General features: G+C 71.0%; 50 protein-coding genes and 1 pseudogene (2 of these 51 only partly in view). 28 read left to right on the top strand and 23 right to left on the bottom strand.

The features are described 5' to 3' along the window. Together OG702_RS05070 and OG702_RS05065 are read right to left on the bottom strand one after the other, a co-directional pair. Positions 1-640, bottom strand: the 5' portion of a protein-coding gene (locus tag OG702_RS05070) for an FUSC family protein (protein ID WP_327287672.1). 1,535 nt of this gene lie to the left of the window's left edge; only the first 640 of its 2,175 coding nucleotides appear in the window; it begins with the start codon at positions 638-640; the stop codon falls past the left edge of the window. A gap of 228 nt (positions 641-868) precedes the next feature. Then, positions 869-2,737, bottom strand: coding sequence for a PucR family transcriptional regulator (locus OG702_RS05065; protein ID WP_327287671.1), 1,869 nt, complete (start codon positions 2,735-2,737; stop codon positions 869-871). A 241-nt stretch (positions 2,738-2,978) separates the two neighbouring features. On the opposite strand from OG702_RS05065, the gene dnaK reads away from it, so the two are divergent. From dnaK to OG702_RS05020, 9 genes are read left to right on the top strand one after another with little or no spacing between them, the layout of a single operon-like run. Continuing rightward, complete coding sequence (gene dnaK / locus OG702_RS05060) at positions 2,979-4,889, top strand: molecular chaperone DnaK (RefSeq protein WP_327287670.1); 1,911 nt, start codon at positions 2,979-2,981, stop codon at positions 4,887-4,889. 9 nt (positions 4,890-4,898) lie between these two features. Beyond that, positions 4,899-5,477 carry a nucleotide exchange factor GrpE gene (locus tag OG702_RS05055; protein ID WP_327287669.1) on the top strand — a complete coding sequence of 193 codons (579 nt, stop codon included), beginning with the start codon at positions 4,899-4,901 and terminating at the stop codon, positions 5,475-5,477. A 7-nt stretch (positions 5,478-5,484) separates the two neighbouring features. Continuing rightward, positions 5,485-6,462, top strand: coding sequence for a J domain-containing protein (locus tag OG702_RS05050; RefSeq protein ID WP_327287668.1), 978 nt, complete (start codon positions 5,485-5,487; stop codon positions 6,460-6,462). Beyond that, positions 6,459-6,848 (top strand): chaperone modulator CbpM, encoded by a 390-nt coding sequence (locus OG702_RS05045; protein ID WP_442814304.1) that lies wholly within the window; start codon positions 6,459-6,461, stop codon positions 6,846-6,848. Before OG702_RS05050 ends, OG702_RS05045 begins: the two co-directional genes overlap by 4 nt. After that, positions 6,839-9,463, top strand: a complete 2,625-nt coding sequence (gene clpB / locus OG702_RS05040) for an ATP-dependent chaperone ClpB (protein WP_327287667.1) — start codon at positions 6,839-6,841, stop codon at positions 9,461-9,463. Before OG702_RS05045 ends, clpB begins: the two co-directional genes overlap by 10 nt. Beyond that, on the top strand, positions 9,463-9,981 hold the full coding sequence (trxA, locus tag OG702_RS05035; RefSeq protein ID WP_327287666.1) for a thioredoxin: 519 nt from the start codon (positions 9,463-9,465) through the stop codon (positions 9,979-9,981). Before clpB ends, trxA begins: the two co-directional genes overlap by 1 nt. Next, positions 9,981-10,244 carry a UBP-type zinc finger domain-containing protein gene (locus tag OG702_RS05030; protein WP_327293092.1) on the top strand — a complete coding sequence of 88 codons (264 nt, stop codon included), beginning with the start codon at positions 9,981-9,983 and terminating at the stop codon, positions 10,242-10,244. The genes trxA and OG702_RS05030 overlap by 1 nt, the downstream gene beginning before the upstream one ends. A gap of 59 nt (positions 10,245-10,303) precedes the next feature. Then, positions 10,304-11,974, top strand: a complete 1,671-nt coding sequence (locus OG702_RS05025) for an FAD-dependent oxidoreductase (protein ID WP_327293091.1) — start codon at positions 10,304-10,306, stop codon at positions 11,972-11,974. Positions 11,975-12,010: 36 nt separating this feature from the next. Next, the gene (locus OG702_RS05020) at positions 12,011-12,460 is read left to right on the top strand and encodes a DUF1931 family protein (RefSeq protein WP_327287665.1); all 450 of its coding nucleotides are present in this window, start codon (positions 12,011-12,013) and stop codon (positions 12,458-12,460) included. Between the two features lie 48 nt (positions 12,461-12,508). Here OG702_RS05020 and OG702_RS05015 read toward each other — a convergent pair whose 3' ends face one another. The 4 genes from OG702_RS05015 to biuH form a co-directional block, all read right to left on the bottom strand. Next, complete coding sequence (locus OG702_RS05015) at positions 12,509-12,907, bottom strand: AtzH-like domain-containing protein (RefSeq protein ID WP_327287664.1); 399 nt, start codon at positions 12,905-12,907, stop codon at positions 12,509-12,511. A 33-nt stretch (positions 12,908-12,940) separates the two neighbouring features. Next, entirely contained in the window at positions 12,941-14,614 is a 1,674-nt protein-coding gene (locus tag OG702_RS05010; protein WP_327287663.1) for a regulator, read from the bottom strand. Between the two features lie 132 nt (positions 14,615-14,746). After that, on the bottom strand, positions 14,747-15,478 hold the full coding sequence (locus tag OG702_RS05005) for a cysteine hydrolase family protein (RefSeq protein WP_327287662.1): 732 nt from the start codon (positions 15,476-15,478) through the stop codon (positions 14,747-14,749). 80 nt (positions 15,479-15,558) lie between these two features. Further along, entirely contained in the window at positions 15,559-16,272 is a 714-nt protein-coding gene (biuH, locus tag OG702_RS05000) for a biuret amidohydrolase (protein ID WP_327293090.1), read from the bottom strand. 557 nt (positions 16,273-16,829) lie between these two features. On the opposite strand from biuH, the gene OG702_RS04995 reads away from it, so the two are divergent. The 8 genes from OG702_RS04995 to OG702_RS04960 are packed head-to-tail and all read left to right on the top strand — an operon-like array spanning position 16,830 to position 25,073. Next, positions 16,830-17,180: an NADH-quinone oxidoreductase subunit A gene (locus tag OG702_RS04995; RefSeq protein ID WP_327287661.1), complete on the top strand. Its 351-nt coding sequence runs from the start codon at positions 16,830-16,832 to the stop codon at positions 17,178-17,180. Continuing rightward, on the top strand, positions 17,171-18,463 hold the full coding sequence (locus OG702_RS04990) for a hypothetical protein (protein ID WP_327287660.1): 1,293 nt from the start codon (positions 17,171-17,173) through the stop codon (positions 18,461-18,463). Before OG702_RS04995 ends, OG702_RS04990 begins: the two co-directional genes overlap by 10 nt. Then, positions 18,456-19,385, top strand: a complete 930-nt coding sequence (locus OG702_RS04985; protein WP_327287659.1) for an NADH-quinone oxidoreductase subunit H — start codon at positions 18,456-18,458, stop codon at positions 19,383-19,385. The genes OG702_RS04990 and OG702_RS04985 overlap by 8 nt, the downstream gene beginning before the upstream one ends. A gap of 19 nt (positions 19,386-19,404) precedes the next feature. Continuing rightward, positions 19,405-19,974 carry an NADH-quinone oxidoreductase subunit J gene (locus OG702_RS04980; protein ID WP_327287658.1) on the top strand — a complete coding sequence of 190 codons (570 nt, stop codon included), beginning with the start codon at positions 19,405-19,407 and terminating at the stop codon, positions 19,972-19,974. Beyond that, entirely contained in the window at positions 19,971-20,276 is a 306-nt protein-coding gene (locus OG702_RS04975) for an NADH-quinone oxidoreductase subunit NuoK (protein ID WP_327287657.1), read from the top strand. The genes OG702_RS04980 and OG702_RS04975 overlap by 4 nt, the downstream gene beginning before the upstream one ends. Continuing rightward, a complete protein-coding gene (locus tag OG702_RS04970) occupies positions 20,273-22,147 on the top strand; it encodes a proton-conducting transporter transmembrane domain-containing protein (RefSeq protein WP_327287656.1) in 1,875 nt (624 codons plus the stop codon). The genes OG702_RS04975 and OG702_RS04970 overlap by 4 nt, the downstream gene beginning before the upstream one ends. A 5-nt stretch (positions 22,148-22,152) precedes the next feature. Then, positions 22,153-23,655 (top strand): complex I subunit 4 family protein, encoded by a 1,503-nt coding sequence (locus tag OG702_RS04965; RefSeq protein ID WP_327287655.1) that lies wholly within the window; start codon positions 22,153-22,155, stop codon positions 23,653-23,655. Further along, complete coding sequence (locus tag OG702_RS04960) at positions 23,652-25,073, top strand: NADH-quinone oxidoreductase subunit N (RefSeq protein ID WP_327287654.1); 1,422 nt, start codon at positions 23,652-23,654, stop codon at positions 25,071-25,073. Before OG702_RS04965 ends, OG702_RS04960 begins: the two co-directional genes overlap by 4 nt. 7 nt (positions 25,074-25,080) lie before the next feature. Here OG702_RS04960 and OG702_RS04955 read toward each other — a convergent pair whose 3' ends face one another. From OG702_RS04955 to OG702_RS04940, 4 genes are all read right to left on the bottom strand, one after another. Further along, positions 25,081-25,914 carry an isoprenyl transferase gene (locus OG702_RS04955; protein WP_327287653.1) on the bottom strand — a complete coding sequence of 278 codons (834 nt, stop codon included), beginning with the start codon at positions 25,912-25,914 and terminating at the stop codon, positions 25,081-25,083. Positions 25,915-26,019: 105 nt separating this feature from the next. Next, positions 26,020-26,682: a hypothetical protein gene (locus OG702_RS04950; protein ID WP_327287652.1), complete on the bottom strand. Its 663-nt coding sequence runs from the start codon at positions 26,680-26,682 to the stop codon at positions 26,020-26,022. Between the two features lie 122 nt (positions 26,683-26,804). Further along, positions 26,805-27,458, bottom strand: coding sequence for a TetR/AcrR family transcriptional regulator (locus tag OG702_RS04945; RefSeq protein WP_327287651.1), 654 nt, complete (start codon positions 27,456-27,458; stop codon positions 26,805-26,807). Positions 27,459-27,705: 247 nt separating this feature from the next. After that, on the bottom strand, positions 27,706-28,452 hold the full coding sequence (locus tag OG702_RS04940; RefSeq protein WP_327287650.1) for an MBL fold metallo-hydrolase: 747 nt from the start codon (positions 28,450-28,452) through the stop codon (positions 27,706-27,708). A 233-nt stretch (positions 28,453-28,685) separates the two neighbouring features. On the opposite strand from OG702_RS04940, the gene OG702_RS04935 reads away from it, so the two are divergent. Further along, positions 28,686-29,318: a ThuA domain-containing protein gene (locus tag OG702_RS04935; protein ID WP_442814301.1), complete on the top strand. Its 633-nt coding sequence runs from the start codon at positions 28,686-28,688 to the stop codon at positions 29,316-29,318. Between the two features lie 86 nt (positions 29,319-29,404). Here OG702_RS04935 and OG702_RS04930 read toward each other — a convergent pair whose 3' ends face one another. The 7 genes and pseudogenes from OG702_RS04930 to OG702_RS04900 form a co-directional block, all read right to left on the bottom strand. Continuing rightward, positions 29,405-29,755, bottom strand: coding sequence for a chaplin (locus OG702_RS04930; RefSeq protein ID WP_327287648.1), 351 nt, complete (start codon positions 29,753-29,755; stop codon positions 29,405-29,407). 172 nt (positions 29,756-29,927) lie between these two features. Next, positions 29,928-30,239: a hypothetical protein gene (locus OG702_RS04925; RefSeq protein WP_327287647.1), complete on the bottom strand. Its 312-nt coding sequence runs from the start codon at positions 30,237-30,239 to the stop codon at positions 29,928-29,930. A gap of 43 nt (positions 30,240-30,282) precedes the next feature. Further along, a complete protein-coding gene (locus OG702_RS04920; RefSeq protein ID WP_327287646.1) occupies positions 30,283-31,944 on the bottom strand; it encodes a HoxN/HupN/NixA family nickel/cobalt transporter in 1,662 nt (553 codons plus the stop codon). Further along, the gene (locus tag OG702_RS04915) at positions 31,941-33,263 is read right to left on the bottom strand and encodes a tetratricopeptide repeat protein (RefSeq protein WP_327287645.1); all 1,323 of its coding nucleotides are present in this window, start codon (positions 33,261-33,263) and stop codon (positions 31,941-31,943) included. The genes OG702_RS04920 and OG702_RS04915 overlap by 4 nt, the downstream gene beginning before the upstream one ends. Positions 33,264-33,364: 101 nt before the next feature. Continuing rightward, on the bottom strand, positions 33,365-34,810 hold the full coding sequence (locus tag OG702_RS04910; protein WP_327287644.1) for a DUF4331 domain-containing protein: 1,446 nt from the start codon (positions 34,808-34,810) through the stop codon (positions 33,365-33,367). Between the two features lie 227 nt (positions 34,811-35,037). Continuing rightward, positions 35,038-37,506: an excinuclease ABC subunit UvrA gene (gene uvrA, locus OG702_RS04905; protein WP_327287643.1), complete on the bottom strand. Its 2,469-nt coding sequence runs from the start codon at positions 37,504-37,506 to the stop codon at positions 35,038-35,040. A 79-nt stretch (positions 37,507-37,585) separates the two neighbouring features. Next, positions 37,586-37,735 (bottom strand): annotated as a pseudogene (locus OG702_RS04900) (helix-turn-helix domain-containing protein); the annotation flags it as partial. 228 nt (positions 37,736-37,963) lie between these two features. Here OG702_RS04900 and OG702_RS04895 point away from each other — a divergent pair. Next, entirely contained in the window at positions 37,964-38,149 is a 186-nt protein-coding gene (locus tag OG702_RS04895) for a hypothetical protein (protein ID WP_327287642.1), read from the top strand. Positions 38,150-38,258: 109 nt separating this feature from the next. Here the strand turns inward: OG702_RS04895 and OG702_RS04890 are convergent, their stop codons facing one another. Continuing rightward, a complete protein-coding gene (locus OG702_RS04890) occupies positions 38,259-39,020 on the bottom strand; it encodes an isocitrate lyase/PEP mutase family protein (RefSeq protein WP_327287641.1) in 762 nt (253 codons plus the stop codon). Positions 39,021-39,309: 289 nt separating this feature from the next. Then, positions 39,310-39,780, bottom strand: a complete 471-nt coding sequence (locus OG702_RS04885) for a MarR family winged helix-turn-helix transcriptional regulator (RefSeq protein ID WP_327287640.1) — start codon at positions 39,778-39,780, stop codon at positions 39,310-39,312. A gap of 185 nt (positions 39,781-39,965) precedes the next feature. Between OG702_RS04885 and OG702_RS04880 the strand changes: the two genes are divergently transcribed. Both OG702_RS04880 and OG702_RS04875 read left to right on the top strand, forming a co-directional pair. Next, positions 39,966-41,447, top strand: coding sequence for an MFS transporter (locus OG702_RS04880; RefSeq protein WP_327287639.1), 1,482 nt, complete (start codon positions 39,966-39,968; stop codon positions 41,445-41,447). A 13-nt stretch (positions 41,448-41,460) separates the two neighbouring features. Beyond that, complete coding sequence (locus tag OG702_RS04875; protein WP_327287638.1) at positions 41,461-42,102, top strand: hypothetical protein; 642 nt, start codon at positions 41,461-41,463, stop codon at positions 42,100-42,102. A gap of 82 nt (positions 42,103-42,184) precedes the next feature. Here OG702_RS04875 and OG702_RS04870 read toward each other — a convergent pair whose 3' ends face one another. Next, a complete protein-coding gene (locus OG702_RS04870) occupies positions 42,185-42,583 on the bottom strand; it encodes a glycine cleavage system protein H (RefSeq protein WP_327287637.1) in 399 nt (132 codons plus the stop codon). A gap of 436 nt (positions 42,584-43,019) precedes the next feature. Between OG702_RS04870 and OG702_RS04865 the strand changes: the two genes are divergently transcribed. Then, positions 43,020-43,733, top strand: a complete 714-nt coding sequence (locus OG702_RS04865) for a FadR/GntR family transcriptional regulator (protein WP_327287636.1) — start codon at positions 43,020-43,022, stop codon at positions 43,731-43,733. A gap of 25 nt (positions 43,734-43,758) precedes the next feature. Then, positions 43,759-45,042: a nickel-dependent lactate racemase gene (gene larA / locus OG702_RS04860; RefSeq protein ID WP_327287635.1), complete on the top strand. Its 1,284-nt coding sequence runs from the start codon at positions 43,759-43,761 to the stop codon at positions 45,040-45,042. Between the two features lie 167 nt (positions 45,043-45,209). Here the strand turns inward: larA and OG702_RS04855 are convergent, their stop codons facing one another. Further along, a complete protein-coding gene (locus OG702_RS04855) occupies positions 45,210-46,598 on the bottom strand; it encodes a non-reducing end alpha-L-arabinofuranosidase family hydrolase (RefSeq protein WP_327293089.1) in 1,389 nt (462 codons plus the stop codon). A gap of 398 nt (positions 46,599-46,996) precedes the next feature. After that, positions 46,997-49,486, bottom strand: coding sequence for an ATP-binding protein (locus tag OG702_RS04850; protein ID WP_327287634.1), 2,490 nt, complete (start codon positions 49,484-49,486; stop codon positions 46,997-46,999). Between the two features lie 247 nt (positions 49,487-49,733). Here OG702_RS04850 and OG702_RS04845 point away from each other — a divergent pair, with 247 nt between their 5' ends. Further along, entirely contained in the window at positions 49,734-50,174 is a 441-nt protein-coding gene (locus OG702_RS04845; RefSeq protein ID WP_327287633.1) for a hypothetical protein, read from the top strand. Between the two features lie 107 nt (positions 50,175-50,281). Here OG702_RS04845 and OG702_RS04840 read toward each other — a convergent pair whose 3' ends face one another. Then, positions 50,282-52,078, bottom strand: a complete 1,797-nt coding sequence (locus tag OG702_RS04840) for an RICIN domain-containing protein (protein ID WP_327287632.1) — start codon at positions 52,076-52,078, stop codon at positions 50,282-50,284. Between the two features lie 468 nt (positions 52,079-52,546). Between OG702_RS04840 and OG702_RS04835 the strand changes: the two genes are divergently transcribed. The 4 genes from OG702_RS04835 to OG702_RS04820 all read left to right on the top strand — a co-directional run. Then, positions 52,547-53,800: a sugar ABC transporter substrate-binding protein gene (locus OG702_RS04835; RefSeq protein ID WP_327287631.1), complete on the top strand. Its 1,254-nt coding sequence runs from the start codon at positions 52,547-52,549 to the stop codon at positions 53,798-53,800. 101 nt (positions 53,801-53,901) lie between these two features. After that, on the top strand, positions 53,902-54,891 hold the full coding sequence (locus OG702_RS04830; protein ID WP_327287630.1) for a carbohydrate ABC transporter permease: 990 nt from the start codon (positions 53,902-53,904) through the stop codon (positions 54,889-54,891). A 116-nt stretch (positions 54,892-55,007) separates the two neighbouring features. Then, complete coding sequence (locus tag OG702_RS04825) at positions 55,008-55,769, top strand: carbohydrate ABC transporter permease (RefSeq protein ID WP_327293088.1); 762 nt, start codon at positions 55,008-55,010, stop codon at positions 55,767-55,769. Between the two features lie 67 nt (positions 55,770-55,836). After that, positions 55,837-56,878: the 5' portion of an amylo-alpha-1,6-glucosidase gene (locus OG702_RS04820; protein WP_327287629.1), read on the top strand. The gene runs 713 nt beyond the window's last position; only the first 1,042 of its 1,755 coding nucleotides appear in the window; the start codon lies at positions 55,837-55,839; its stop codon lies off the right edge, out of view.

Raw genomic sequence — 56,878 nt, 5'->3', positions numbered from 1 at the left:
CGGCGGCCGCGTCCCGGGCCGCCATCAGCGACTCCGGGTCGAACGGCGCCGTCGGGTCGTGCCGCAGCCGGCGGGCGTAGTCCGCCACGGCGGCCAGGGCGTCGGCGAGCGCGTCACGATGCGCCCCCCAACGGCGGATCGGGAACAGCAGGATCAGCACGGCCTGTGCGACGCCTCCGAGCGCGATGACCCCGGCGTGCTCCAGGGCCCGCCAGGCACTCGTGGGCAAGGTGATGGTCACCAGCATGCTGCCGACGGTGGTCGCGGCGACGATCCCAGCGGTCGATCCGACGGCCCACGCCATGCCCGCGACGAAGGCCCATACGGCCAGCAGCGGAAGGAACGTCGCGAGCCGCCCGGCCGCCAGGTAGCCCACGAAGGTGCTGAGCGCCAGCCCCGCGCCCCCGGCGAGTGCGATCACCTTGCGTGGACGGCAGGTGCGCTGGAAGGTGGCGCCACCCGCGGAGTAGGCGCCCAGGGCGGCGGCCGCGGCATAGGAAGGGGAGGCCAGCCACAACACCGACCCGATGACGATCGCCACACCGGCCGCCGTGCGCAGGGCGAGCAGGGGCTCCAGCCGTGTCTCCTCGATCGTGAGCCCGGATCGCACGACCTCCTTGAAGGCCCGCAGCCACGTCACGGGGGTGAGCGTAATCGCAATGCCCTGCCGGACCGGGTCGGCCGCGCCGCCGCCAGCTGCCCCGATCGAGCGACGGTCCTGCCCGGGCGGAAGGGTGGGCGGGCACGGCTCGATCGCCGCCTGCTGACCTCACTCCTCGTGATCGCCCGCGCCGGTCAGTGGCCTTCATCGGACGGCCGGTCCTGTCCTTGAACGTGTCCGGCCAAGTCTTGATGGTCCGCGCGCCACTCAGCGCGGTGCGTCGAGCACGTTGCGGATGCGGGTGGCGACGTGCAGGTTCAGGCGGGTCCCGACGTCGCTGAGGTCGTGCCCGGTGATCTCGCGGATGCGCTGGAGGCGGTAGCGGACGGTGCTGCGGTGGATGAGAAGCGTCTCCGAGGTCGCGTCGTAGCTGCCGCCGCTCTCCAGGTAGCGCGAGAGCGTCGTCACCAGCTCGGTGTGGTGGCGGGCGTCGTAGTCCAGCAGCCGGCCCAGCCACTCGCGGACGAAGCGGTCGGCTTCCCGTTCGCCGTCGCCGGTGCCCATCATGCGGCACAGGCCCAGTTCGTCGAAGATGGTGCTGCCGTACGGATCCTGGGATCGGCGGCGGACGGTGAGCGCGCGGACCGCCTCGTCGTAGGAGTGGGGCAGATCGGTGAGGACGTCACAGTGGTCGCCGACCCCGATCGTGCCGGCCCCGGTGCCGAGTTCGTCCGACAGGGCCCGGTGCAGCTCGCCTCCCGGATCACGCCGCTTCTCATCGGCCACGAGGACGACTGTGGTCTCGCCACGAGATCCGACGAGCACGTCCAGGCGCAGCCGCCCGGCCGCCCGCACCACCGCGTCCCCGAGCGCGGCCGTCTCGGCCAGACCTGGCCATTCCACTACGGCGACCTTGTGCGCCCGGTGGAGGTCGTGGCCCAGGGCTGCCGCCAGGGTGAAGACGTCGTCGGTCGCCTCACCTGAGATCAGCCGGTCGACCAGGTCGCGTCTCAGCCGGGGTTCCAGCTCGGCCAGCCTGCATTCGTGCGCGAGCTGGGGAGCCAGCACCAGCGCCGCCTGCTCGAGCGCCGAGGTGTCCGTTTCCGTCGCTCGCCGGTCCGGGTCGGCCAGCGCGACCACGCCGAGCAGATCGCCGGCCATCTCGATGGGGACGATCAGCCGCTCCCGGTCCCGCACGATGCCGGGCCGGCGTCGCGCACCGCTCATCAGGGCGTCCCGGCGCCGGGTGTTCGACTGCGGCCGCCGCCCACTGCCGTCCCCCGTCTCGGGTCGGCCCCGGCGGGGACCGGCCCAGGCCCGCGTGTTGCCGAAGCGGTCCTCGGTGAGGGCCGCGAATCCCGTGTGGTCGTAGAGGGCCTGCAGGATTCCCTGCTCGCCTCTGCCGGAGACGGCGGCTCGGGAGAGCGCGTCACGGATGGCGAGCCTCGACGCCAGGGCGGAGACGGTCGCGCCGACTCCTGGGGGAGGCGGGCCGCCCTCGGTCCCCGGTACGTTCCCGGTCGCCGGCGGGTCCCCGGTCCCCGGCGCGCTCTCCGACCCGGCGCGGTCCGGATCCATCCCGTGCCCGGTGAGGCGCGCGAGGGCGTTTCCGGTCTGCTGTGCCAGCAGGTCCGTCAGGGCGGTCTCCTCCGCCGAGGGCGTGGTCAGGGACCGGACGACGAGGTAACCCAGGCAGTGATCCCGGTACCGCAGAGCGATAGCTCGTGCCCACGGCATACCCGGCTCGTGCAGGTGCCGGCTGCTGCCGTCCAGAGCGTCGATCCGCCGGTCGAGCCGGTCGGCGGCCACCACGTCGGCGGCGGCTGCTTCAGCGGGGACGTCGCGGGTGGGGTGCACCGCCTCTTCCCGCGCCGCGGTATTCGGTGGCTGGGCGACGGCGCGGGCGGCGACCTGGTGCGGTGGGCAGCGACGCGCCAGACCGTCGTGCACGGTATAGGCCGCTTCTGCGGTGAAGGGGCCGGTGGCGGCGATCGCAGCCATGCCGTTCCACAGCACCTCGCGCTCGTCCTCGCCGTCGAGCATGACCGTCGCCAGCCGCAGCAGTGCGTGTCGCGCGGCCCCCGGCTGCGGGATGGGGTGGAGGGGCCCGGCGGTCGGAGTGGGAACAGCGTCCATCGCAGGTCCATTCGCGGCTCGACAGCGGCTTCCCTCCTTCCACGTTACGCCGCTCGGCAGGCACTCTCACCTGCGAACCGTGTCGCGTCCCCGTCCTCGCGGGCCGGAACGCCGGCGCGGATTGGTCCTGGCAGGGCGAGGAAGTACGCCACGTGCCGCGCTACACCCGAAGACGGGGTGTCATCGCCGGGTTCCGTACGCCTGGCGAGCCGCCCGACCGGTCGCGACGGAGGAGATTCTTATGGCGAAGGCAGTGGGCATCGATCTCGGCACCACGAACTCGGTGATCGCGGTCTGGGAGGGCGGTGAGCCCTCTGTCGTCCCGAATGCCGAGGGGGCCAGGACGACCCCGTCGGTGGTCGCCTTCTCCGACGACGGCCAGCGGCTGGTCGGACAGCTCGCGCGAAGGCAGTCGATCCTCAACCCCAAAGGCACCATCACCTCCGCGAAGCGGTTCATCGGACGCCGCTACGACGAGATCTCCGACGAGGCCAAGGCGGTCTCCTTCGACGTGGTCGAGGGACCCGGCGGGGTGGCCCGCTTCGAGGTCGGCGCAAAGCAGTACGCGCCGGAGGAGATCAGCGCGCAGGTGCTGCGCAAGCTGGCCGACGACGCCGGCAAGTCGCTCGGCGAGAAGGTGACCGAGGCGGTCATCACCGTGCCGGCGTACTTCAACGACGCTCAGCGCCAGGCCACCAAGGACGCCGGGAAGATCGCCGGCCTCGACGTCCTGCGGATCATCAACGAGCCGACTGCCGCGGCGCTGGCCTACGGGCTGGACAAGAAGGGCCACGAGACGGTCATGGTCTTCGACCTCGGCGGCGGCACGTTCGACGTCAGCCTGCTGGACGTCGGCGACGGCGTGGTCGAGGTCCGCGCCACCGCGGGCGACTCCCATCTGGGCGGCGACGACTTCGACCGCCGGCTGGTGGACCACCTGGCCGACGGCTTCCAGCAGGCCGAGGGCATCGACCTGCGGAAGGACCCGCAGGCTCTGCAGCGGCTGTTCGAAGCGGCTGAGAAGGCGAAGACCGAGCTGAGTTCGGTCAGCCAGACCCAGGTGAGCCTGCCGTTCATCACGGCGGACGCCGCAGGGCCGAAGCACCTCACCGAGACGGTCCGCCGCTCCACCTTCGAGCAGATCACCTCGGACCTGGTCGAGCGGTGCCTCGAACCGGTCAGGACGGCGATGAGTGACGCCAAGGTCAGCGACAACGACATCGACGAGGTCATCCTCGTCGGCGGCTCGACCCGTATCCCGGCCGTGCAGAACCTGGTCCGCCGGATGACCGGAGGCAAGGACCCGAACATGACCGTCAACCCGGACGAGGTGGTCGCGCTGGGCGCCGCCATCCAGGCCGGGGTGCTCAAGGGCGAGGTCAAGGACGTCCTGCTGCTGGACGTCACCCCGCTGTCGCTGGGCGTCGAGACGGCCGGCGGCGTGATGACCAAGATCATCGAGCGGAACACCACGATCCCCGCCCGCCGGTCGGAGACCTTCTCCACGGCTGAGGACAACCAGCCCGCCGTGGACATCGTCGTGCTACAGGGCGAACGTGAACTGGCCGCCGATAACCGGGTGCTCGGCCGCTTCCGGCTGGAGAACCTGCGGCCGGCCCGGCGCGGGGAGACCCAGATCGAGGTCACCTTCGACATCGACGCCAACGGCATCCTCAAGGTCAGCGCCAAGGACCGGGACACCGGCGCCGAGCAGTCGATCACCATCAGCGAGGGCTCCAACCTCGACCCGTCCGAGGTCGAACGGATGATCAACGAGGCCGAGAGCAACCGCACCAGCGACCTGGCCCTGCGCGGGGCCATCGACGCCCGCAACGAACTCGACGCCGCCGCGTACCAGGTGGAGCGACGCCTGGACGACCTCGGCGACGCCGCACCGGAGCACGAGCGCGCCCGCGCCCAACTGCTCATCGACGAGGCGCGTACCGCCGTCAAGGACGAGGCGCCGGCGGAGCGGGCCCAGAACCTGACCTCCGAGCTCCAGCAGATCCACGCGGCGCTGGCCGCCCACGCCGCTGGACCGGGCGGGGCCGGAGGCGAGGCCCAGCCCGGCGCAGAGCCTGGCCCAGGTCCCGAGGGCGGCTCCCCGAGCGGTGACGACGACGTCATCGACGCCGACTTCGACAAGAGCTGAGGCGGGGAGATGTCGGATCAGGAACAGACGCGTCCCGCCGAGGACCGCTCCCCGCCCGAGTCCGAGCAGCCGCCGCCTGAGCGGACACCCGCACCGCAGACCGCCCCGGGGGCCCCCGAAGCCGCGGAGCACCAGGCGGCACCGGCACCCCGCAGCCCCGAGGTGGAAGAGCTGGAGGACCGGTGGCGGCGAGCCCTCGCCGACCTGGACAACCTCCGCAAGCGCTACGCCCGCGAGCTTCCCCGGGAACGGGAGGCCGAGCGGGCCAAGGTGGCCGCGGCGTTCCTCCCGGTCGTCGACAACCTCGACCTGGCCCTCGCCCACGCCGGCCCCGACGACCCCGGCGCGATCGTCAGCGGGGTCAGGGCGGTACGCGACCAGGCCGTCGAGGTGCTGCGAAACCTCGGCTACCCCCGCTACGAGGAGACCGGCGTCCCCTTCCACCCCGAGCAGCACGAGGTGGTGTCCGTGGTGGATGAAGCCGACGCACCTGCGGGCACGGTCGTCCAGGTGCTGCGGCCCGGTTACGGCGAACCCGGTCACCAGCTGCGACCGGCCGCGGTGGCGGTCAGCCGCAAGCAGGAGTGAGGCCGCCATGGCAGAGGACTACTACGAGGTGCTGGGCGTTCCCCGCACCGCCGACGCCGCCGAGATCCAGCAGGCGTTCCGTACCCTGGCCCGCCGCTACCACCCGGACGTCAACCGCGATCCGGCGGCGGAAGAGCGCTTCAAGCAGATCAACGAGGCGTACAGCGTGCTCTCCGACCCCGACACCCGGTCCCGCTACGACCGCTTCGGCCCCGATTTCCGGCAGGTTCCGGCGGACTACGACGAGCGTGTCGCGGCCGGCCAGGGCTTCGGCGGCGGAGCCGGCGCGTACCGCGGCAGTCCCTTCGGCGGCACCCGGGGCGCCGACCGGGCGGGCTCCCGGACCTGGACGGAGACCGGCTTCGACGGCTCCGGCGTGGACTTCGAGGACCTCTTCGGCGGCATGTTCGGCGGCCGGGCCGGCGGCGCCGGGCGGGGCGGCCCGATCCCCGGCGCGGACCAGGAGGCCGAACTCACCCTCAGCGTGGAGGAGGCGTACCGCGGCGGCCGGCGGAAGATCACCCTCGGCGGACCCGGCGGGGAGCGCAGCTACGACGTCACCATCCCGGCCGGCGTCGTCGACGGGCAGCGCATCCGGCTCGCGGGGGAGGGCGGCCGGGGCCGGGGCCCGGGTGCCGCCGGGGATCTCTATCTCGTGGTCCGCATCGCCCCCCACCCCCGCTACCGGCTCGTCGGGCGCGACATCCACGTCGACCTGCCGGTCACCGCCTGGGAGGCCGCGCTGGGGGCGACGGTGCCGGCCTCCGGGCCGGGCGGGACGGTCAAGGTGCATGTGCCGCCCGGCACCTCCACCGGCCGCCGGCTGCGGCTGCGCGGCGAGGGGATGCCGCACCCGAAGGGTTCACCCGGTCACCTCTACGCCGAGATCAAGGTGATGGTGCCGCCCTCGCCCAGCCCGCGCGAGCGTGAGCTGTTCGAGGAACTGGCCGCTGTCTCCTCCTTCGACCCGAGGAAGCAGACATGAGAGCCGAACACCGATCTCCCGCCCACGGCGCAGGACGGCCCGGCACCAAGGCTGCATATCCCTTGGTGCGGGCCTACCGCAGCAGCCACAGCGCCTATCAGCTCCCCATGGCCGCAGTGGCCGGCCGGAGCGGACTGCCGCCCGAACTCGTCCGGCGTTTCGTCGCCCTCGGGCTGGTGGACGCCGAGCGCGACACCGGGGGCCGGCTGTGGTTCAGGGCCGGCGCGCCGTCGGCCATCGCCCGGGTGCAGCGGCTGCGGACCGGGCTGTGCCTCAACTACGCGGCCATCGGCGTCGTCCTGGACCTGCTCGACCGTATCGAACGCCTGGAAACCGCACTGCGGCGCAGCGAACGAGCCGCCAAGGAGCCGACGACATGGACATGAACCGCCTCACCCAGAAGTCCCAGGAAGCACTGCAGGAAGCGCAGAGCGTCGCGGTACGGATGGGCCAGACCGAGGTCGACGGGGAGCACCTGCTGCTGGCCCTGCTCGACCAGCAGGACGGCCTGACCACCCGTCTCCTAGCGGACGCCGGCGCCGACCCGCCCGCCCTGCGGGCAGCCGTCGAGGCCGATCTCGCCAAGCGCCCCCGCACGACCGGCCCGGGTGCCGCTCCCGGCCAGGTGATGGTGACCCAGCGGTTGGCCAGGCTGCTCGACACCGCCGAACAGGAGGCCAAGCGGCTCAAGGACGAGTACGTCTCCACCGAGCACCTGGTGCTGGCCCTGGTGGACGAGGGCTCGGCCACCGCGGCCGGCCGGCGGCTCGGCGAACAGGGCCTCACCAAGGACTCCTTCCTCGCCGCCCTCACCACGGTGCGCGGCAACCAGCGGGTCACCTCCGCCAACCCCGAGGAAGCGTACGAGGCCCTGGAGAAGTACGGGCGTGACCTCGTCGTCGAGGCCCGCACCGGCCGCCTCGACCCGGTGATCGGCCGGGACGCCGAAATCCGCCGGGTGATCCAGATCCTCAGCCGCAAGAGCAAGAACAACCCGGTCCTGATCGGCGAACCCGGCGTCGGCAAGACCGCCATCGTCGAGGGCCTGGCCCAGCGGATCGTGCGCGGCGACGTGCCGGAAGGGCTGCGGGACAAGACGGTGTTCTCGCTCGACATGGGCTCGCTGGTGGCCGGAGCCAAATACCGCGGCGAGTTCGAGGAGCGCCTCAAGGCCGTTCTGTCGGAGGTCAAGGGCGCCGAGGGCCGGATCCTGCTGTTCGTGGACGAGCTGCACACCGTCGTCGGGGCCGGCGCAGCCGAGGGTGCGATGGACGCGGGCAACATGCTCAAGCCGATGCTGGCCCGCGGCGAACTGCACATGATCGGCGCCACCACGCTGGACGAGTACCGCAAGCACATCGAGTCCGACGCCGCCCTGGAGCGCCGTTTCCAGACCGTCCTGGTGGACGAGCCGACCGTCGAGGACGCCATCTCCATCCTGCGCGGCATCCGCGAGCGACTGGAGATCTTCCACGGCGTCAAGATCCAGGACAACGCCCTGGTCGCCGCCGCCACCCTCAGCTACCGCTACATCAGCGACCGCTTCCTCCCCGACAAGGCCATCGACCTGGTCGACGAGGCCTGCGCGCGGCTGCGGACCGAGATCGACTCCATGCCCGCCGAACTCGACGAACTCACCCGCCGGGCGACCCGCCTGGAGATCGAGGAGGCCGCGCTGGACCAGGAGACCGACCCGGCCAGCCGCGCCCGCCTTGAGGACCTGCGCCGTGAACTGGCCGACCTGCGGGGCGAGGCGGACGCCAAGCACGCCCAGTGGGAGGCCGAGCGCCAGGCCATCCGCAAGGTGCAGGAACTGCGCCAGGACCTGGAACGCGCACGGCAGGAGGCCGAGGAGGCCGAACGCGCGTACGACCTCAACCGGGCCGCCCAGCTGCGCTACGGGACCGTCAGCGAGCTGGAGCGCCGGCTGGCCGCCGAGGAGGAGCAGCTCGCCGGCAAGCAGGGCGAGAGCCGGCTGCTGCGCGAGGTGGTGACCGCCGAGGAGATCGCCGAGATCGTCTCCGCGTGGACCGGCATCCCCGTCACCCGCCTCCAGGAGGGCGAGCGGCAGAAGCTGCTCAAGCTGGACGAGATCCTCCGCGAGCGGGTCGTGGGCCAGGACGAGGCCGTGCAGCTGGTCGCCGACGCGGTGATACGGGCCCGCTCCGGGGTACGCGACCCGCGCCGGCCGATCGGCTCGTTCATCTTCCTCGGCCCCACCGGCGTCGGGAAGACCGAGCTGGCCAAGACGTTGGCCGCCGCGCTGTTCGACAGCGAGACCAACATGATCCGCCTCGACATGAGCGAGTACCAGGAACGCCACACCGTCAGCCGCCTGGTCGGCGCGCCCCCCGGATACGTCGGTTACGAGGAAGGCGGCCAGCTCACCGAGGCGGTACGCCGCAAGCCGTACTCGGTCGTCCTGTTCGACGAGATCGAGAAGGCGCACGCCGACGTCTTCAACACGCTGCTGCAGGTGCTGGACGACGGCAGGATCACCGACGCGCAGGGACGTACCGTCGACTTCCGCAACACCGTGATCATCATGACCTCCAACCTCGGGTCGCAGTACCTGCTCCAGGACGCCACCCAGGCCGGCGAGATCAAGCCCGAGGCGCGGGCGATGGTGATGAACGAACTCAACGGCCATTTCCGCCCCGAGTTCCTCAACCGCGTGGACGACATCATCCTCTTCCATCCGCTCGGCATCGCGCAGATCGAGCGCATCGTCGATCTGCTCCTCGACGAGCTGCGCGACCGCCTCGCCGAGCAGCGCATCACGCTCGTCCTCACCGAGCCGGCCCGCCACCTGATCGCTGCTGAGGGCTACGACCCGGTCTACGGAGCCAGGCCGCTGCGTCGCTTCATCTCGCACGAGGTCGAGACCAGGATCGGCCGCGCGCTGCTCAGCGGCGAGGCGCGCGAGGGCGTGACCATCCTGGTCGACGCCGTGGACGGCGAACTGACCGTCACTCTCCAGGACCAGCCGGAGGAGCCGTGATGAATGCGTCCCCACAAGGCCGTGCCGACCGCGGCAGCGGTACCGGCGCCGAGACCTCGGTGCGGACGGTCGCGTGCGCCAACTGCGGCCGGACCAACCGCGTACCCGCCGCGGCGGAGGGCAGCCCACGCTGCGGAAACTGTGGGGCCCCTCTGCCGTGGATCGCCGAAGCGGGCGACGCCGACTTCGGGGAGGTCGCCGACCAGGCGAGCCTGCCCGTGCTGGTCGATCTCTGGGCCACCTGGTGCGGCCCCTGCCGCATGGTGAGCCCGGCCCTCGAACAGGTCGCCAAGGACCTGGCCGGCCGGATCAAGCTCGTGAAGGTCGACATCGACAGGTCCCCGGCTCTGGCGCGCCGCTTCGAAGTCCAAGCCGTACCCACCCTGCTGATTCTCGACCACGGCAGGCAGGTCGCCCGCCAGACCGGCGCCGCGCCGGCGAACGCGCTGCGCCAGTGGGTGGACGAGTCGCTGTCGGCGGCCCATGGATCAGCCGATCCCGCCTCCAGGAGGCCATGATGACCACTCTTCCCGACCCGCACCTGTCCATGGTCCGGCCCGTTGTGCCCAGCACGCCGCAGGGTTGTGAGGACTGCCTGCGCATGGGGACCCAGTGGGTGCACCTGCGCCTGTGCCTGACCTGCGGCCACGTCGGATGCTGCGACTCCTCGCCGATGCGGCACGCCCGCGCTCACGCGGCGACCGACGGACACCCGATCGTCAGGTCGTTCGAACCCGGCGAGGACTGGCGGTGGTGCTTCGTGCACGAGGCGATGGTCTGAGCCAGGAGAGCTCGCCCCGCCTCCGCCTCCGTCTCCACCGAAGGGAGCGAATCGTGCCGATGCGCACGCCGACAGCCGACGTCTACGGCGCCTATCCGCCGTTGACGGACGACCAGATCGCGGTCCTGAGATCCTGCGGGCAGGTCCAGCCGGTCTGCGAGGGCGAACAGCTCTTCCGGGCGGGTGAACCCAGCGAGGAGTTCTTCGTCGTCCTCAGCGGCACGGTGGCCGTGGTCGAGGGCCACGGCGACCAGGAACAGGTCGTGCAGTTGCACGGTCCGCGGAGCTTCCTCGGCGAGCTCGGTCTGCTGGAGGGCCAGACCGCCTTCCTCAGCGCGGTGGTGAGAACATCGGGCGAGGTGCTGGCGGTGGGTTCCGCGGCCCTGCGCGACCTGCTCAGCCGCGAACCCGCACTCGGCGACGTGATCCTGCGGGCCTACCTGCTGCGCCGCACGATGCTGGCCGGCGCGGGCACCGGCTTCCGCATCATCGGCTCCGCCTTCTCCCCCGACACCCGGCGGCTGCTGGAGTTCGCCGCCCGCAACCGCCTCCCGCACCGCTGGGCCGATCTGGAGAAGGACACCGAGGCCGAGGAGCTGCTGATGCGGCTCGGGATCGCTCCGGAGGAGACCCCGATCGTCGTCTGGAACGACTACCGGGTGCTGCGCGATCCCTCGAACGCCGAACTCGCCCGCGTCATCGGGCTGCGCGCCGAGACCGCCGAGCAGGCCGTCTGCGACCTGGTGGTCGTCGGCGCGGGGCCCGGGGGCCTGGCCGCCGCGGTGTACGGCGCCACCGAGGGACTCTCCACCGTCGTCCTGGACGCCGTGGCGACCGGCGGCCAGGCCGGCACCTCCTCCCGGATCGAGAACTACCTCGGTTTCCCCGCCGGGATCTCCGGCATGGAGCTCGCCGAACGCGCCGTCGTCCAGGCGAACCGGTTCGGCGCCCGGATCGACGTCCCCGCCGAGGCCGCCGGCCTCGAACGGCGGGACGGGAACAGCGTGGTGCGGCTCGCCGACGGCGGCACGATCACCGCCGCCAACGTCGTGGTGGCCACCGGCGCCCGCTACCGGCGGCTGACCGCCCCCGGCGTCGAACGGCTCGAAGGTCTCGGGGTCCACTACGCCGCCACCGTCTGGGAGGCGCGGACCTGCCGCCTCGACCCGGTGGCGGTCGTCGGCGGCGGCAACTCCGCCGGCCAGGCGGCCCTGTTCCTGGCGCGCGAGTCGCCGGCCGTCCATCTTCTGGTCCGTGGCGGAGACCTGGAACACAGCATGTCCCGCTACCTGATCGACCGGATCGAACGGCACCCGCGGATCCATGTCCGGCTGCACACCGAGGTCCGGGAGGTGACCGGCGAGGACCGGGTCGAATCCCTCGTGGTCGAGAACAACCGCACCCGCGAGCAGCAGGAGCTGGCAGCCCGCGCTCTGTTCGTCTTCATCGGCGCGCGTCCCGCCACCTCCTGGCTCGCCGACGCCCTCACCCTCGACCGGCGCGGCTTCATTCCGACCGGGCAGGACGTGGCCCAGGTGGCAGCGGACATCTGGGACCCCCTGGCCCGCGCCCCGCTCGCGCTGGAGGCCGGTCTGCCGGGGGTCTTCGCCGTCGGCGACGTCCGCAGCGGCTCGGTCAAGCGGGTGGCCTCCGCGGTCGGTGAGGGCGCGATGGCCGTCCGTCTGGCGCACGAGCACCTCGGGGAGGTGGGACCACCCGACATCAGATGACCTCAGCTCATCCACACATCGAGAAGGTGACATGGCATGCCCGTCATGGGAGTTCCCAAGTTCGAGCGTTTCTTCCGCGCGGCCGCCGGCCTCGACGTCAGCAAGAACGACCTCAAGCGTTACAACGACTTCGTGGACGCCAAGCTCTACGACCTCTTCCTCAGCGGCACGGCCGACGCGAAGGCCAACAACCGGGACATCATCGAGCCGCAGGACCTGCCGGTCACCAAGGGCCTGCAGGAGAGCATCCACGCTTTCCGGAAGTTGGAGGAGGGCATCGAGCTGCGTCCCCTGCTCGACCAGCTCGCCGCCCGCCCCGCCCTCGGCATGGACGCCGCCGAGGAGACCGAGCAGCGGCTGCCCGACCTGGCCGGCGGCCTCAGCGTGGCGCTCGCCCGTGCACTCAAGACCATCGCCCGCGACACCCGCCGGCCGTCCACGGACCAGTGGGACGAAGCCTTCGAATTGTTCGACCTGCTGATCTGATGGTGAGGCCGTGCGGCCTGCGCACGCGGCGGGGCCGCTCGGGCCCCCTCACGCCGGCGTGGTCCGGGCGGCGTCGGGGATCTCCGACACATGGGCGCTGACGATCCGCCAGCCGGCGGGGAAGCGGGCCCAGGCCTGGGTCTGGCGGCCGGTGGCCGCGGCGCCCGGGTAGGCGAACAACGTGGTGACGAGGGCGAATTCGGTGCCGAACGTGCTGATGAGGGTCTCGAAGAGCTTGCGGCCTGCGGGGAGCGGGGGCTGCTGCCACCGCCAGTCGCGGATCTCCGCCGCCCCGGTCTGATGGTCGGCGATCCCGAAGCGGACCGTGCCGGGGGAGTCCCAGAAGTACCCCGCGATGGCGGCACGGTCGTCCGCGACGAGGGCTTCCTCGTAGCCCGCGAAGGCCGCCGTCACCTCGGCGACCGTCTGCGGCAGGTCCACATCCATCCGCTCTCTTCCGTTCGTCGTGGCGGGACAGGGTCAGTCGGTCGGTGCCGGGGCGACCGGGCGATGGGCCGGTTCGCCGGGACCGGCGGGTTCGTCCGTCCCGGTGGCGACACCCGCCAGGGCGGGTTCCGGCCGCGGTTCCGGGGCCGGGGCGGCGCGGTCACCGCCGTGCAGCCGGTCGAGTTCGAGCTCGTCCGCGTCCGGGACGCGGGCCGCCGGGTGCGTCAGCGCGAGGGCGCCGCACAGCACGGCGGCGAAGAGGTAGCCGACGGACACACCGCCGTTCTCGTCCCAGCCGACCTTCGGGGCGTGGATCAGCCCCACGAAGGAGAGCGCCGAGCCGAACAGGGCCACGACGGCGGCAGGCACGAACCGTTTGTCGATGACGAAGGCGACGAGCGCGCCCAGGATCAGGCCGGCCAGGATCGCGCCCTCACCGAGCACCATCAGGCCGTGGTAGACGACGCCCGACGATTCGAGGTTGGCCTCGCCGACCTTCGCGGCGGTGGTCCCGGCCGCCGCGAGTGCGTCGTCCATCTGGCCCACGGCCCAGGAGGCGATGTTCGGCACCAGCGCGGCCACGACGGCGGCGGCGTGCGCCCTGGGGGAGAACTGGAAGGCCTGGGCGCCGATGAGCAGGCCGATGTAGAGCAGGATGGGCACGATCGCGGCCACCGGGAGGATCGCGCCCAGCAGGCTGAACATACCGAGGAAGCACATCAGGGCGATGACCGCGCCGGTGGCCAGCGAGTAACCGGTACGTCCGCCGGCCTTCTTCCACCCCGGGTGTCCGACGTACACCGCGGGCGGGAAGGGGGAGCCGAGCGCGGAGCCGATGACGGCGCCGGCGCCGTCGGCCAGCAGCACCGAGCGCAGGTTGTAGGAGTCACCGGCGGCGGCGGCGCTCTCGACGTTGGTCATGCCCTCGGTGAAGTTGTAGACGCCCAGCGGTATGGCGGTGGCGAGCAGGGGTGAGACGCCGGACAGACCGGAGAACAGGGTGCCGAGATGCAGGCTCGGCAGGGCGAGAGTGATGTCGCCCGCCGCCGAGGAGACCGCCGATCCGGACATCGCCCCGCCGGCCCAGCCGATCGCGGTGCCCACCAGCAGGGCGGCGAGCCCGATCGGGATGTTCCCCGGCAGCCTGATGTCGGTCATCAGGCCGATGAGCAGGAGCAGGAAGACCGGCAGCGCGATCCACAGCTTGTCCCACATCTGGCCGGCCGGCCGCATGGAGATGAAGGAGATGGAGATACCCGCGAGGGTGCCGAGCAGCGCGGCGCGGGGCGCGTAGCGGCGGATGTAGGGGCCGACGAAGGCGCCGATGAGCACGATGACGCCGATGATGAAGGCCCACGCGACGCCGGCCTTCCACGCCAGCAGGGGATCCTTGGACTTCAGGTAGACCGGCAGCATGATGACGAAGACGACGATGAACATGTGCGGCACGCTGGGTCCGTACGGCATCGCGGTGACGTCCGGCCGCCCCTCCCGCATGGCGAGTCTGCGGCCGAGGTAGGCGTAGTAGAGGTTGCCCACGATCAGGGCGATGCCGAGGGCCGGCAGGATCGTGTGGAAGACGTCGTGGCCCGGGATCTTGACGACTCCCAGGCACAGCCCGGTCAGGGTCAGCACATTGACAAGGACGTTGACGCCGAGTCCGAAGAAGGCGTTGGTGTCACCCCTTACCCACAGCGGGAGGGGCATGGGTCTGTTCTCGACTGCGGTGGCGCGGCGGAAGGCGGGCATGGCGGGACGACCCTTCGTCAGGCGGCCCGGTGGGCGGCGGGTGGCGGGTAGCAGGTGGGGCGGGGGCGCGGGCGGGCCGAGGCCGAGCCGTTACGAGGCCGGCCGGGCGGCGGTTTCCGCGGAATCGGGGGAGACGGTCGCGGCGGTGGCCAACGCACGCAGGAACGCGGCCGATTCGGCCGTCCAGCCGAAGATGCCGCCCTGCGCGCTGATCATCTCCAGTCCGGCCCGCTGGAACTCGGGGAAGTACGAGCCGACGCAGTCCGACAGCACCAGGCACTCGTAGCCGCGGTCGTTGGCCTCGCGGACCGTGGTGTGCACGCACACCTCGGTGGTGACACCGGTGACCACCAGACGGCGAATGCCGCGGGCCGCCAGCAGATCACCGAGACCGGTTGCGTAGAAGGCGCCCTTGCCGGGCTTGTCGATCACCGTCTCGCCCGCTGCCGGGTAGAGTTCCTCGATGATGTCGTGGCCCTCCTCGCCGCGAACCAGTATCCGGCCCTTCGGGCCCGGGTCACCGATCCTGAGGCTGGGGCTGCCCCGCAGCAGCTTGCTCGGCGGGCAGTCGGACAGATCCGGCAGGTGCCCCTCGCGGGTGTGCACGACCGTCATGCCGGCGGCGCGGCAGGCGTCGAGTACGGCTCGCAACGGGGCGATGGTGCGGCGCAGTTCGTCCACGTCGTTGCCCAGGCTGGCGCCGAACCCGCCGGGTTCAAGGAAGTCCCGCTGCATGTCGATGAGGACCAGGGCGGTGGTGGCGAGGTCGAAGGAGAAGGGGTACGGGGCGGCGTAGGCTACGAGCGGGTGGGGGACTCCCATGTGCGGTTCCTGCCTTCGTCCAGCGGGTCATGGCGTGACGCCGGCGGTCCGGGCGGGACCGGACGCGTGCACGGAGGTGACTACGGAAGTGCCGCGGCCGTGGCGGCGATCACGTCGTCCGAGGTCGACACGCAGCCGAAGACGCCGCCCTGCATGGTGACCATGTGGAGTGCGGCTTCATGGTTCGACGGGTCCGTCGCCCCGGTGCAGTCGGAGAGGATCAGGCACTCGTAGCCGCGGTCGTTGGCCTCCCGCATGGTGGTGTGGACGCATACGTCGGTGGTGATGCCGGTGAGGATCAGATGGGTGATGCCCCGGGTACGGAGCACGAGGTCGAGATTGGTGGCGTAGAACGCCCCCTTGCCGGGCTTGTCCACCACCACCTCACCGGCCAGCGGGGCGACTTCGGGGACGATCTCCCAGCCGGGCTCGCCCCGGACCAGGATCCGGCCGCACGGACCGTCCCCGCCGATCTCCGCCCCGATCCGGGCCGATCGCCAGCGCTTGTTGGCCGGCAGGTCCGACAGGTCCGCGGTGTGGCCCTCACGGGTGTGGACCACGAGCATGCCGACCGAGCGGGCGTGCGCGAGCAGTTTCTGCGTCGCGGGCAGCCCGGCGCGGGTCAGCGAGATGTCGTAACCCATGGAGTCCACATATCCGCCGGGGCCGCAGAAGTCCGTCTGCCAGTCGATACAGAGCAGGGCGACGCGGGTGGCAGGCACGGACACGTCGTAGGGCCACGCGTAGGGCTCCGCGGTGACCGGACCGACGAGAACCGCCGGGGCCTGCTGCATCTCGGGCACGCTGCCGTCCATTGACCCCCCAGGATGGTGAAGCGGGGTTGCGCGAAGGTGCTGCACGTACGCTGGGCCATTTCGGTATTGCCCATTATGGGAGACCAGGTTTCGGCCGAACGGTCGCCGCGTTACGCGGACATGAAGCGGCCGGCGGCTTTCCGCGACCGGGCCGGCTACCGGCGTGCGATGTCATGCCCCGGGGCGCCGGAGGTCAGGCGGTGGACGGCTCGGGTGCGCGGGTGGCTGCGGTGAGCCGTCCGGTGCGGGCGCGTGCGGCATTGGCCCGCGCCGGTCGCCGCCCGCAAGGAAACGCCCTCCGGCGCGGCGCGCCACACCCCCATGCGGCGCCCCGGCCGTGATCCTCGAAGGAACTGTCGGCCGGCGCGTTCGGATCACCTGCCCCCCTCGGGGCACGCGGCCGGCTCGAACGGCACAGGGAAAGGAGCACGGATGGCCGCCGAGGCCGCCACACCCCACGACGTGCCCCTCGCCGGCCTTCCGGCCCGACCCGCCCGGGTTCGCGTGCCGGACACCCGTCGGGGTGGTGGAGCGCGATGAGCGCCATGCACGCGGTTCTGTCACTGCTGGGCGTCGCCGTGCTGGCTGTCGGCGGCCTGTACGGGGCGGCCGCTTGCGTGCGCTTGTCCTCGGACGCGGTCGCGGCCGCGCCGTTCGGGTCCGGACTGGAGCCGGCAGAGCACGCGGTGAGCCGGTTCCACGTGCGCTGGTACACCGTGGCGATGCTCTTCCTGGCCTTCGACATGGAGATGGTGTTCATGTACCCATGGACGCGGGTGATCTCCGCCATGGGGCCCAGCGCGGTGATCGAGATGTTCGTCTTCCTGGGGGTCCTGCTGGCCGGTGTCGTCCATGCCTGGCGGGAGGGCGCGCTGCGATGGACGTGACCGGCCTGGCCCTGCGCGCTGCCGCCGCGCGGCCCCGTGTGCTGCTGGCCGCCCTGCCGGGCGGGACGGCGGCCCGGCTGGAAGCCGGGCGCCTGCTGCGGCTCCGGGACTGGCCTTCGGCGGCCACCCCGGCCCAGGCGGATCTCCTCCTGGTCGTGGGGCCCGACTGCCCGCGGCTGCATGGGGCGTTGGACCGGCTCTGGCGGGACCTGCCCGCGCCTCGTGCCCGGGTCCACGCGGCCGATGCCGGAGCCGTAGGTGCCCGCCTCGACGAGGGCCGGGCCCTTCTTCGTTCGTCGGCCGGTCAACGCGAGCAGGCCGGAACCGCCGCCGCAGCGGCCCGGGACGCCGACCGGAAACAGCCGGAGACCTCGGCGGGCGCTGACGGGAGCGGAGACGAAGAGGACCCCGGTTCTCGCCACCCGCACGGAGGCGGGCACCACGGGGGCCACAGCGGCGGGGGCATGGACATGGACATGGGCATGGAGATGCCGGGCGGGCTGCCGATGGCCGAGCAGGGCGAGGACCGTGACGGGCTGACGCTGGATCGCCTGCACGTGCCGCTGGGCCCGTTCCTCGCCGACTGGCCGGCCGGCCTGACCATCCGGGTCACCCTGCAGGGGGATGTCGTGCAGGAAGCCGAGCTCCGGGAAGCTGCGCCGCCCGGCCATGCGGGCGGAGCGTTCTGGGTGCAGCCGTGGCTGCGTGCCGCGGCGGGCGAGCCGGTGACGGCGGGGGAGGCGGCCAGGCGTCGGGCGGCTGCCCATCTGGACAGCCTGGCCCGACTGCTGGCGGTGGCCGGTTGGCCCGCCGAGGCGGTCGCGGCCCGCCGGCTGCGCGACGACCTTCTCGACGGTGCTCCCGGCACCGCGGTCGCGCTCCGGCTGGACCGCTTCGCCCGCCGGGTCGGACGGTCACGGGCGCTGGCCTGGCTGACCCGCGGCATCGGCCGGCTGAGCACCGCGCAGGCGCGTCAGGCCGGGGTGAGCGGACCGGCGGCGCGGGCCGGCGGGGACGTGGCCGACCGCTACCGGCAGTGGCTTGCCGACATCCGCCGCGACCTGGGCCGGCTGGCCGAGGGCTCTCCGCTGGCCCCGGCGGCCGACGAAGGCCCCCGCGGCTACTGGAGGGACGACCGTCCGCCGTCGGCCGCGCTGATGAAGGTGCTGCCGGAGCTGCTGACCGGTGCGGAGCTGGCCGCGGCGCGCCTCATCGTGGCCAGCCTCGACCCCGACCTGGACGAACTCGCGGCCGCACGGCGGGAAGCCGGGGCCCATGGGTGAGCCGGGGGCGTGGTGGACGCTGCTGGCGGCACCCGCGATGCTGCTGGCGCTGGCGGTGCTCGCGGTGGCCTTCACCGCGGTCCTCGACGCCAGGGACGCGGGGCGGCCGGTGACCGTGGCGGTCGCGGTGCGGCCGTTCACCGGTGTGCCGCGGGCCGTGCTGGCGCAGCCACGTCGCCTGCCCGGTGCGGATGTGTTGCTGTGGCGGGCCGGTGCGGTCCTGGTGCCGGTGGCCGCGGTGCTGTCCACCCTGGTGATCCCGTTCGGTGACACGGTGCTGGCCGACCTGTCGGTCGGGGTGGTCTGGTTCAACGCCATGGAGGTGCTGACCTGGGCCGGGCTGTGGCTGGCCGGGTGGGGGCCCGACGCGGCCTTCTCCCTCGTCGGCGGCTACCGCTTCCTGGCCCAGGGCCTGGCGTACGAGTTGCCGCTGATGTTCGCGCTGATCTCGACGGCCACCGGGGCGCAGTCCCTGCGGGTGACCGACATCGCCGCCGCGCAGCACGGCCTGTGGTACGCGGTGTGGATGCCGGTGGCCTTCGTCGTCTACCTGGCCGGGGTGCTCGCCTTCAGCTTCACGGGCCCGTTCGGCTATCCCGCCGGCCGGGACCTCGCCGGCGGCGTGCTGGGCGAGATCGGCGGGGTGGACCGGCTGCTGCTGCAGGCCGGGCGGTGGCTGTGGCTGGCCGCGGGCGCGGCGATGGCGGCGCCGCTGTTCCTGGGCGGCGGCGCCGGCCCCGTACTGCCGGACTGGGCGTGGTCGCTGGTCAAGACGTTGCTGGTGCTGGCCGTGCTGGTGCTGGCCGCACGCCGGCTGCCGATGATCCGCGCGGACCGCTATGTGGAGCTGGCCTGGGTGGTGCTCATCCCGCTGACGATCGTGCAGGTGCTGGTCCCGGCCCTGGTGAACCTGAACCGATGACGAGCGAAGGGACCACCTCTTGAGTACGACCGACCTGGTCCTGCTGGGCGTGCTGGGCGTGCTTGCCCCGGCCTGCGGCGTGCTGGTGTTCACCCTCGACTCGATGGCCCGTGTCACCTTCGCGCTGCTGGCGTCCCTGTGCTGCGTCGGGGGCGTGGTGACCGTGCTCGGGCTGCCCTATCTGGGGGTGGTGATCGTGCTGATGATGGTCATGGAGATGCTGATCATGGCCGTGTTCATGATCGCCTACATGATGAACCCGGCCGGTCTGATGCCGATGTCGATGCTGCACAACAAGGGCGGCTCCCTGGTCGTCAGCGCCGTGGTTTTCGCCGCCCTGGTCGCCGGGATCTTCGCGGTGCCGTGGCCCGGGCGCACGGGGGTCCGGCCGAAGGACACCACCTTCCAGGCCGGTACGGCGCTGATGGGCGATCAGATGCTGACCATGGTGACGCTGGGCTTCGTGCTGCTGGCCACCATGGTCGGCGCCACCGTGCTGGCCACCCACCGGGGCCGCTACGACCGGTTCGGCGACGATCTCGACCAGCGGCCCGCGAAGGACCCGGCCGGCGCAGGGGTGGGCCGATGACCTTCCACCTGCTGCTGGTGGTGGCCGCTGGCCTGTTCTGCGTCGGTCTGTTCGGGGCGCTGTCCCAGCAGTCCATCGTCATGATCATGATGGGGATCGAGCTGATGATCGGCGGGACCATCGTCGCCGCCGCCGACTTCTGGCACTTCCTGGCCCCGGCCGCGCCGAGCGGCCAGGTGGTCGTCATCGCGGCGGTCGTGGCGATGGCGGCGGAGATGGCCATGGGCTTCGCCGTCACCACGGCGATCTATCGGGCCCGGCAGGTCGACATGACCGACATGGCCGCGGAGCTCAAGGGGTGAGCGCGCTGCTCTGGCTGCTGATCGCCGTCCCCCTGGGGGCCGGGGCCGCCCTCGCCCTGGCGGGGCGGGGCGTCAACCGCCCGGCCCCGGCCCTCGGTGTGGTGGCGGCGCTGGCGACGCTGGGTCTGGCCGTGGCCGCGGCGCTGGTACGGCCGGAGGCGAGTGCGCCGCTGTTCCGCGGGATGCAGGCCGGGCTGGCGGTGGACGGCCTGTCCGCGGTCATGGTGGTCACCGTCGCCGCGGTCACCGAGGGGGTGCTGCTCTTCTCGGCGGCGGATTCCAGCCGGGACGAGAACCGCGGCCGGTTCTTCGGACTGATGCTGCTGTTCGCCGGAGCGATGCTGGTCACCGTCACGGCGACGACCCTGCCGCTGCTGCTGATGGCCTGGGAGGTCATGGGCGCCACCAGCTGGGCGCTGATCGGCTACCGGTGGCAGGAGCAGGGGCGGGTACGCGCGGCCGGCGTCTCCTTCCTCACCACACGCACCGCCGACCTCGGCCTGTATCTCGCGGCCGGGGCCGCGCTGGCCGGCGGCGTCGGCTCCCTGCGCCTGGACGCGCTGCCCCGGGCGGCCTCGCCGTGGCTGGAGGTGGTCACCGCCGGAGTGGTGGCCGCGGCCCTGGGCAAGTCCGCCCAGCTGCCGTTCTCCTTCTGGCTGTCCAAGGCCATGCAGGGCCCCAGCCCGGTCTCGGCCCTGCTGCACTCGGCGACCATGGTCGCCGCCGGCGCCTACCTGCTGCTGCGGCTGCACCCGCTGCTGGCCGCCACCGCGTGGGCCGGGCCGCTGGTGGCCTGGACCGGAGCGGTAACCGCCCTGGCCCTGGGCATCGTGGCCGCCGTACAGCGCGACCTGAAGCAACTGCTCGCCGCCTCCACCGCCGCGCAGATCGGCTACATGGTCCTTGCCGCAGGCAGCGGCGCCCTGGCGGGCGGCGTCACCCAGCTGGTCGCGCACGCCGCGACCAAGTCGGCGCTGTTCCTGGGCGCCGGAGCGTGGCTGACCGCCCTCGGTACCAAGGAGTTGTCCGCCCTGCGCGGCGCCGTCGGACACCCCCGCACGCTCGGCGCAGCCTTTGCCCTCGGCACCCTGACACTCGCGGGGCTGCCCCCGCTGTCGCTGTGGGCGGCCAAGGACGAAGTCCTGGCCGCCGCCCGCGCCGAGAACGCCGGCCTGTACGTCGTCGGGCTCGCCGGCGCCGCCGTCGCGGCCGTCTACAGCGTCAAGGCCCTCTGGTATGTCACCCGCCCCCTGCCTGAGAACGCGGAGGCCGGCTACGACACCGAACAGCACGGCACCCGCAGCGTCCCGCGCGCAGTTCCCCTGCCGGTGTGGGCGCTGACCGGGGCCGCCGCGGTCCTGGGCGTGCTGGCCCTGCCCGCTCCCGCCTCATGGCTCAGGCGGCTGGTCGGTACCCCCGCCGAACCGGCGCCCGCGGCCTGGGAGTTGGCCCTGTCCGCCGGCCTTGCACTCGCCGCCGCAGGAACGGCCTGGTGGTGGTCCGGCCGCCCGGCACCGGGCCCCCCTACCGCCGCGGTGCGGTGGGCACAGCAGTGGCTGCTTCTGGAACGGGCTGCCGAAATCGGCGTGGTGCGCCCGGTGTTCGCCGTCGCACGGGCGCTGGCCGCCTTCGACGACCGGGCCGTCGACGCCGCCGTGCGGCAGACGGCCCGCGGCACCCTGGCGCTGGCCCGGGTCGCCCGCCGCGTGGACGAAAGCGGCATCGACGCCGCCGTCCACGCGATCGCCGCCGGAGCGCGGCACCTGGGCCGGTGGGCGCGCCGCCCGCAGACCGGGCTGCTGCACCAGTACTACGCCCAGGCCGCCATCGGCCTGGCGGTGCTGACCCTGATCGTGCTGTTGGTGAGGTAATCCCTGTGCTGAGTGTCGTCACCTTCCTGCCGCTGCTGGTCTGCGCGGTGCTGCTGACCTCGCGCACCCTGGGCGCGCGTGCGTACGTCTGGGTGTGGATCGCGGCTGCCGCCGCCGACCTGGCCCTGGTCATCGCCCTGTGGGCCGGCTTCGACACAGGCGGCGGGATGCAGTACGAGCAGCGGCTGCGCTGGATCCCCAGCGCCGGGGTCGGCTACCACGTCGGCGTCGACGGGCTGTCCCTGCCGCTGCTGGCGATGACCTGCCTGCTCTTCCTGGCCGTTGCCGTGTACTCGCTGCGCGAGACCAGGCGGGCACGCTCCTACGTGTGCCTGTTCCTTTTCCTGCAGACGGTCAGCATGGGGCTGTTCGTCGCCCTGGACCTGATCCTCTTCTTCGTCTTCTTCGACCTGTCCATCGTCGGCATGTTCTTCGTCATCGCCGGCTGGGGCCACGGAGAGCGCGCCCGGGCGGCGGCGCAGCAGTTCTTCCTCTACACCTTCCTCGGCTCGCTCGCCCTGCTCCTGGGGTTCATCGGTCTCTACCTGGCCGCAACCCCGCACACCTTCGACATCGTCGACCTGGCCCGCACCGACCCGCTGGCCGGGCGCGGAGCCTATGCCGGGCTGGTGCTGCTGGCGATCGGAGTCGGCCTGGCGGTCAAGACACCGACGGTGCCCTTCCACACCTGGCTGCCGCCCGCCCACACCGACGCCCCCGCCGCCGGTTCGGCGATCCTGGCCGGGGTCCTGCTGAAGATGGGCACCTACGGCTTCGTCCGCATCGCCATGCCCCTGCTGCCCGGCTCCTGGCGCCACTACGCCCTGGTCATCGTCATCGTCGGCGCCGTATCCGTCCTCTACGGATCGCTGGTGGCCCTGGCACAGACCGACTTCAAGCGCATGATCGCCTACACCTCGGTCAACCACATGGGCTACATCGTCCTCGCCGTCGGCGCCGCCGGAACCCTCGCCGGCAGCGACGCCCAGGCCCGCTCGCTCGCGGTGACCGGCGCGGTCACCCAGATGGTCAGCCACGGCCTGATCACCGGCGCCCTCTTCCTGCTCACCGGGGTGCTCTACGACCGTGGTCGCACCTATGCCATCGACGCCTACTCGGGGCTGGCCGCGCACACTCCGCGCTTCGCCGCCGCCACCGCCGTCGCCGCGTTCGCCAGCCTCGGCATCCCCGGCTTCTCCGGTTTCATCGCCGAATTCCAGATCTTCACCGGGTCCCTCGCCTCCCGCCCCGTCACCACCGCGATCGCGGTGACCGGCATCCTCATCACCGCCGCCCTGTTCCTGCGCGCCCTGCGCACCATGTTCCTCGGCCACCCGCGGCTGCCGCAGACCACCCCCGCCGGCGGCATCACCGACCTGAGCCGCAGCGAGGCCATCCCGACCGTGACACTGCTGGCCGTGGCCCTGATCATCGGCATCGCCCCGCGCTGGCTGCTGGACGTCATCGAACCGGCAGGCCGCGCCCTGACCGGGCTGGTGGCCAGGTGAACCAGAACCTGACCGCTCTCATCCCGGAACTCGCCCTGCTCGGCGCCGCCGTCATCGGCCTGCTCGCCGGCTGCTGGCTGCCGCGCCGCCGCCAGTGGTATGTCGCCGTCCTCGCCGCTGCCGCCTGCGTCACCGGACTGGCCGCGACCGCGGTCACCATGGCCACCGGCGGCGAACAGACCGTCTTCTCCCACACGTTCGCCGTCGACACGGCCACCGACGCGGGCCGCCTGATCGGCCTGGGCTCCCTGCTGCTGGTCATCGCCATGTCGGTGGAGACCGTCCGCGGCCACAAACGCGAGACGGAGTTCTGGGTGCTGCTGCTGATGACCGGCGCCGGCACCCTGGCCCTGATCGGCGCGAACGACCTGCTGACGCTGTTCGCCGCCTACCTGCTCGCCAGCATCCCCGCCTACGCGCTGGCCGCCTTCGCCAAGGACGCCACCGGAACAGAAGCAGCCCTGAAGTACTACCTGATGGGCGCCCTGCTCGGCACCGCCCTACTCGCCGGCACCGCCCTGCTCTACGCCGCCGGGCACGCCACCCTCTACCGCCGGCTGCTGGCCACGCTGCCGGCCGCCCCTTACGGGCTCGTCGCCGTCGGGCTGGTCGCCGTGCTGGCCGGGCCGCTGTTCAAAGCGGGAGCCGTACCCGCCCACTTCTGGGTCCCCGACGTCACCCAGGGCGCCCCTGCGCCGGTCGCCGCCTACGTCACCACGCTGCCCAAGATCGGCGGCCTCATCGCCGGCTACCGGCTGCTCCACCAGGCCCTGGCGGACACCGGCGTCAACTGGCCCTTGCTGCTGGCGATCCTCGCTGCGGTGACCATGACCCTGGGCAACCTCGCCGCGTTCTTCCAGAAGTCCGTCACACGCCTGCTCGCGTACTCCACCATCAGCCAGGTGGGCTACCTCCTCATGGCCCTCGCCGTCGCCACCCGGAGCGACCTCGCCCAGAAAAGCCTGCTGTTCTACCTTGCCGCCTACGCCGCCACCAACCTCGGCGCCTTCGCCGTTGTCACCGAACTGCCCCACGCCCAGACCCTGGAGGACTACCGCGGCCTGGCCACCCGCCGCCCCGGTCTGACCGCCGTGCTTGTGGTGTGCCTGCTCGGGTTCGTCGGCACCCCGCCCACTGGCGTCTTCCTCGGCAAACTCGAGATCTTCAGCGCGGCCGTCGACGGCGGCGCCACCTGGCTCGCAGCCCTCGCCGTCGCCAACACCGTCGCCTCCCTCTTCTACTACCTGCGCTGGCTCGTCCCCCTCTTCTCCACCACCGAGGCCGCCCCTGGCGAGGCCCACGCCGTTCTGGGCACCTGGGCAGCCGCCACGGCGTACACCGCCGCAGCACTCTCGCTCGTCCTCGGCCTCGCCGGCGGAGCGGTCCTCCCTTTCGGAGCGGGAGACCTGGCGCCCTGACGCGGCGTCAGAGCCTGCCGTTCAGCACCTGTTCCTCGTTCGGAACGGCGCCGCCGAACCGGCGGTCGCGGGAGGCGTACTCCATGCAGGCCCGCCACAGGTCGCGGCGGTCGAAGTCCGGCCAGAGGACGTCCTGGAAGACCATCTCCGCGTAGCTGCTCTGCCACAGCAGGTAATTGGACGTGCGCTGCTCCCCGCTGGGCCGCAGGAAGAGGTCGACGTCCGGCATGTCGGGGTAGTAGAGGTACTTGGCGAAGGTCTTCTCGTTGACCTTCGACGGGTCCAGCCGCCCGGCGGCGATGTCGCGGGCCATCGCCTGGGCGGCGTCGGCGATCTCGGCCCGTCCGCCGTAGTTCACGCAGAAGTACAGCGTCATGGCGTCGTTGTCGACGGTCTGCTCCTGGGCGACCTGGAGTTCCTGGACCACCGACTTCCACATCTTCGGCATGCGGCCGACCCAGCGGATGCGGATGCCCAGCTCGTCCATCTCGTCCCGGCGGCGGCGGATGACGTCCCGGTTGAAGTTCATCAGGAAGCGCACCTCCTCCGGCGAGCGCTTCCAGTTCTCGGTGGAGAAGGCGTAGAGCGAGAGGTTCTTGACGCCGATCTCCAGGCAGCCCTTGAGGACGTCGAGGACGACGCCCTCGCCGACCTTGTGGCCCTCGGTGCGGGGCAGGCCGCGCTCCTTGGCCCAGCGGCCGTTGCCGTCCATGATCACCGCGACGTGCTTGGGCACCAGCTCCGCCGGGAGCTTGGGCGGCCGGGCGCCCGAGGGGTGCGGGTCGGGCGTGCGGTACGAGGTCCGGTTCCGGCCCAGGAACCGATGGGGTGTTGGCACCATGTCTTGTCGACTCCTTGCTGTGTCTGCTGCTGTTGCTGCGCGGCGCTGCGCCGCGGATGGGGGCGCTCGGCGGCGCGGGCGCGCACCGACCGGCGGCAGGCGTCCTCAGGGAACGAGGAAGGCCATGGCGGTGGTCGCGCCGAGGGTCGCGCCCGCGAGCGTCTGGGCGGTGGTGTGGTAGGCCAGCACCACCCGGGACCAGCACACCGCGGCCACCAGGAGGTAGGCGCACGCCCACCACGGCGAGTGCACGACGGCGAGGATCGCCACGGCGGAGGACGCCACCGCGGCGTCCACGCTGATCTTCCAGCCGGTGTTGACGGCCAGCAGGACGATCGTCATGGCCCAGGAGGCGATCATCGCCGTGATGACGTCGGCCGGTGCGTGGCCGAGTGACATCACGGCGAGTCCCACGCCGATCGAGCTGAGGATCACGAGGAAGATCGGGGCGCATTGGGTGCGGTCCACGACGTGCCGGTCGCCCCAGGTTCCCCGCTTGCGGTGCCACTCGACGTACCCGGCGGGGATGACGCCTGCGCACAGGGCCCCGAACAGCCCCCAAAGGATGCCCGTCCACCTCTCCGCAGGGGCCCAGCCGACTCCGGTCATGCCGACGAGCAGGACGTTGCGGGGCTGGAGAACGTCGGTGATGGTTCGTGCCGCCCGGGTGACGGTTCCGTGCGGCGGACGAGGGGCGGCGCCGCGCGCTGTGCCCACGGGCTCGTGGCTGTCGGGTGCCGGGCCCGCTGCGGGAATGTCCGTGAGCATGGGGATCTGTCTCCGGTGATGGGGTGTGCGATCTGGCGCCGGTTCGGGGCACGGTGCGGCAGAACGCATCGATCGTACATTGTGTTCGACACTATGTATGATCAGCGGCCCCCCGGGGGGTGTCAGCTCGCTGGCGGTGCGGGCTGCTGCCGGCGGCAGTACACGCCGTACCACCAGATCTCGGCGAGCTCCCGGGCGAAGGCGGCGTCGCCGCTGGGATCGGCGGTACTGATATGACGGGCGATCGCCTGCTCGCCACCCCAGACGACGACTTTGCTCGCCGCGGCCGGGTCGAGACTCGCCGCCGTCAGCCCTGCCTGCCGGCGGTTCTCCAGGTCCCGGATGACGCGCGTTTCGAAGTCGTCGAGATCGGACGTGTAGAAGTCACGCACCCCCGAGTCGTACGTCGCCATCTCGCTGATCGCTGACAGCACTGCGAAATGCCGCCGATGCCCGGCGATTCCCTGCTCGAAGATCCGGGTCAGCGCGCTCACGCCGTCCGAGACCTCCATGGCGTCCCAAACGCTGTCGGCGGCCTCGAAGACCTCTTTTCTGACCGCGGCCGCGAGGCGCGACAGGACGTCGGCCTTGTCGCGGAAATGCGCATAGAATGTCGATCGCGCAATTTTTGCTTCGAGAATTATCCGCTGCACACTGACCTCGGTGTACCTCATTCCCTCATTGAGCATCTTCTCTACCGCTGCGAGGACGCGAGCCTCGACTGCCGCACGATTCTCTTCTGCTTCGTGGGAGGACTTACGGGTGATGGAGGCCATGGGCGAATCTTAGATCACGGTCCAGCGGCCGGTCGTCTCGATCGCCCGCGCAAAGCCGACCCCGCTCGCAGGGCATCGCCCGCCGCCTTGACCGCCATTGCCGGGCGCGTTGCGCCGAGGTTCACCCTGCGCACCGCAGCGCGGTCAGCCCCGGGCTGTCCTCGCCTCGGCCCTCACCGGCTGCGGCGTGCCGCCGATCGGAGCGGCCGGCGCAGCTGAGTCCGCCGTAGCCGATCCGCAGCAGACGCTAATTCAATTCCACCCGGAGTGCCCGCGGGGTCTCCCGGTAGATTCCCTTTCCGGCGAATGCCTTACGGAAGTCGTCCCTGGTCTCGCTGAGGTGCGCCCAGTCCTCGGTGTGCAATCCCACGACGATGTCACTGGCCAGGATTTCCGCGGCCAGCGCCGCGTCGGCGGACGACATCGTGAGGTTCCCCTCTGCGACAGGAAGGCGGGCGGCTCCGGCGAAGAGGAGTGCGATGTCGATCTTCCCGAAGCGCCCGGCGATGGATTCGACATGGGAGAGGGAGGCGTTGTCACCGCTGATATACACGCGCGGCGAGTTCCCGGTCTGGAGGACGAACCCGATGACGGGCCCGCGACTCTCCGAACCGGGAGGGCCGTGCAGTGCCGGAACGGCGGTGACCGTCACCTCGCCGATCTGCCGGGACGACCACGGCTCAAGGCCCGTGACCGTGCCACCGAGGTCCGCCGCGGCCTTGGTGGTGCTGATGGTGAGGGGCAGGCCCCGCAGGAACTGCTCGCCCAGCGTGTCGAGGTTGTCAGCATGGTGGTGGTGCGACAGCAGGGCCACGTCAATGGTGCCCAGGTCGCCCGGCGCCAGTGCGGGTCCGCGGGTCTTCGTGTGAGCGAAGCCGTTCCGCGGCTTGTAAGTCTGGGCGTTGTCGAAGGTGGGGTCGGTGAGGAAGCGGAGGCCTCCGTACTCGAGGAGTGCGGTGGGCCCTCCTATGTAGGTGACGGCGATGTCGTTCATGAACTGATTTCCCTCGGTCTCCTGTCGCGGTCTCTGATCAACCATACATGGTGTCGTACACTGTGTATGGCGACCTCGGAGCAACCCGTTCCGCCAGGCCGGCGGGGGGAAGAACCTTCAACCACCCTCACCCCCGGGAGAGCCGAATGGCCGGACCGACGCGAGTAGTCATCCTGAGCGGCGAAGGACCGCACGCCGATCCATGGCATCCGCTGCCGGAGACCAGCGCAAGAATGGCCGAGCTGCTGGCGCCCGCCCACGCGGTCGAGATCGTCACCTCTGTTGCCGATCTCGGCACGGCGCTGAAGAGCGCACACGTCCTGCTCGTCAACGCGAGCGCCAACAGGACCAAACCCATCCCGGAAGATGGGGAGTTCGGTCGCCGTCTCGATGAATTCCTCACCCGCGGCGGGGGACTCCTGGCGATGCACAGTTCCGCCATCGCCTTCCCGGGGCTGCCAGGCTGGCGGTCGGCTGTCGGAGCCGCATGGGACCACGGCAGGACTTTCCACCCGCCGATCGGCCGGAGCCTGATCCGGAGAAGCACGGCCGTGCACCCGATCAGCGAAGGGCTCGGCGACTTCTGGGTCCACGACGAGCGCTACAGCGACCTGGACCTGGTCAGCGGCATCGTTCCGCTGTACTTCCACACGGACGGTTCGAGGACGCACCCCCTGATATGGGCGCGTCCGACCGGCAAGGGCCGCACGGTCTACAACGCGCTGGGGCACGACCTGAGCTCCTTCGACTCCCCGGAGCATGCGGAGCTGCTGACGCGCTGCGTCTCCTGGCTCAGCCGCGAATCCGGGTCGCCGGTGGGACCGGGGGATGAGCCCGGCGCTCCTGCGGTCGGCCCGCGGCGGTAGCCGTTAGGCGTGCGGCGGAGTCCCCGACTCGTCACCGAGCCGGGGACGGGGAGCCGGTCGCGATCACCGGGTACGACTGCGTGACGTCACTCGCAGTCGTCCGGCTCCATGGCGCGCATGTCGGAACGGCTGCCCGCGTCGGCGGAGGAGCTGTTGTAGTCCATGCCGGCGTCGTCGTTCCGGAAGCTCTTGTGGGAGCTGACGTTGGCGCAGGTGTTGCCGAAGGCGGGGTTGAGGATGCCGAGGAGGTTGACGGAGTTGCCGCACGCGTTGACCGGGATGTCGATCGGGATCTGGATGACGTTGCCGGACAGGACGCCGGGCGAGCCGATCGCGGCGCCGGTCGCGTCGGAGTCGGCGGCGGCGACGCCGCCCGCGGCCAGAAGGATTCCGGCGGCCAGTGCGGTCAGCGTGGCACCCCTGCGGATTGCTTTCATTGCTTCTCCAGAGTCGTGTGGTGCGTCGGCGGCTGTCCGTAGCTGCCGACTGTCATGCGAGCTTCGGCCCGGCGGCCTGCGAGGTTTGGTTCAACCTGCCGGTATCACCCGTCCGGCTCCGAATCCGACCCTGATGGGCGTCAGCGCCGGGTGAGCCGGCCGCGGTGCTCGGTCAGCGGCTGGTAAGTCGCTCGTAGAGCCCGGTCCAGGCGGTGTCCTGCGTGCTGGGCGGCTGGTGGTCGCAGAAGGGCAGATCGTGCTGGGCGGTGTAGTAGCGGAGCATGTCCAGGACGGCCAGCGGCGCGCTGTCCTTCCCGGCGGTGTAGTCGGCGCCCGGCAGTACGTGCTGGTGCACCCGGCAGGTGGGGTGCGTGCCGGGGGAGCCGCGGTCGAGGGCGCCGGTGCGGGGTCCGGAGGCGCCGCAGGCTGTCAGGGCGACGGCGGCGAGCAGCAGCGCCGCGGTGCGGGCGGGGTGGGGCGGCATGGCGGTCTCCTCGGGGGTGGGTCACGCGGGGTCGGTGGCGCCGTCACATCGGTACGGCCCGCAGGGCGGTGCCGATGCCGACGGCCAGGATGAGCAGTGCGGTGCCCAGCGGGGTGAGCCGTGCGCCCCACCCGGCCAGTGCGTGCCAGCGGCCCCCTTCGAGGGCCGGGACGCGGTCGCGGAGCCTGAGCAGGAGCAGTCCGGCGGCGGCGAGCGTCGCGGCCATGCCGAGGCCGTAGCAGACCACGAGCAGGACGCCGAAGGCGGTGCGGCCCAGGGCGATGGACCCGAGCAGCACGACGAGTGCGGAGGGGCTGGGGACGAGGCCGCCGGCGATGCCGATGCCGACCAGGCCGCCCTTGCCGCGGCGGGGAGCGGGGTCATGGCGGTGGTGGTGCCGGCCGAGCCACCCGGGGGTGTGCGCGTGCTCGTGTTTCTGGGCCCGGGCCGGCTCGTCCTGCTCGAGTACCGCAGTTGCCGACGCGGACGCGGCGGACGCGTGGCCGGGGGGCGTGGCCTCAGGGGACTGGTGCGACCGAGGGTGCGGGTGGTCATGCTCGTGGCTGTGTGGCGAGGCGCCGTGGTCGTGGTCGTGGCCGGGGTGCGCGTGCGCCGCCGTGGTGGCCGGGAGGCGGAGTGTGCGCAGGGCGGCCGGCAGCAGCCAGAGCCCGGCCGCGGTGATGACGAGGCCGCTTGCCGTACCGAGCCAGCCCAGGACGTCCTCGCCGACGAGGGCGGAGGAGACGCTGAGCGCGACGCCGAGGGCGAGGACGGAGGCGGTGTGGGTGAGCGTGACGGTCCCCGCGACGGTGACCGCGTCGCGGGGCCGGCCCTGACGGCCTGCCAGGTAGGCGGCCATGATGGTCTTCCCGTGGCCGGGGAGGGCGGCGTGCCCGGCGCCGAGGACGAGGGCCATCAGGACCGCCAGGAGGCCGACGGGCAAAGTGAGCCGGCGGTGGTCGGTCAGCGCGCCCAGGTGCCGGTCGAGCGCGGCGTACCAGCCCGCGGCCCAACCGGCGTCCGGTGCGTTCGCGGCGGTGGCGGCGCCGCTGCCGGTGCCGAGCACCAGTGCGGCCTGCCGGGTGTCCAGGGGGCTGGACAGCAGGTCGGCGGGGTAGGCGTGCAGTTCGTGCGACACGGAACGCGCGGGTACGTTCGAGGTGCCGATCCGGATGCCCGCCCCGCGGGCGGTGATCTCGTGCCAGCCGATACGGGAGTCGTCCACGCCGGAGGTGAACCGCAGTTGCGTGCCGCTGCCGAGCGCGGCCGGGGCGGTCAGCGCGCACGCCAGACGACCGGTGTCCAGGCCGGCCTGCCCGGGCACGAGGCGGTAGGAGCCGCTGGTCACCCGGAAGGCGAGCGGCCGTACCGAGCCACCTGACGAGGTCGACGCCCCGGCCCGGACCCGGGTGGCCAGGGCCGCGCAGGCACGCCGGGCCTCGGCGGCGGCTTCCGCCGGACTGAGGGTGCCGTCGTGGTCGCTGTCCATGGCCGGTTGGGCCTGGAGGGTGGGGATCTCGGCGGTGTCCACGACCGCGAGGTCGTCGACGCGGTCGGCGCGCACGGTGAGGCCGTCGTAACGGTTGACGGTGAAGTTGCCCAGCGGGTGGGCGGCCACCGGTCCGGCCGCCGCCCAGAGCAGGGCCGGGACGGCGGCAAGCAGCAGGGCCACGCGGCGGAGCGGGATGCCCGCGGGGAAGGTCATCGGTGTCCTTGCAGCCGGGCCAGGCGCGTACGGGCGTCGGGCGCGTGGAGCGGGGAGAAGTGCGGGTTGGCGGCGAGCGCGCCGGCCAGGTCGGTACGCGCCGAGGCGTCGTCGCCGAGGGACTGCTCGATGACGCCGCGGTGGTAGCGCAGCAGGGCGTCGCGCCAGCCCAGCCGGTCGGCCTGCCGGGCGAGCGGGAGTGCGGCGGCGTCCCGTCCCGCGCGGTGCAGCGCCCAGCCCAGCGCGTCGGCGACCAACACGCTGTGCCGCCGGTGCCATTCGGCGGTCAGCAGGGTGACGGCGAGCTGCGGGTCGCCGTGATCGGCCTGGTACTGGCCGAGGTTGAGGTCGTCCACCACGCCGTTGGCGGCGAAGAGCTCCTGCTCGGCCCGCAGCACCCCGTACTCCGTCCGTGCCTCGCCGTCCCGGCCGAGCGACTGCAGCAACTCGCCGAGTTCCAGGACGTACTGCGGCTGCGGCACCCGTGCGACGGCGGCGCGGTAGTCGGTGACGGCGCGGTCGGTCTGGCCGAGCGCCGCCTCGGCGCGGGCGGAACCGGCGAGCGAGGCGGTGTAGGTGGGGTCGGCCGCGAGCGCCCGGTGGTAGTGGTCGAGGGCCTGCTGGGGATGGCCGGTGTTGAAGGCGAGTTCGCCCAGGTAGTGCTGGCAGAAGGCCACGTCGGCGGGGGAGGAGGCGTCGTCCAGGGCGCGTTGGAGCGCCTGCGCGGCCTCGGTGGTACGACCGTGCAGCTCCAGGGCGTAGGAGGCGCGGGTGAAGGACTCGGTGGACGGGTGGAGGTCGAGCATGTGCTGGACGGCGTCCTGCGCGGCGGGGTCGTCGCCGAGCTGGGTCAGCGCGTCGTTGAGCGCGCCGTAGGGCGCCCACGCGTACGGGTCAACGGCGACAGCCTTGCCGGCCCATTCGCGCGCTTGGCCGAACTGGTGCCGGGCGTTGGCGAGTCCGGCCATACCGGTCAGGGCGGCGGTGTTGTCCTGCGGCTGAAGCGCCAGTGAACGGCGCAGCGCGGACTCGGACTTCGGGTAGAGGGTCGGGTCGACGGTGAGCCGGGCCTGTTCGACGTAGGCGGAGCCGAGCTGCGCCCAGCCGGCCGCGTCGGCCGGCTGCTGTCGCAGCCCTGCCTGCAGCTTGGTGATCACCGCGCCCATGCTCTGCGGACCGCCCGGCACGCTGTCGCCGCGGCCCGGCGCCGACAGCGGCGCCGGGGGACCGGGCGGATCCGCGGAGTGCTCGAGTACCGCGAAGCCGGTCAGGCCGGCACACAGCGCGGCGGCGGTGGCGATCAGTGCAAGGCGGCGCATGGAGTTCGTGTCCTCGGCTCGAAGGCGGTGCGGCGTCCGTAAGCGGGGCGGGCGCCCGGTGCGGGCCGGTGGCTCCGTGTCCGCACCGGGCGCCCGTGGGGTCATCCGGCCTGGTTCACCGCGTCGGTGAAGGGCAGCGCGATGTACGGGAACGTGCCCGTGAAGGGGCGGCCGGGACCGTTGACGCCGTCGCCGGCGGCCAGGGCCTGGACGAGGTGCCCGGGCGTGGCGCCTTCGAGCACCTGCAGGGCGATGTCGACGACGTCGTCACCCATGCGCCGCCCGTTCGGGAAGCCCTGGAAGTCGCCGGCGAGCACGCCGAGCCGGTTCGGGTCCGCCGTGACCGGGGTCGACATGTTCAGCCGCAGCTCCTCCGCGGGCACGAAGCGCCGCTTGTCGATGTCCTTGTTCAGCAGCTGCGAGTTGAGGTCGACCGCCAGCGGGCCGCCGGCCGCCTTCGCGATGCCCGTCAGGAAGATCTCCTGGAGGTCGGTGCGCGGGGTGGCGGGGGCGGGGATGCCGTAGATCTTCTGGATGAGCTTGGGCACCTCGGGGTCGAGGACTCGTCCGACGAGCCTGGGCTGGTTGTGGTCCTGGGACGGCGGCAGGGCGTTGAAGGCGTTCTTCAGGCCCGCGGGGACGACCGCCTCGTTGACCAGCGGGTTGCCCAGCCGGGAGACCTGCACGTAGGGGCCGGTGGGGGTGGCCTTGCCGGGGCTCAGCTGCAACGTACGCCGCTCGGTGGTGCTCCACACTCCGACGACCGGGTTACGCGTGGCGTTGCCGCGGTAGGCCAGCGCGGACTTGGGCACCTGGATGGCCAGGGTGTTCACGTTGTAGCCGTTGAGCGTGTTGTGGCCGGTCTCGCTGAGGTTCCCGCCGTAGAGGAGGTCGAAGATCCGCAGGTCGAGGAAGAACGGGTCGGCCGCCTGGCTCGCCACGGTCTGCCCGCCGCCGGGCAGCCTGCGGGTCGCCTGGTTCCGCAGCCGCCCGTAGTTCGGCATGGACGCCTTGCCGACATTGGACGGGGCGGCGATGGCGTCCCTGACCAGCGTGACGGGGCGGTGGCCGGCCCTGATCTCCTGCAGCGTGTAGTGCTGGCGGAACAGCAGGGTCGGGTCGGTGAGGTTGTTGACGACCCCGTTGTTGTACAGGAACGTCTTGTCGCCGCGGCGGTCCTCGTTGCGGAACGTCCACCGGTAGGTGAGGTCCGGTTTGCCGGTGCCCTGGCTGTCGATGTTGATGTCGTAGTGCGCGTCGGTGGCGAACGGGTAGAAGTTCGGCCCGCCGTTGGGCTCCTGGAACGGGTACCAGTTCGCGACCAGCGTCACCGTGTCGGACTTGTCGGGGCTGGAGAACGCGTAGAGATCGGTGTTGTCGACCTGCGGGTCCGAGGCGATCAGCGGCGCCTCGCGGTGGCTGGACGCCTGGCCGACGCCGGCGCCGGGACCGGCCAGCGCCGCACCCGCGACCGCGGTGCTCAGCGTGAGCAGGAGGGCGGCCGACTTCCGCCGGCCGATGCCGGCCGGTTTTCTGCGAAGGGTCATCGAGGGGCTTTCTCTGGGGGAGGAGGAGGACGCGGCCCTGCGGGCCGGATCACACGTTCCTGCCAGTTCGTCCCCACCGGGTGCCGGGATGGGTCGAGCCGGTGGAATTCACCCGGAAGGCCCATAAATCTTCCGCCCGGAGGTGTAAAGGGACATCCCGACCTCGGCTGACGGCCACGGAGGACGCAGGGGACTCGAACAGGTGGCAGGCGGCGTCCGCGGCGTCGTCAGGAGCGCGCGAGCCGGGCCGCGAGGTAGGGCGCGGTGGCGCTGCGGCGGGCCCGCGCCACATCGGTCGGCGGGCCCGCCGCCACCACCCGCCCGCCCGCGTCGCCGCCGCCCGGACCGAGGTCGATGACCCAGTCGGCGGTGGCGATCGTGTCGAGGTCGTGCTCGACGAGGACGACCGTGTTGCCGGCGTCGACGAGCCGGTGCAGCTGTCGCAGCAGCAGCGCGATGTCCGAGGGGTGCAGACCCGCCGTCGGCTCGTCGAGCAGGTAGAGCGCGTGCCCGCGGCGGGCTCGTTGCAGTTCGGTGGCCAGTTTGATGCGTTGCGCCTCACCGCCGCTGAGCTCCGTCGCGGGCTGCCCCAGCCGCAGGTACCCCAGTCCCACCTCGCGCAACGTCTCCAGGCTGCGGGAGGCGGCCGGGACGGCGGACAGGAACGCGGCGGCGTCGTCGACGGACAGCCCCAGCACCTCCGCGATGTTCTTGCCGCGGTAGGTGACTTCCAGCGTCTCGGCGTTGTACCGGGCGCCATGGCAGGTCGGGCATGGCGCGTAGGTGCCGGGCAGGAACAGCAGTTCCACCGCGACGAATCCTTCGCCCTGGCAGGTCTCGCACCGCCCGTCGGGCAGGTTGAAGGAGAACCGCCCGGCCGAGTAGCCGCGCGCCCGGGCCTCGTCCGTCCCCGCGTACAGCTTGCGCACCGCGTCGAACATCCCGGTGTACGTGGCGAGGTTGGACCGGGGAGTCCGGCCGATGGGCCGCTGGTCCACCCGGACCAGCCGGTCGAACGACTCGACGCCCGACGCGTCCTGGACGTCGACCTCCAGCTGCGCCTCCTCCGGCTCCTCGGGTACGAGTCCGAGGTGGCCGCGGACGACCTCGGCGAGCACCTGCGTCACCAGCGTCGACTTTCCTGAACCGGACACGCCCGTCACCGCCGTCAGTACGCAGAGCGGTACGTCGACGGACACGTTGCGCAGGTTGTGGCGGGAGACGCCGCTCAGGTGCAGCCAGCCGTGCGGTGTGCGCGGGCGGTGGGCGAGCGGCTGGGCGCGCCCGAACAGGTACTGGCTCGTGGCCGACGTCCCGACTTGCTCAAGACCGGCGACCGGGCCGCTGTACAGCACGCGTCCGCCGCCCTCGCCCGCGCCGGGGCCGATGTCGACCACCCAGTCGGCCCGCCGTACGACGTCCATGTCGTGCTCCACGACGAAGAGCGTGTTGCCCGCCGCTTTGAGGCGGTCCAGCACGTCCAGCAGCGGTTCCGCGTCGGCCGGGTGCAGGCCCGCGGAGGGTTCGTCGAGGACGTAGACGACGCCGAACAGCCCCGAGCGCAGCTGGGTGGCGATCCGCAGGCGCTGCGCCTCGCCGGGCGACAGGCTCGTCGAGCGGCGCCCGAGGCTGAGGTATCCGAGCCCGAGGTCGAGCAGCACGTCGACCCGCGCGACCAGGTCGCCGCAGATCCGGACCGCGACCTCGGTCGTCTCCCCGGATCGGGCGGTCGACGTGGTGGCGTCGGCCTCGGACCGCTCCGCGACGGGCCGCAGCAGCGCCACGACCTCGGTGAGCGGCATCGCGTTGATCTCGGCGATGGAACGTCCCGCGAAGGTCACGGCGAGCGCCTCGGGCCGCAGCCCGCTGCCGTGACACACGGGGCAGGGCACACTCCTGACGAACCGGAGCGCCCGTTCGCGCATCTTGTCGCTCTTGGAGTCGGCGAGGACGTGCATGACGTGCTTGCGCGCGCTCCAGAACTTGCCCTGGTAGCCGTAGTCGACGCGCTCCTCCTCCGGCTCGATGTACACGGAGGGCTGCTCGTCGGTGTACAGCAGCCAGTCCCGGTCCTTCTTCCTGAGCCTGCGCCACGGTCGGTCGATGTCGATCCCCAGGCCGCTCACGACACTGCGCAGGTTGGCGCCCTGCCAGGCGCCGGGCCAGGCGGCGATCGCCCCCTCGCGGATGCTCAGCGAGGGGTCCGGGACAAGCAGGTCCTCGGCGACGTCGTGCACCACGCCCAGCCCGTGGCACTCCGGGCAGGCGCCGGCCGCGGTGTTGGGTGAGAACGACTCGGCCTCCAGTCGGGCTGCCCCCGGCGGATAGGTGCCCGCGCGGGAGTACAGCATGCGCAACAGATTGGACAGCGTGGTGATGGTGCCGACCGTCGAGCGCGAGCTGGGCGACCCGCGTCGCTGCTGCAGGGCCACGGCCGGTGGCAGTCCGGTGATCTCCTGCACGTGCGGTGCGCCGACCTGCTGCAGGAGCCGTCGGGCGTACGGCGCCACGGACTCGAAGTAGCGCCGCTGGGCCTCCGCGTAGAGGGTGCCGAAGGCGAGCGAGGACTTGCCCGAACCGGAGACACCCGTGAAGGCGACCATCGCGTCCCGCGGAATGTCGACATCGATGTTCCGCAGGTTGTTCTCACTGGCACCCCGGACATGCACGAAGAGGTCGGTCGCGTCCTTGCTCACCGCTCCTGACTACCTCATCGCGACGGAAGCCGCGCGACAGGCGCCGCCACCGGACTGGTGGTCCGCCGGCCCGGTCGTGTCAGCTGAAGGTGCGGCGGTAGGTCTGCGGGCTGACTCCTGTGGTGCGTTTGAGGCGGTCGCGGAAGGCGGTGGGGGAGCCGAAGCCCACCTGGGCGGCGATGCGCTCGACGGAGTGGCCCGTGGTCTCCAGGAGGTGTTGGGCCTGGCGTCTGCCGACTGCCGACCCGCACGTCCTTCGGACGCACCACCTCGCAGGAAGAACGAACCCATGTCCGCTTCAGCCACCGTGCCCGCCGCCGTCGGCACGATGAAGGCCACATTCGCAGTACGACGGGACGGCGCCCCGACCGCAGCCGTACCGTGCGCATGGCCGGAGAGAACTGACCGTGACCAAGGTCCTTCTCTCCCTGCACGTTCTGGCCACGGGAGCGTGACCGTGCGGACCCGGTCCTCGCGCATCGCAGCGCACATCGAACTCATCTCGCTGGTCGTCCTGCTGGCCAACCTTGCCACCGCCCACGTCAGGTCCGTCTCGTCCCTCATGGGCCCGACCCACCTCGCCCGCCCGGTCGGGCAGCATGGTGACGTCCGCGTGGACTTCATAGCGGCGACGAAGGAGTAGGGCGGATCGCCGCCACCCGGGCGCTGCCCTGCGCGCCACGCCCGCCGCCTGCCCCCGCGCACCTGCCGGGTGGACGAGGCCGGGTGGCGGGCACGTGACGCCGCAGCGGTCAGACCGGCAGCTCTTCGACGGCCGTCTTCAGGGCGGCCAGCGCCGCGCGGTAGAAGCGCGGCCCGTAGGAGACCCGTGCCACGCCGAGTTCCCTCAGCGTGGCCAGGTCGAGGGGGCCGCCGGGGTTGGCGTTGACCGGTCCTGGGAGTCCGGCGACGAGCGCGGCGACCTGGTCCCTCTCGCGCATGCCGATCGGATAGACGCAGTCGGCGCCGGCCGCCAGGTACAGCAGGCCACGCCGGACGGCCTCCGCGACGCGGTCTGCCTCGGGGACACCGCCGGCAGGCAGGAAGGCGTCGACCCGGGCGTTGATGACGAGAGGGACTCCGGCGTCGTCCGCGGCGAGACGGACTCCCGCGAGCCATTCCGCCTGGGCACCGGCGTCCACCAGACCGCCGGCCCGGTGGTCGCTGTCCTCCAGGTTGCAGCCCACCGCGCCGGTCTCCAGCAGGCGTGACACCAGTTCAGCCGGCTTCATGCCGTATCCCGCCTCGGCGTCCACCGTGACCGGGACCGTGACAGCGCGGGCGACGCGCCCGGCCGCGGCGAACATCTCCTGCCAGGGTGCGCCCTCTCCGTCGGGGTGGCCGAGCATCGCCGAGACGGAGGCGCTGGCCGTGGCGACCGCCGGGAACCCGGCCTCCGCCACGACCTTCGCACTTCCCGCGTCCCAGACGTTGGGCAGTACGAGCATGTCGCCCCGGTGCAGCTCGCGGAGCCTTTCGGCGCGGGCCCTGAGATCCGCTACGTCGGTGGCCATGAATACCTCCGTGTCGATGGTGCGAGCTCCCATGGTGGGGACTCCGCCTACGCGTCGGGCTGTGTCGCCGCGCCGGAGCGGGAGAGCTCGGGCGGGCGGCACGGTGCCCCTGATGTATAGACACCTGCGGATCCGGAAATCTGTCTCATCCGGCGAAGCCAGTTGGCGGGGACCGATCGTTGCGGACCTGTCCCTGCCGAAGATCCGCCCGCGTTCGGCCGGCGCCTCCGGGCAGCAACGCCGGTACGCCAGTGGCCGCCTGCGCCCGGGACGCGCGCGTAGGGAGCCGTCAGCTGTCGTCGGCCTCGTCCTGCGTCAGCCGTCGCATGATGTGGAAGAACTGTTCGCTCTCAGCGGGTGACAGGCGCGCCAGCACTTGCTGCTGGATCGACTCGATGACCTCGTCCAGAACCGGGAGCTGGCGTCGGCCGTCGTCGGTGATGGTGACGATGTTGCGGCGCCGGTCGTCCGGGTCGACGCTACGGGCGACGAATCCGCGCCGCTCCAGTTCGGCGATCGCGCCGGCGACGTCCTTCCGGTCCATGCGGGTGCCGCGGCCCAGATCTGCCTGACTGGCCACGCCCCACTCGTCAAGAGCCGCGAGAAGCCGGTAGTGGTAGCTGCGGAGCCCCGTACCCGAGGCGGCGAAACCGGCTGCCATGAGCCCGACGGACCGCGTGTAGGCGCGAGCGAGCAGCCAGGTGGGCTTGCCTTCGATGCGAGAGGGGAATCGGTCCTCACTCTCCTCAACGCCACCCATGGCCGTCAGCCTACCAGCGCGGGTTTCACATTCGTTGGGTTGCCAACGTTGGGGGCCCAATGCTACGTTTCCGATACGCCCCGCAAAGCGAACCCCGGAAGACGACGACGGCATAGCGCCGCCCTGTCGTTCCCTCAGGCATTGCAGCCCGACAACGAATTCGGACCACACGAGAAGAGGTACAGATGTCCGACCAGAAGATCCTGCCGACAGGCGACCCCCCTCTCGACCGGACCGGCGAACAGCGTCGGCTGGCAGTCGCTGTGGCGGTGATCGCGGTCGCACGTTTCATGGTGGTGCTCGACGGCACCATCATGATCGTCGCCCTGCCGCGTATCGGCCGGACGCTGAGCATGTCCGGATCCGATCTGGCCTGGGTGATCAACGCGTACTCGCTCACTTTCGGCGGCCTCATGCTCGTCGCCGGCCGAGTCGGCGACCTGCTGGGGCGCAAACGCGTATTCAGGTTCGGGATCGTCTTCTTCGGCGCCGCGTCGCTCGCTGGAGGCCTCGCGCCGACCGGCGGGAGCCTCATCGTTCTCCGCGCGCTCCAGGGAGTGGGCGCCGCGATCGCCACACCCGGTGCACTGTCCCTCCTGGTCAGCACCTTTCCGATCGGTCCCCTGCGCACCAAGGCGCTGGGGGTCTACGGGGCGGCGACGGGAATGGCCTCGGTCATGGGTCTGCTCCTGGGGGGCCTTCTCACGACATACCTCGGATGGCGATGGGTGCTCTTCGTCAACGTGCCGATCGCGGCCCTGACCGCTGTCGGCGTCCGTGCTCTGGACGACGGCGACCCGACTCCCGGAAAACTCGACCTGCCCGGCGCGACAACCGAGACCGCGGGCGTGGGCAGCCTCGTCTTCGCAGTCAACCGGGCAGGAGAGCAGGGCTGGAGCGACCCGACCGTCATCACCTGTCTCGGCGCGTCAGCGGTCCTTCTCCTGGCGTTCGTCCTGCTCCAGAGGTCGAGCAGCCGGCCGATGATTCCACGCGGGGTCCTCGCCGAGCCAGGACGGGCACGCGCCAACGTGATCACGCTGGTCACCGCCGCCGGTATGTTCGCCACCTTCTACTTCCTCACGCTCTACCTGCAGCAGGTGCACGGGTACTCCGCACTGCGCACCGGCCTGTTCTTCCTGCCCTTCGCTGTCGGCTTCGGCATAGCCGCCGGCGGCGTCGGCCCCCAACTGCTCGCGAGGACATCCGAACGAGCCGCACTGTCCGTCGGCCTGCTCATCGCCGCCGGCGGCATGATCTGGTTCAGCTTCCTCACGGCGCATTCCAACCCGTTCACCGTGGTCCTGCCCGCTTCGCTCGTCACCGGGATCGGACTGGGGGCAACCCAGGTGGTGACAACAAGCGTCGGCGTTCGAGGTATCGACAACTCCGAGGCAGGCGTCGGCTCGAGTCTGCTGACCGCGGGCAGCCAGATCGGCAGCGCCCTGGGCCTGGCCGTTCTCGCCACCGTGGCCTCGGCCGCGACGCGCCACCGGACCGCGACGAACCACGCCCAGTTCAACGAGGCACTCACGCACGGCTACACGATCGCGTTCATCGTCGCGGCCGGGATCTATCTCGCAAGTCTGACCATCGCGTTCACCATCAAGCCGCTGCGCGAGCCTCGAACGGCGGACGGCGGAGCAGGGATTTCCCCGACATGCTAATAGGAGGGGCCACATGGCTACCATTCTTTTGAGTTCCGCTGACGAAGGGGCTCCGGGCTCGGGGACCGTTCTCGTGATCGGCAAGAGTGAACTCGCCTTGACGGGCAGCGTGGAGCTCATTCGGGCAAACGGTCGAATCGCCGGAGCGACCAACGACTTCGACAACGTCACGCGCCTGTTCGACGCCGGCCGGATCGACGTCGTGGTGTTCGGCGGGATGGTACCGCCGAGCAGGAAGGAATCACTGCGGGAAATCATGGCGCGGCTGAATCCGGCCATCGTGTTCGTGCAGGGTCTCGCAGGTATCCCGGGTCTCATCGCGGAACAGGTCGAGGCGACTCTGGGGCCGGTCGCCCGTCCAGGTCTCGACGTCACGTACGACCCGCATGCGCGCCAGGCCGTGATGACCCTTGACGCCGAGGAGCATGTGCGCGTGGTCGCGTTCTGGCACACCGCGTTCGTCCCTCCGGACCCGTCGAGCACGTCCCGCGTCATCTTCGACGACGCTCTGCCGGCGGGATCGCACCGCGTAGGGGTTCCCGACGACGTCCCGACCGTCGCGTCCTTCCTGGTCGTCCACCTCGGGGAGTCGGTGTATCCGTTCGTCGTGGGGCCCATGCCGGAAGGTCTGGCACCGGCAGCGCCGACCACGTGACGGAACCGGGGTCGCTGCGGGGCGCTGACCGGCCGTCCGGCCCGGTCAAGCCGTGCCATGGGGGGCTTGGACAGGGTCCATGTCAGCTCGGCTCGGATGTGTGCTGGTTGTAGGCGACGGAGTCCAGCAGGTCGGAGGGTGGTTCCTCCACCCGGAGCCTGAACAGCCAGCCACGTCCGAACGGGTCGTCGCTGACCGACCTCGGCTCGTCGACCACACCCTGGTTGACCTCGGTGACCACGCCGGCGACGGGGGCGAAGACGTTCACGGTCAGATCGGACGTCTCGACCTCACCGCAGATGTCGCCGGCGTCAACTCTCGTACCCACATCGGGCAGCCGCAGGTAGACGATCTCGCCGACCTCGTCGACCACGAGTTGGGTGATGCCGATCGTCAGCACGCCCGCCCCGCCGTCCAGGTCGTCCAGACCCCCGACCCATTCGTGCTTCGTGCTGTACTTCAGTTCCTCGGGAACCGGCATGACCACTCCATCCGTCCGCTACTCACAGGTCACCGCTCCTTGCGAACGGTGACAAGGAGATCATGGCCCACGGCGGCGATCGGGCAGCGCCGAGCCACACCCGCCGCCCGGAATCGCAGCGCGGCCCGGCGGACCTCCGGGTCCGACGCCGGCAATCCGCAACCCGAAGGCGGCGGCCGGCAGGCGAAACGCCGCTCCGATTTTGCGACCTTGGCTTCGAGGTGCCGTTTCCTCCATGACATGGGATGGATCCATACGGGTGCTGCTGACCGCCCGTCTGGGGACTTCCTCGCGGCCCGGTTGACGCCGCAAGCGGGAGCGGCTGGAGCCAGGATGGGGCATACCTCGCGACCGGCGGATATCGCGTGCATGTGCCTCAGACATGGGATGACCTGGTAGCCTCGGCCAGCGCCTGCAGGGGAGTGGGGATCGATCGATGTCACTGACCGACAAAGCCATCGCCCGGATCAGGGAACTCATCCAGTCCGGAGAGCTTCTTCCCGGTGCGAAACTGCCTCCGGAGCAGAAGTTGGCCTCGGACCTCGGGCTGTCCCGCAACCTCATGCGCGAGGCGGTCAAAGCCCTGGTGGTGGCACGGGTTCTGGAGATCCGGCGAGGGGACGGAACCTATGTGACGAGCCTGGAGCCGGAGCTGCTGCTGAAAGGCCTCGGCTCCGCGGTGGAACTGCTCCGCGGCGACAAGCTGCTGGAGCTGACCGAGGTCCGCAGGCTCTTCGAACCGATCGCCACGGGTCTGGCCGCCGGCCGGATCACCGCGGAGGACCTCACCGGGATCAAGTACCACCTGGACGCGATGACGCAGGCAGGCGAGGACGTCGAACTGCTCAACAAGCACGACGCCGCCTTCCACTGCGCGGTGATCGCCTCCGCCGGGAACAGCACGCTGGCCACGCTGCTCGAGGGCATCTCCAGCCGCACGGTACGCGCTCGCGTGTGGCGCGGTCTGGCCGACGACAACGTCGGTGATCGCACCATCGCGGAACACCGGGCGATCTACGACGCCCTGGTGGCAGGCGACAGCGCCCTCGCGGAGGCCGCAGCGCTGATCCATGTGAGTACGACCGAGCAGTGGCTGCGCGAGCACTTCGACCAGGAGTGCCCGCAGAACGGCGCGGGTCAACGCCCGTGAACGACCGGCCGGAAGGAAGAGAACGGTGAGGATTCGCCTGGCGTACGGCGAGAGCGGGCTGGACATCGACGTGGACCCCGCCGTGACCACCGTGGTCGAGCCCGTGCACCATGAGGCCGCCGGTGACCAGGCCGCGGCGCTGACCGCGGCGCTGCGGCACCCGGTCGCCGGGCCTCCGCTGCGGGAGCGGGTCCGCCCCGGGCAGACGGTGGCGATCTCGATGTGCGACGGCACCCGCCCGCAGCCGCGGCATCTGATGATCCCCGCTGTCCTGGCGGAGCTGGAAGGGATCGTACGTCTCGACGACGTCGTGATCCTGGTCGCCACCGGGACCCACCGTGGCAACACCGACGCCGAGCTGCGGCGGATGCTCGGTGACGACGTCGTCGACCGGGTGCGTGTCGTCAACCACGACGCGCGCGACCGGAGTCTGCTGACCTGGATGGGCGTCCACGGCGACCAGGTGCCGGTATGGCTCAACAAGCAATGGGTCGAGGCCGACGTCCGGATCACCACCGGGTTCGTAGAACCGCACTTCTTCGCCGGCTTCTCCGGCGGCCCCAAGCTCGTCGCCCCCGGGCTTGCCGCCCTGGAGACCGTGCTCGTACTCCACGACGCCTCCCGTATCGGCAGCCCCCGTGCCACCTGGGGCGTCACCCGCGGAAACCCCGTCCACGACGATGTGCGCGCCATCGCCGAGGCCACCGGTGTCACCTTCGCCCTCGACGTGATCCTGAACCGGGACAAGGACATCGTCGCCGCGTTCGGCGGCGACCTGATCCCCATGCACGCCGCCGCCACCGCCGCCGCTACAGGCATGGCCATGCGCCCGGTGCCGGAGCCGTTCGACGTGGTGGTCACGACCAACTCCGGCTTCCCACTGGATCAGAACCTCTACCAGGCGGTGAAGGGGATGTCGGCCGCCTTCCAGGTGGTACGGCCTGGAGGGATGATCGTGTGCGCCGCCGAATGCCGCGACGGCTTCCCCGATCACGGTTCCTACCGCCAGGTCCTGGCCTCGGCGGGCTCACCCCAGGAGCTGCTCAGGACCATCGAGGCGCGTTCGGCGGCTGAGACCGTCCCCGACCAGTGGCAGGTGCAGATCCAGGCCCGCATCCAGGCCGGAAGCGAGGTGGTGATGGCGACCTCGTACCTGACCGACGACGAGCTGGCAACCGCCCACCTGCGACAGACGCGGGACGTCTCGGAAACCGTGGCCCGGGCTCTTGCCCCCGCAGGGCGGGGGGCGCGGCTGTGCGTTCTCCCCGAAGGCCCGCAGACGATTCCCTATCTGACCGGACTCATCTGACCTCGGACAGGGTCGACGTGCGCGCTTGACACCCCAGCACACGGCAGGGCTGCGGCCGGAGCGGTCGGTGCCGGGGTCGGACGCACTGCGTCCGACCCCGGCATGAGAGGTACTTCGGCCGTCACGCCGCTGCGGTACCTCCCGGCGTGCAGGGCGGTACCACCGGGTCAGTGCTGCAGGGTCAGCACGCCGGGCCGCCAGGGCAGTTGGTCGTAGGGGCCGCCTGCGTTGGGTGCCTTGCCCTGGTAGAGGAACTGCAGGTTGCAGGGGTCGATGGTCATGGTCTGGTCGGGGTTGTTGCGGACCAGGTCGCCGTGGCTGATGTCGTTGGTCCAGCTGGCGCCGCTGTTGGCCTTGCCTGCGAAGGGGTTGCTCTCGCTGGCGGCCTGCGGGGTCCATGAGCCGCTGAGGCTGGAGGCGGTGAAGGAGCGGAAGTAGCGTCCGTTGGCGCCCATGGCCTCGACGATCATGAGGTACTGGTTCTGGTTCTGGACCTTGTAGACCTGTACGGCCTCGAAGAGGTTGGCCTGCGAGTCGCTCATCACTGTCGTGTACGACGAGCCGAAGTTGCCGGGGAAGTTCCCGATCGGCATGCTCGCCCGGTAGATCTTGCCGTTGTCGCCGGCGAAGAACAGGTACATGTTCTGGCCGTCACCGATCAGCGTCTGGTCGATGGGGGCGGAGGGGGAGATGCTGCCGGTGAACAGCGGCTGCTGGGAGGACCAGCCGTTGGGGTTGGTGGGGTCACTCGACGTGCGGTAGAAGAAGGGCCACGCACTCCACTGGGACGCCAGGACCCAGATGTTCTTGGGTGCGAAGTAGAACAGCGTGGGCGCCACGGTCGCCTGGCTCATCCCGGTCTGGCCGGCCGAGGCCATGTCCGACCAGTTGGTGAAGGGACTGAACATCATCGAGCCGTACCCGGACCCCGACACGTTCGACGCATAGACCAGGTGCTTGCCGTTGTACACCACGCTGGAGAAGTCCTTCAGCGACACCCAGCCGTTCGCCGGCTGCGCCAGCGCACCTGTCGACGACCACCGGTACGTCGACGGAAGGGCACACGTCCCGCCCGTCGGCGGAGGGCTTGTCGTCCCCGAAAGGCCGGTCCACTGCTGGTTGGTGCGGCCGTTGCACGTCCACATCTCCACCGCGGTGCTGTTGGCCGTACCGCCGCCGGTGACGTCCAGGCACAGCCCGGACTCCGCGCTGACGACCGTGCCGTCGGAGTTCACCCGCCACTGCTGGTTCGAGCCACCGTTACAGGTCCAGATCTCCACCCGGGTACCGGCCGCGGTGGCGTGGCCAGGGACGTCCAGGCACTTGCCGCCGTACACGGACAGCTCGTTGCCGGACGTCAGCGTCCACTGCTGGTTGGATCCACCTGAGCAGTCGTAGATCTGCAGGTACGTGCCGTCGGTCTGACTGGCGTTCGGCACATCGAGACACCGTCCGGAACCGGCACCCCGCAGGGCGCCGGTGGTGGCCGCCTGGGCCGGGCCGGCGACGAGCATCGCCGCCAGCGCGACCAGTGCCGCTGCCACGGAGGCGAGCATCACGGACAGCTGCCTGCGGCCTGGGTTCTTCCGGTGCGTGGGGACTTCCGAATCGGTGAGCAATCGGTTCCGGGGCGGTTTCGCATAGCGCCAGGACATGGAAGATCGTTCTCCTCGCGTGGGGGGACAAGGCAGCGATCGTGCCTTGGAGAAGAAGCGAGCGGTGCGGGACCCGATCGTCGCGCGATCGGTCCTCGCAGGGCTTCATGAGTGCTTCACATCGACGACATGAGTTCGCGATGTATCAGACATATAAACTGCATCAGGTGGCGCCAGCCGTCAAGACGTCCGAGCCAACGGGTGCCCCCGGCTGCCCGATTGTGCCGATTGTCGGCGCGCGGTTCGTACACGACCCATGAGACGCCTCGGAGCACGAGCCGCTTCGCCGCCGAAGAATCCTACTTTTCACGCCGTTGAGGACTGGCTGTCGCCGCGCCCGCTCGGTCACCGTTCCAGGGGACGGGCAGTCGACCGAGGCTGTCCAGCTGCCGCTGGACGTGCTCGGCCTCGGTGAGGCGGTGCTGGGCGGTGAGGAGCTCACGGGCCTGCTGCCAGATGTCGCGGGCTCGGCCTGGGCGGCGCTGGGCGAGCAGGATCCCGGCGATGCGCTGCAGGACGTCGGCTTCCAGGTGGCTGTGGCCCTGCGTGCGGCAGATGGCCAGGGCCTGGTGGTAGTAGCCGAGGGCCTGGTCGTGTTCGCCGAGGCAGTGGGCGATGTGACCGAGGCTGTCGAGGGTGCTGGATTCGCCGAGCTGGCGGTGGTCGGCGGGGTGGCTGCGGAGCAGGGCGAGGGCGGCTCTGCAGTTGGCTCGGCCCTCGATGTGGTCCCCGAGCCGGGACTGCAGCCAGCCCACACCGTTGAGGGCGCGGGCCTGCTGGTAGGCGTCGCCCCGGATACGGAAGACCGTCAGCGCGCGCTGGGCGTGCTCCAGCGCGCGGCGGTCGTCGCCGCGCCGCTCCCAGGCGCCGCCGAGGCTGTGGTGGATCTCGCCCTGAGCCGCGATGTCGCCGCTGAGCTCGGCCAGATCGAGGGCCTGGGCCAGCTGCCGCAGGGCGTCCGAGGTCCTGCCGAGCCGGGCGTAGGCGTCACCGAGCATCTGGTGGGTCTGGGTACGGACGTCGAGGCCGTCGAGGTGCTGGGCGCCGGCCACGGCCCCCTGCCAGGAGGCGGCCTGCTCCTCCAGATGTCCGCGTCGGCGGTGGTAGGGGTCCAGCGCCCAGGCCAGGTCGCAGACCTGGGCGTGCCAGCCGTGACTGCCGGCCATCTGCTGGGCGGCGAGCAGGTTGGTGTGCTCGGCATCGAACCAGCCCATCGCGGAGGCGGCATCCGGCAGCGGGTGCGGTACTCGCTCCGGCGTGGATTCGCCGGACCGCCACGCGGGCTGGTGCGGCGCGAGTAATCGGGCGCCCGCCCGTGCGGTATCCGCGTAGAAGTCCACTACACGGCGCAGCGCCGCCTGCCGGTCCGCCGCGGTGTGGTGGCCCTGGGCGTGTTCGGCGGCGAGCAGCCTGAGCAGGTCGTGCATGCGGTAGCGGTCTGGGGTGTGCCGCTGGATCAGGTGGGCATGGTCCAGCTCGCGCAGCAGGGGACGGGTCGCGGTGGACGGCAGCGCCAGCAGGCTCGCGGCCGCGACGGCCGTGATGTCGGGGCCGGGAGCGATCGCCAGCAGGCCGAGCACGTCAGCGGCATCAGGGGAGAGCGCGTGGCTGGACCAGGACAGTACGGCCCGCAGGTCGGCCTGCGGCTCTCCGCCGTCCAGGGCATCGAGCCGGTGGGCGGTGTCGCTCAGCTCGGTGGCCAGTGCCGTCAACGACGGGTCGGGGTGGGTGACGGCGCAGGCGGCGGCGATGCCGAGCGCCAGTGGCAGTCCGGCGCAGCAGGTCAGCACGGCGGCTGCTGCTTCCGGTTCCAGCCGCAGCCGGCCCGGGCCGAGGTGGCGGGCGAGCAACTGGCGGGCCTCGTCGTCGGACAGCACGTCGAGAGCCATGGAGCGAGCGCCGTGCGCGGCGCTCAGTCCCGTCAGCTGCCTGCGGCTGGTGATCAGCACCGAGCATGCCGCACCGCCGGGCAGCAAGGGGGCGACCTGGGCGGTGTCGCGCGCGTTGTCCAGCACGAGCAGCATCCGCCTGTTCGCCGTGATGCTGCGGTAAAGGGCGGCCTGGGCCTCCTGCTCGGCCGGGATCGCGGTCGGCAACACGCCCAGGGCGGCCAGGAAGCCGCGCAGCGCGGTCGCCGGGTCCAGCGGCCGGCCCGTGGGGTCGAACCCGCGCAGGTCGACGTACAACTGGCCGTCGGGAAACCGTTCCAGGTGCCCGTGGGCCCAGTGCAGCGCCAGCCAGGTCTTGCCGATGCCGCCCATCCCGCCGATCGTGCAGATCACCGGCGTGCCGTCGGCCTTCGACTGCTCGGCGAGAGCGGCGTCCAGGTCGGCCAGTTCGCGGGCACGGCCGACGAACATGCCAGGTCGGGCGGGTAGTTGGCGCGGCGTCGGCTCCGGGCGCGTGCGGGGCGAGGGGGGAGCGGCGGGCGCCGGATGCGCGCTCCCGCGGCCCCTGGTGCGGCGGTTGGCCTCCTCGATCCGGTCGCGGGCGGTGGCCAGCGCGCGGTGCTCGGCCGGCGTGGCGCCCAGCACGTCGAGCAGTGCGTCGAAGCGCTCGGTCGGTGGCAGGGTGCGGGCGGTGAAGTACTCGGCGATCGCCGTCCGGGACCACCCGGTCATCGTGGCCAGCTCGCGGTAGGTCAGAGTGCTGTCCCGCCGGCTGCGCGCGTGCCGCCGCCGCAGATCCCGCAGCAGCGCGGCCAGTTCCTCCAGCGTCCGCACCGCCGCCGCGGCTGCGGCCGGCGAGTCGGGCGGTTCAGGCACGGTCTGCTGTACGCCAGGTTCCATCGTCGCATCGTTCTCCGGTGAGTACGAGGTTGGACAGTGATGGCGTGATCGCAGCGTAACAGCCGGTGGGCACGGCCGAAGGACGTACGCCGGTTTTCGGCGGCGTCCGGCGGCGTCCGGAATCCGCGGTGCCGGCGGCGCCCGCCAGCCACCATGGGCGGCACGGCCGCAGCGCGCCGCCGTCCGCCGTCCGGGACGCAGGGTCTCCGACGAGCGGGAGGACACCTGGAAGGACAGTGGTGCACCCATGATCTCAGGACGTCTGCGCAGGCGAATGGTCGCCCTCGGGTCGGCAGCCGCCTCCGTGTTGTTCGTCGCGGTCGCCGCGCCGCAGCCGGCGTCGGCCGACACCATGCGCACGTTCCAGGTGGCGCTCAGCTGCTCCGCGGGCCTGCCGTACGGCCTGAGCGTGGACAACGGCTCCGGCTGGTACTACCCCGACGGATCGAGCTACGCCTCTGGCGGCGTCAAGTACTTCACCGTCTCCATCCCCGCCTCTGCCGCGGCTCTCGCGATCAACACCGGCTTCTGCGAGAACGATCCGCAGACCCCCTACTGGGAGGGCTACCGTTACACCATCACGGCGGGCACCTCGACCATCAGCGCGAACGGCAACTGCCAGGACATGTACGTCTACCCGGGCCCGTACGTCCGCTACTGCTCGCTCAGCTCGCTGAGTTACAGCTGAGCCGTGCCGCGGTCGCCACGTCGTGGGAGCGACGTGCGCTTGCGCGGGTAACCGGATGACATCCCGGTTACCCGCGTCGAGGAGCCCGGCGCCGGGGTGACCCGGAGCTATCCGAGGCTCCAGCGCTGGTTGCTGCCACCGTTGCAGGTCCACAGCTCGACCGGCGTGCCGTTGGTGGTGCCTGCTCCGGTCACGTCCAGGCACAGTCCGGACTGGGCACTGGTCACAGTGCCGTTGGAGTTGACGTTCCACTGCTGGTTCGTCTGTCCGTTGCAGGACCAGATGATGACCTTGGTGCCATTGCCGGCGCCTTGGCCGTTCGCGTCGAGGCACATCTGGCTGCTGCCGGAGTAGACGGTCAGCTGGTTCGAGGACGTGCGGGTGAAGACCTGGTTGGACCCGCCTGAGCAGTCCCAGATCTGCGTCTGGGTGCCCGCCGTGGTGGACGAGTTCGGCACGTCCAGGCACTTCCCCGCGCCGACGGCGTGCAGCTCGCCGCTGGTGCCTCCGCTCGACGATCCCGCCGGAGTCACGTAGACCGCGAACGCGTCGTGCGTGGCCTGGAACGTGACGGGCACGGTGACCGATCCCGACGAGGCGCTCACGTTCTGGTTGTAGACGACCTGCGGTGCGCTGAGCGGGTACTGGTCGGGGATCCGCTTGACGGTCACGTTGACGCTGCCATTGCTCGCCAGCCAGGGCACGGAGGCCAGGCCGTTGAAGGTCACCGAGGCGGCGCCGGTGTAGCCGTTGCTGTCACCGATCACCGCCACCGCCCGCTTGGCCGAGCTGTCCTCGGACGCCGAGATCGCGGTCGAGCCGACCTGGCCCGAGGTGTTGACCAGGGTGCCGGTCATGTCGGCGTAGGTGCGCATGGCCCACCAGTTGCCGTTGGGCTGCCATGTTCCGTTGCTCTGGGTGAGGACCCCGGTCAGGTTCGGCGTGACACAGCAGGACCAGTTGCCGCGCATCGCGTTGGTGTACCCGGACTGCGCGAAGCGCGCCAGATACCAGGCGGTGACTCCCGCGGTCTGCCGGTCGGCGGGCTGGTACTCGTTGGCTGACAGCGGGCGGGCGGAGATGCCGTTGGCGGACAGCGCGCTGTTGAGGGACTGCGAGACGGTGACCGGGTCGTCGACGTCGCCCTCGTCGTGGTTGGTGATCATGTCGGGGACCGTCCCGGCGGCTTTGACGTGGGCCAGCCAGGTGTTCCACTCCCCGGGGTTGCTCTGCGGGGTGAACGCCAGGGACGGGCCCACGATCTTCGCGTTCGGAGCGAGGCGGCGGATCTCCTTGTAGGCGCTGTCCCACATCTGGAAGTACTGGGTGCTGTTCATCCCACGGGTCCAGAACACCGAGATGTCGGGCTCGTTGTAGATGTCGTAGGCGAAGGGCAGACCCGTCGCCTGCAGGGCTGCCACGGTGGTGTCGATGAAGCTGACCCAGTTCGAGCAGTTGCCGTTGTCGCAGGGGTACACCTCGTTCGAGGGCTGCCCGCCGTTGTTCCCCCACAGGTCGCTCATGAGGACCTGGTACTGGGCGTGGTACGGCGACTGGGTCAGCCGCCTGGCCTGCGCGGTGATCGAGGTGATGTCGGCCTTGGTGGCCGAACCGTACGAGTAGTTGTCCTTGACCCAGCCCCCGGAGAACCAGCCTCCGCCGCGGAAGGCGTTGATCCCCAGCGGCTGGAGGTACTGGTCCGCCGGCTGCGTACCGTCTTCGGTTATCCCGTAGAGGAAGCCCTCCCCTACGCCGGTCGACGGCCCTCGCGTGGAGCTCAGATCCACGCTCAGCGACTTGCCGGCAGCGGCATGACCCGCCGCCGGCAGCACCAGCAGGGCGGCGAGGCCCGCCACTGCTGCCGCGGCTACGGCCAGACGGCCCGGATGTGCTCTCTTCCTCATCGACTTCCTCCTACGGCTGGCCGTCACTGCACCGTGACGGGACGTGGCGGGATGTGGCGGGACGCGAGATCTGGAGACAGGTCGAACCGATTGGTGGGAATCGGTTCGACGGATGTTACGGCCGGAGGTCGGCACGGTCAATGAGGTGTTGCCTGCCAACCGCCCGCAGCTGCCGTACCTCCGGCCCCGGGGGTGATGGGCCGCCGAATCGATGTCGGTGCCCGGTAGTTGGGTCGGCAGTCATGACCGGCCGCCGGGTCGGACACTGCTCAGCGCGTGCTACCGGGCGGCGGTCAGGCACGGGTCGATCGGAAGGTCGCCGCAGCAGTCTTGACGGTCATGTGCGGGGGCTCTACGTTCGCAGTCGAACCGATTCGCGGACACAGTGATTCGCCCCGTCGCGCAGCCGCGAGCGGCGCCGCCGTCGTCAGCCGCGGACCGGGCAACCAAGCGAAAGGGAAAAGCGCCATGAATACTTCCGCCCGGCGGCGGTTCGTTGTCGCGTCGCTGGCCGCCCTGGTGGCGGGGTCCGCAGCCACCGCGTGCGGATCGTCGTCGTCCTCGGACGGGTCGTCAGGATCGACCGCGGCCGGTGGCACGTACACCGTCTGGGACCCGTACCCGCAGTTCGACGGTACTTCTGACTGGGTGAAGCTGCTGGAGAGCTGTGGCAGCCAGGCCGGTGTGAAGGTGAAGCGAACGAGCTTCGACACCACGGATCTGACCAACAAGACGCTGCTCGCGGCGCAGCAGGGCGACTCTCCTGACGTCCTGATCGTCGACAATCCCGTCGTCTCCACGCTCGCTGACGCCGGCGTGCTCACCACCGCGGAGGAGAACAAGCTCGACACCTCCCAGGCGGAGCCGAACCTGCTGGCCGCGGGCCAGAGCGGCGGCAAGACCTACGGCACGCCCATCGGGGCGAACACCCTGGCGCTCTACTACAACAAGGACGTCCTGAAGGCCGCCGGCGTGGATCCGGCCTCGATCAAGGACTGGACAACGCTCAACGCGGCCCTGGCCAAGGTGAAGGCCGCGGGCAAGAAGGGCATCACGTTCTCCGCGATCGGCACCGAGGAAGGCAGTTTCCAGTTCCTGCCCTGGTTCTGGGGGGCGGGGGCGAAGCTGACCGACCTCTCCTCGGACCAGGCCGTCTCCGCGGTCACGCTCTGGAAGGACTGGCTGAAGGAGGGCTACGCGCCCAACTCCGTCATCAACAACACCCAGACCACCAGCTGGCAGGAGTTCTCCACCGGGCAGTACGCCTTCGCCGAGAACGGCACCTGGCAGATGGCCAACGCCAAGAAGGCCGGCTTCGGTTACGGCACCATCGCCATCCCCGCGGCGGCCGGCGGCACCGCACCCGCGCCGACCGGTGGTGAGTTCGTCACGGTGCCCGTACAGAAGGACACCGGCCGCTACACCGCCTCGGACAAGATCGTGACCTGCCTGACGAATGCGAAGAACCTGCTGGCCACCGACACGACACTGTCCTACGTGGGGCCGACGAAGCAGGTCCAGGACCAGCAGGCCGCCGCCACCCCCGAGCTGAAGATATGGGTTCAGGCGGTGCAGGCGGCCAAGGGGCGCACCAGCGACGACCTCGGCACGAAGTACCCCAAGATCTCCGAACAGCTGTGGGGTGCGGTGCAGGCGGCACTGACCGGGTCCAAGTCGCCGAAGGACGCTCTGTCCGCCGCGCAGTCCTCAGCCGCCAAATAGTTCCCGACCCAGGCCATCGGCCCGCACCGCGGGCGGGGGCCGGGACGAACGGCCCCGCCCGCGCTGCCGGCCGGCCTGCCCAGCGAAGGACCGCACCATCGATGAACAGCACCGCACCGATGCCGGACGCCCCCGCGGCGTCCGGCGGAACGGGACCTGGCACCACAGCCTCCCCCCGAGCCGGGGTGCAAAGCCCGCGTCCGCACAGGCCGCGCTCGCAGCAGTGGGCCGCCTGGGGCTTTCTGGCCCCCGTCGTGATCTACCTCGGCGCCTTCTACGCCTATCCGCTCTACCGCAACCTGGACCTGTCACTGCGCAACTACACGGTCCGCTCCTTCGTGCAGGGCGACGCACCCTTCACCGGCCTGGAGAACTACCGGAAGGTCTTCGACGACCCGACCTTCATGCCGGCCCTGGCACACACGGTGCTCTTCACCGGCGTCTCCCTCGTCTTCCAGTACGCCATCGGGCTGGCCCTGGCCGTCTTCTTCACGCAGCACTTCCGGCTGTCGGCCACGCTGCGCGCGCTCTTCCTGGTGCCCTGGCTGCTACCGCTGATCGTGTCCGCGTCCACCTGGTCGTGGATGCTCAACAGCGAGTCGGGGATCGCCAACGCCGCGCTCGGCCGGCTGGGGATCGGGCCGGTGAACTGGCTGACCTCTCCCTCGTGGTCGCTGGCGTCAGTGATCATCGCGAACATCTGGATCGGGATCCCCTTCAACCTGGTCGTCCTCTACAGCGGCCTCCAGGCGATCCCCGCATCGCTGAACGAGGCGGCGGCCATCGACGGAGCCAACGCCTGGCAGCGGTTCTGGCAGGTGACCTTCCCCCTGCTGCGCCCGGTCTCCGCGATCACCCTGCTGCTGGGGCTCGTCTACACGCTCAAGGTCTTCGACATCATCTGGATCATGACCAGGGGAGGTCCCAGCGACTCCTCGACCACCTTCGCCACCTGGTCCTACCGGCTCGGCTTCGGCAACCTGCTGCCGGAGTTCGGCCCCGGAGCCGCGGTGGGCAACCTCCTCGTGGTGATCGCCCTCGTCTTCGGCCTGGTGTACATCCGCACCCAGCGAAAGCAGGTCAATCCGTGAGTGCCCACGCCGACGCGGCCGCCCGTGCGTTTCACCCCGTACGCGAGCCACGCCGCCGCCGCGGCCGGCACGGCTCCCGGTGGAAGACAACGCTGGGCCTGCTGTTCACCGCCGTGATGCTCTTCCCCGTGTACTGGATGGTGAACGTCTCCCTCACCCGCGACCAGGACATGCGCAAATCCCCGCCGAACCTCTTCCCGGTGCACATCACGCTCAAGGGCTACCGAGAGGTGTTCGACCAGCAACTGCCCTACCTCGGCACCAGTCTGGCCATCGGGCTGGGCACGGTCGCGGTCACCGTCCTCCTCGCCGCACCGGCCGGATTCGCGCTGGCCAGACTGCGGCCGCGCGGCGGAGGGCTTGTCAGCTTCCTGATGCTGGTCGCCCAGATGATCCCCGGGATCATCATGGCGATGGGCTTCTACGCCATCTACCTCAACCTGGGGTTCCTGCAGTCCGTTCCCGGCCTGATCGTGGCCGACTCCACCCTGGCCGTGCCGTTCGCCGTGCTCATCTTCACCGCGTTCATGTCCGGCATCCCCGCGGAACTCCTGCAGGCCGCAAGGGTGGACGGCGCCGGATCGCTGCGCGTCTTCTGGTCCATCGTGCTTCCGATGAGCCGCAACGCGATCATCACCGTGTCGCTCTTCGCCTTCCTGTGGTCCTGGTCGGACTTCGTCTTCGCCAGCACGCTGGACAGCGGCGGCGCCCACCAGCCGATCACCCTGGGCATCTACCACTACATCGGCAACAACAACCAGGAGTGGAACGCCATCATGGCCACCGCGGTCGTGGCCTCGCTGCCGGCCGCCGTGATCCTGGTCCTCGCCCAGCGCTACGTCGCCGCCGGCGTCACGGCCGGAGCCGTAAAGGACTGACCGGCATCCCCTTTCACGCCGCCATGGCCGAAGCGCCCACATCCGAAAAAGGATCGAGCTCCCACCAGTGACCCTCAACCCGGAAAGCCACGCGTTCGCGATCCAGGAGATACCGTTCAGCCGCCAGGGATCGTGGTTCAACATCTCGCCGGTCACCTCTCAGCACACCCGGGCACAGGACCTGCATCTGGTCTCCCACCAGAACGGCATGCACGCGGTCCTGCGCCTCGTACCGCTCGATCCGGTCACGGGTGAGAGGGCGGAGACCGTCTGGAAGGCGACACCCACGACGCTGGTCTGGCAGGCCGACGGCGGCCGGATCTCGCTGGTCTACGAAAGCGCCGACACCGTCCGGCTGCGCGGTGAACAGCTCGACCTCGACATCACCCCCGCGGACCGGGAACTGACGTCGTTCACCGGCACCTACCTCTACCGCGACCCCGTCGACGGGTCGCACCAGTTCACCTCCTACGAGACCGGCCGCCGCTACCGCGTCACGCTGCTGACCGGCGTGGTCGCCGCGGCAGGACTCGAGGGCCTTGGCGGCGCCGACCGCCGGCTGGTCCTGTCCGGGCCGGCCGGCTGGGAAGCCGTCATCGAGGAGATCGACAGCGCAAGGCAGCCCTACACCGCTCCGGGGGCCTTCGCCGCCGCGGCGGCCTCGCACGCGGAGGCGTTCCGCGACTTCGCCGACGCTGTGGCTCCTCTTCCGGCCGCCAAGGCGCCCGCTGCCGAACTGGCGGCCTACGTCATGTGGTCGGCGACGGTGCGTCCGGCCGGTTTCCTGCGGCGTCCCGCCGTCCTGATGTCCAAGCACTGGATGGACAAGGTCTGGAGCTGGGACCACTGCTTCAACGCCCTCGCGCTGGCTCCGGGCCTGCCGGACCTCGCGTGGGACCAGTTCCAGACCCCCTTCGACCACCAGGACGAGACCGGCGCCCTGCCCGACTCGGTCACCCACTCCGAGGTCCTGTACAACTTCGTCAAGCCGCCCATCCACGGCTGGACACTTCGCCGGCTGCGCGAACGCCTTCCCCGCCTGCCGGAGCCCGGCGAACTGGCGGAGACCTACCGCCGGCTCGGGCGGTGGACCGACTTCTGGCTCCGAG

Origin of the sequence: Streptomyces sp. NBC_01198 (genome assembly GCF_036010485.1) — a bacterium.
Lineage (GTDB): Bacteria > Actinomycetota > Actinomycetes > Streptomycetales > Streptomycetaceae > Actinacidiphila.
This window is presented reverse-complemented; position numbering and strand designations above follow the sequence as displayed.

Excerpts from the sequence above, each read along its gene's own strand:
- OG702_RS05065 (WP_327287671.1), bottom strand. The coding sequence starts at position 2,737 with ATGGACGCTGTTCCCACTCCGACCGCCGGGCCCCTCCACCCCATCCCG.
- dnaK (WP_327287670.1), top strand. The coding sequence starts at position 2,979 with ATGGCGAAGGCAGTGGGCATCGATCTCGGCACCACGAACTCGGTGATC.
- OG702_RS05055 (WP_327287669.1), top strand. The coding sequence starts at position 4,899 with ATGTCGGATCAGGAACAGACGCGTCCCGCCGAGGACCGCTCCCCGCCC.
- OG702_RS05050 (WP_327287668.1), top strand. The coding sequence starts at position 5,485 with ATGGCAGAGGACTACTACGAGGTGCTGGGCGTTCCCCGCACCGCCGAC.
- OG702_RS05045 (WP_442814304.1), top strand. The coding sequence starts at position 6,459 with ATGAGAGCCGAACACCGATCTCCCGCCCACGGCGCAGGACGGCCCGGC.
- clpB (WP_327287667.1), top strand. The coding sequence starts at position 6,839 with ATGGACATGAACCGCCTCACCCAGAAGTCCCAGGAAGCACTGCAGGAA.
- trxA (WP_327287666.1), top strand. The coding sequence starts at position 9,463 with ATGAATGCGTCCCCACAAGGCCGTGCCGACCGCGGCAGCGGTACCGGC.
- OG702_RS05030 (WP_327293092.1), top strand. The coding sequence starts at position 9,981 with ATGACCACTCTTCCCGACCCGCACCTGTCCATGGTCCGGCCCGTTGTG.
- OG702_RS05025 (WP_327293091.1), top strand. The coding sequence starts at position 10,304 with ATGCGCACGCCGACAGCCGACGTCTACGGCGCCTATCCGCCGTTGACG.
- OG702_RS05020 (WP_327287665.1), top strand. The coding sequence starts at position 12,011 with ATGCCCGTCATGGGAGTTCCCAAGTTCGAGCGTTTCTTCCGCGCGGCC.
- OG702_RS05015 (WP_327287664.1), bottom strand. The coding sequence starts at position 12,907 with ATGGATGTGGACCTGCCGCAGACGGTCGCCGAGGTGACGGCGGCCTTC.
- OG702_RS05010 (WP_327287663.1), bottom strand. The coding sequence starts at position 14,614 with ATGCCCCTCCCGCTGTGGGTAAGGGGTGACACCAACGCCTTCTTCGGA.
- OG702_RS05005 (WP_327287662.1), bottom strand. The coding sequence starts at position 15,478 with ATGGGAGTCCCCCACCCGCTCGTAGCCTACGCCGCCCCGTACCCCTTC.
- biuH (WP_327293090.1), bottom strand. The coding sequence starts at position 16,272 with ATGCAGCAGGCCCCGGCGGTTCTCGTCGGTCCGGTCACCGCGGAGCCC.
- OG702_RS04995 (WP_327287661.1), top strand. The coding sequence starts at position 16,830 with ATGAGCGCCATGCACGCGGTTCTGTCACTGCTGGGCGTCGCCGTGCTG.
- OG702_RS04990 (WP_327287660.1), top strand. The coding sequence starts at position 17,171 with ATGGACGTGACCGGCCTGGCCCTGCGCGCTGCCGCCGCGCGGCCCCGT.
- OG702_RS04985 (WP_327287659.1), top strand. The coding sequence starts at position 18,456 with ATGGGTGAGCCGGGGGCGTGGTGGACGCTGCTGGCGGCACCCGCGATG.
- OG702_RS04975 (WP_327287657.1), top strand. The coding sequence starts at position 19,971 with ATGACCTTCCACCTGCTGCTGGTGGTGGCCGCTGGCCTGTTCTGCGTC.
- OG702_RS04955 (WP_327287653.1), bottom strand. The coding sequence starts at position 25,914 with ATGGTGCCAACACCCCATCGGTTCCTGGGCCGGAACCGGACCTCGTAC.
- OG702_RS04950 (WP_327287652.1), bottom strand. The coding sequence starts at position 26,682 with ATGCTCACGGACATTCCCGCAGCGGGCCCGGCACCCGACAGCCACGAG.
- OG702_RS04945 (WP_327287651.1), bottom strand. The coding sequence starts at position 27,458 with ATGGCCTCCATCACCCGTAAGTCCTCCCACGAAGCAGAAGAGAATCGT.
- OG702_RS04940 (WP_327287650.1), bottom strand. The coding sequence starts at position 28,452 with ATGAACGACATCGCCGTCACCTACATAGGAGGGCCCACCGCACTCCTC.
- OG702_RS04935 (WP_442814301.1), top strand. The coding sequence starts at position 28,686 with ATGGCCGAGCTGCTGGCGCCCGCCCACGCGGTCGAGATCGTCACCTCT.
- OG702_RS04930 (WP_327287648.1), bottom strand. The coding sequence starts at position 29,755 with ATGAAAGCAATCCGCAGGGGTGCCACGCTGACCGCACTGGCCGCCGGA.
- OG702_RS04925 (WP_327287647.1), bottom strand. The coding sequence starts at position 30,239 with ATGCCGCCCCACCCCGCCCGCACCGCGGCGCTGCTGCTCGCCGCCGTC.
- OG702_RS04920 (WP_327287646.1), bottom strand. The coding sequence starts at position 31,944 with ATGACCTTCCCCGCGGGCATCCCGCTCCGCCGCGTGGCCCTGCTGCTT.
- OG702_RS04915 (WP_327287645.1), bottom strand. The coding sequence starts at position 33,263 with ATGCGCCGCCTTGCACTGATCGCCACCGCCGCCGCGCTGTGTGCCGGC.
- OG702_RS04910 (WP_327287644.1), bottom strand. The coding sequence starts at position 34,810 with ATGACCCTTCGCAGAAAACCGGCCGGCATCGGCCGGCGGAAGTCGGCC.
- OG702_RS04890 (WP_327287641.1), bottom strand. The coding sequence starts at position 39,020 with ATGGCCACCGACGTAGCGGATCTCAGGGCCCGCGCCGAAAGGCTCCGC.
- OG702_RS04885 (WP_327287640.1), bottom strand. The coding sequence starts at position 39,780 with ATGGGTGGCGTTGAGGAGAGTGAGGACCGATTCCCCTCTCGCATCGAA.
- OG702_RS04880 (WP_327287639.1), top strand. The coding sequence starts at position 39,966 with ATGTCCGACCAGAAGATCCTGCCGACAGGCGACCCCCCTCTCGACCGG.
- OG702_RS04875 (WP_327287638.1), top strand. The coding sequence starts at position 41,461 with ATGGCTACCATTCTTTTGAGTTCCGCTGACGAAGGGGCTCCGGGCTCG.
- OG702_RS04870 (WP_327287637.1), bottom strand. The coding sequence starts at position 42,583 with ATGCCGGTTCCCGAGGAACTGAAGTACAGCACGAAGCACGAATGGGTC.
- OG702_RS04865 (WP_327287636.1), top strand. The coding sequence starts at position 43,020 with ATGTCACTGACCGACAAAGCCATCGCCCGGATCAGGGAACTCATCCAG.
- OG702_RS04855 (WP_327293089.1), bottom strand. The coding sequence starts at position 46,598 with ATGCTCGCCTCCGTGGCAGCGGCACTGGTCGCGCTGGCGGCGATGCTC.
- OG702_RS04850 (WP_327287634.1), bottom strand. The coding sequence starts at position 49,486 with ATGGAACCTGGCGTACAGCAGACCGTGCCTGAACCGCCCGACTCGCCG.
- OG702_RS04845 (WP_327287633.1), top strand. The coding sequence starts at position 49,734 with ATGATCTCAGGACGTCTGCGCAGGCGAATGGTCGCCCTCGGGTCGGCA.
- OG702_RS04840 (WP_327287632.1), bottom strand. The coding sequence starts at position 52,078 with ATGAGGAAGAGAGCACATCCGGGCCGTCTGGCCGTAGCCGCGGCAGCA.
- OG702_RS04835 (WP_327287631.1), top strand. The coding sequence starts at position 52,547 with ATGAATACTTCCGCCCGGCGGCGGTTCGTTGTCGCGTCGCTGGCCGCC.
- OG702_RS04830 (WP_327287630.1), top strand. The coding sequence starts at position 53,902 with ATGAACAGCACCGCACCGATGCCGGACGCCCCCGCGGCGTCCGGCGGA.
- OG702_RS04825 (WP_327293088.1), top strand. The coding sequence starts at position 55,008 with ATGCTCTTCCCCGTGTACTGGATGGTGAACGTCTCCCTCACCCGCGAC.